Origin of the sequence: Pseudomonas syringae, assembly GCF_023278085.1 — a bacterium.
In the GTDB taxonomy this organism is placed as follows: Bacteria; Pseudomonadota; Gammaproteobacteria; order Pseudomonadales; family Pseudomonadaceae; genus Aquipseudomonas; species Aquipseudomonas syringae_Q.
The window spans coordinates 4,039,042-4,095,410 of sequence record NZ_CP066265.1 but is presented as its reverse complement, the minus strand read 5'-3'; the positions used below and the strand labels follow the sequence as shown (position 1 = coordinate 4,095,410).

Genomic DNA, 56,369 nt, shown 5'->3' with positions numbered 1-56,369 from the left:
GCACTCGTCGATCTCGACAAAGACGCGCTGACCGGCGCAGGCATGGTCAAGTCGCTGACCGAGCTGAAGAAAGTCGCCACTTACATGGATGCCGACGGCAAGGGCCAGGACTGGAACCTGGAAGCTGCCAAGGTCATCAACGGCAAGGCCGGCATGCAGATCATGGGTGACTGGGCCAAGAGCGAGTGGACCGCCGCCAAGAAAGTCGCCGGCAAGGATTACCAGTGCGTAGCTTTCCCGGGCACTGACAAGGCGTTTACCTACAACATCGACTCGCTGGCCGTGTTCAAGCAGAAAGACAAGGGCACGACTGCCGCACAGCAGGACCTGGCCAAGGTCGCGATGGGTGAAGACTTCCAGAAGGTTTTCAGCATCAACAAGGGTTCTATCCCGGTGCGGGAAGACATGCTGGCTGACATGAACAAGTACGGCTTCGACTCCTGCGCGCAAACGGCTGCCAAGGACTTCCTGGCGGACTCGAAAACCGGTGGTCTGCAGCCGAGCATGGCGCACAACATGGCAACCACGCTGGCCGTTCAGGGTGCCTTCTTTGATGTGATCACCAACTACATCAACGACCCGGCCGCTGATCCGGCAGCCACCGCCAAGAAGCTCGCCACTGCAGTCAAGTCGGCGCAGTAACGTTTACCGTACAGCCTGTATCCGCAGTGCGTGGTGTTGAAATCGCTTGTTGATTTCACCCATGGCTGCGGCCTGAATTTGTCATACCTGATGGGATACTCCCGATGAGCTCTGTCGCTGCGCACAGCAAAGCCTCGCCAATGGATGCGCTGCAACGCTGGCTACCAAAACTGGTGCTGGCCCCTAGCATGTTCATCGTGTTGGTCGGTTTCTATGGCTACATCCTCTGGACCTTCGCGCTGTCGTTCACCAACTCGACGTTCCTGCCGTCCTACAAATGGGTCGGTCTGGCGCAATATGCGCGCCTGATGGACAACGACCGCTGGTGGGTGGCAAGCAAGAACCTTGCTGTGTTCGGCGGCATGTTCATTGCCATCAGCCTGGTGATCGGTGTTTTGCTGGCAGTTCTGCTGGATCAGCGCATCCGTCGTGAAGGCGTGATTCGCACTATTTATCTGTACCCGATGGCGCTGTCGATGATCGTCACCGGTACGGCCTGGAAGTGGCTGCTCAACCCCGGCCTGGGCCTGGACAAAATGCTGCGTGACTGGGGCTGGGAAGGTTTCCGTCTGGACTGGCTGGTTGATCCGGATCGCGTGGTGTATTGCCTGGTCATTGCTGCTGTGTGGCAATCGTCCGGCTTTGTCATGGCCCTGTTTCTGGCAGGCCTGCGTGGCGTTGATCAGTCGATCATTCGTGCAGCGCAGATGGATGGTGCGAGTTTGCCGATGATTTACTGGCGTGTGGTGTTGCCAAGTCTGCGTCCGGTGTTTTTCAGCGCCGTCATGATCCTCGCGCACATTGCCATCAAGAGCTTCGATCTCGTGGCAGCCATGACCGCCGGCGGCCCCGGTTATTCCTCGGACCTGCCTGCAATGTTCATGTACTCCTTTACCTTCAGCCGCGGCCAGATGGGCATGGGCTCGGCCAGTGCGATTCTGATGCTCGGCGCGATCCTGGCGATTCTGGTGCCGTACCTGTATTCCGAGCTGAGGACCAAACGCCATGACTAGTCATGTTGGAAAACCGGGCATCAGCTTCAGTCGTGTGGTCATTTATGCGGTGCTGTTGCTGGCTTGTCTGATCTATCTGGTGCCGCTGGTGGTGATGTTGTTCACCAGCTTCAAGACCCCTGAAGACATCGGCACCGGCAACCTGCTGAGTTTGCCGAGCGTGGTCACCGCAATCGGCTGGATCAAGGCCTGGGATATCGTTGACGGCTATTTCTGGAACTCGATCAAGATCACCGTTCCGGCGGTACTGATCTCCACCGCGATCGGCGCGCTCAACGGCTATGTGCTGTCGATGTGGCGTTTCAAGGGCTCGCAACTGTTCTTCGGCCTTCTGCTGTTCGGTTGCTTCCTGCCGTTCCAGACTGTTCTGCTGCCTGCTTCCTTCACGCTCGGCAAGATGGGCCTGGCCAATACCACTACGGGGCTGGTGTTCGTCCATGTGGTCTACGGACTGGCATTCACCACACTGTTCTTCCGCAACTACTACGTGAGTATCCCGGAAGCGCTGGTACGGGCTGCGCGTCTTGATGGCGCAGGGTTCTTCACGATCTTCGGGCGCATCATTCTGCCCATGTCGACGCCCATCGTGATGGTGTGCCTGATCTGGCAGTTCACCCAGATCTGGAATGATTTCCTGTTCGGCGTTGTGTTCTCCAGCGGCGAGTCTCAGCCGATCACTGTGGCGCTGAACAACCTGGTCAACACCAGCACAGGCGCCAAGGAATACAACGTTGATATGGCGGCGGCGATGATTGCCGGCCTGCCGACACTGCTGGTCTACGTACTGGCTGGCAAGTATTTCCTGCGTGGGCTCACAGCCGGCGCGGTCAAGGGGTAATCATGGCGACTCTCGAATTACGCAACGTCAACAAGACCTACGGCAGCAACCTGCCGGACACGCTCAAGAACATTGAACTGTCGATCAAGGATGGCGAGTTTCTGATTCTGGTCGGCCCGTCGGGCTGCGGTAAATCCACCCTGATGAACTGCATCGCCGGGCTGGAAAGCATCAGCGGCGGGGCGATTCTGATCGATGGCGAAGACGTCAGCGGCACCAGCCCCAAGGATCGTGACATCGCGATGGTGTTCCAGTCTTACGCGCTGTACCCGACCATGACGGTTCGTGAAAACATCGCGTTCGGTCTGAAGATCCGCAAGATGCCGCAGGCCGCTATCGACGAAGAAGTCGCACGTGTCGCCAAGCTGCTGCAGATCGAACACCTGCTCAATCGCAAGCCGGGCCAGATGTCCGGTGGTCAGCAGCAACGTGTGGCCATGGGCCGTGCGCTGGCACGTCGACCGAAGATTTATCTGTTCGATGAGCCGCTGTCCAACCTCGACGCCAAGCTGCGGGTCGAGATGCGTACTGAAATGAAGCTGATGCATCAGCGTCTGAAGACCACCACGGTCTACGTGACTCACGATCAGATCGAGGCCATGACGCTGGGCGATAAAGTGGCAGTCATGAAGGACGGTATCGTTCAGCAGTTCGGTACGCCCAAGCAGATCTACAACGACCCGGCCAACCTGTTCGTGGCCAGTTTCATCGGTTCGCCGCCGATGAACTTCATCCCGTTGCGCCTGCAGCGCAAAGATGGCCAGTTGCTCGCTCTGCTCGACAGTGGTCAGGCGCGTTGCGAGTTGCCGGTTGGCGTTTCCGACGCAGGGCTGGAAGATCGAGAAATCATTCTTGGCATTCGCCCGGAACAGATTATGCTGGCGTCCGACGAACAGAGTGGTCTGCCAACCATTCGCGCCGAGGTTCAGGTGACCGAGCCTACCGGCCCGGATACGCTGGTGTTCGTGACGCTCAACCAGAGCAAGGTCTGCTGCCGTCTGGCCCCGGATGTTGCACCGCAGGTGGGCGAGAGCCTGACGCTGCAGTTCGACCCCTCCAAGGTGCTGATTTTCGATGCGCAGAGCGGCGAACGCCTTGGCGTGCTGGCAAAGCAGGCGTCGGCTGAGCGGGTAAACAATGTGTCTCAGTTGAACCGCAAGTGATAGATTCAACACCGGCTTCTGCTGGCTGGCCGTCGACTGCCACAACGAAGCGGCCTGTCGTGAACACAAGCAGTGAACACAAGCAGTAAATCGAGCAAGACGTGTACCGAAGCTAATAACAATAAAACGAGGATTGATGGGATGAAGAAGATCACCAAAGGTAAAACGCTTTCCCGGCTTCAACTGGTCTGCAAACTGTCGGCGCTGGGTGCCATGGGGCTGGCTTCCAGCGTTCATGCTGCCGAGCCGTTTGCTGCCGATTCACCGTGGATGACAGGCGACTGGGGCGGCAAGCGCACCGAGTTGCTCGACAAGGGTTATGACTTCTCGCTGGAATACGTTTCCGAGATGGCCAGCAACCTCAAAGGCGGCTCCAACGACGACACTACCGGTCGTTACAGCGACCAGTTTGCACTGGGCGTGAAAATCGATTTGCAGAAGGTGCTCGGCTGGCAGGACGCGGAGTTCAAGCTGGCGATTACCGAACGTAGCGGGCGCAACATTTCCAACGACCGGATCGGCGATCCTCGTGCCGGTACGCTCAGTTCCTCCCAGGAAGTCTGGGGCCGTGGCCAGACCTGGCGCCTGACCCAGATGTGGGTCAAGCAGAAATACTTCGACGGCGCACTGGACGTCAAGGCCGGTCGTTTTGGTCCGGGCGAAGACTTCAACAGCTTCCCGTGCGACTTCCAGAACCTGTCGTTCTGCGGCTCGCAGGTCGGTAACTACGTAAGCACCTGGTACAACTGGCCAATCAGCCAGTGGGCCTTGCGCGTGAAGTACAACATCACCCCGGAAGTGTACGCACAGGTCGGTGTCTACGAGCAGAACCCGTCCAACCTGGAAACAGGCAACGGCTTTAAACTCAGCGGCAGCGGCACCGAAGGCATGATTCTGCCGGTCGAACTGGTCTGGACACCGTCCTTCAATTCGTTGCCCGGTGAGTACCGTGTCGGTTACTACAAGAGCACGCCCAACGCCGACGACGTCTATGAAGACGTGAATGGTCAGGCGCAGGCGATTACCGGCGCCGCGTTCAAGTCGCACAGCAGCAAGCATGGCTGGTGGGTTGTGGCTCAGCAACAACTGACCGCTCGTGACGGTGATCCGTCGCGCGGCCTGAGTATCTTTGCCAACGCCACCGTGCATGACAAGGCAACCAACTTCGTCGACAACTACCAGCAGATCGGTCTGACCTACAAAGGTCCGTTCAACTCGCGTCCGAAAGATGACATCGGTATCGGTATTGCCCGTATCCACGTCAACGACGATGTGCAGGACCGCGTGCGTCTGGCCAACCAGATCAACGGTATCAACGACTTCGACAACCCTGGCTACCTGCCGGTCCAGAGCACTGAATACAACTCTGAAATCTACTACGGCTTCCACGTTACCAACTGGCTGACCGTGCGTCCTAACCTGCAGTACATCAAGCACCCAGGCGGCGTGGATCAGGTTGATGATGCGATCGTAGCGGGCATCAAGATCCAATCGAAGTTCTGAGTATTGATTGACGCGTAACGCGATCAAGGGTCGTGTGTGCTTTGCGGGCAGCCTGGCTGCCCGTTTTTTTATGGTTTGAATTCTTTTATTTTCAGGGACGCGATTGGCGATGACCATTCACGACGCGCAACTGCCTGAACATCCATTGCAACGCTTCTTCCGATCCCTGCGTGCCAGACCGACTTTCGAGTGGGAACGCCATCAGCTGCGCGACGTACTGGTGATCAATCATCCGCAGTGCCAGGCGGTGTTCAGTCGTCAGGGTGCGCAATTGCTGCACTTTCAGCCCAGTGGCCAGAAACCCTGGCTGTGGTGCGCCGCGCAGTGGCCGCAGGTGGGGGCGATTCGCGGCGGTGTGCCGGTCTGCTGGCCCTGGTATGGCCGACATCCCGGCGAAAGTGGCTGGCCCGCGCATGGCTGGGGGCGATTGCTGGACTGGAAACTGATCGCCAGCAGTGAAAGCGAACAGGGCGTCAGCCTGCACTGGCGCTTGCAGCTATGGGACTGGCAGGTCAACCTGAACGCCGAGCTGGGGCAGGGCATGGAGCTGCGCCTGAGCACCTCGCATGAAGACAGCGAGCCTTGTCATTTCAGTCATGCGCTGCTTGCTTACTGGTTGATCAGTGATGTGGAGCAAGTCGCGCTGGACGGTCTGGACGGCGCTCAAGGCTACGACGAACTCAGTCGTCAGGCCTGCCAGCAACAAGGCGAACTGCGCGTGGCAGGCGGCTGTCAGCGAGTCTTCGAACACGCTGGCGCCTTGCAACTTCAAGACCCCACCTGGCAGCGCAGACTGAACATCGACACCGGCGACAGCGCCAACACCGTCGTCTGGCACCCCGGCAGCCGGCCCCTGCTCGGAGTGGGTGGCAGTGAAGCCGCCGGTTTTGTCAGAGTGGAAGCCGCCTCAGGCTCCGGCGACGCCTTCAGCCTGCAACCGGGCGAGCACGTGCAGCTGAAATTGCAGGCGAGTCTGGCGGGGTGGGTTGCAGGTGACGCAGAGCGTCACGAACTGCATGCCCACGCGGAGCGTGGGCACGATAGTCAATAATCTCGACCATCGTGCGACGCTCCGCGTGGGCATGCCGTTCCGGACGCTCTGTGTCCGATCTCGAATGCGCGGCGCAGAGCTATGACGCAGAGCGTCACCCAAGGCATTCCCACGCTGGAGCGTGAGGAACGATAACCTCAACTATCGTGCCTCCGCTCTGCGTCCGCTCTTGAACCTGTTTCAGCCCTGATCCTCGATCGGATACCGGCTGTCGTTCAGGCTTTCCTTGATCTTGCGCAGGTGCGGCTGGAAGTCGACGCCGCGGCGCAGGGTCATGCCGGTGGCCAGTACGTCCAGAACCGTAAGCTGAATGATCCGCGAGGTCATCGGCATATAGATATCGGTGTCTTCCGGCAGCGGAATGTTCAGGCTCACGGTGCTGGCCTGAGCCAGCGGTGAACCTGCGGCCGTCAGGCCCAGCACTGAAGCGCCGTTGGCCCGTGCTATCCGTGCCACTTCCACCAGCTCCCGGGTGCGGCCGGTGTAGGAAATGATCACGAACAACTCACCTGTGTGCGCCACAGAGGCAATCATCCGCTGCATCAAGACGTCAGCATGCGCCGTGACCGCCAGGTTGAAGCGAAAGAATTTGTGCTGCGCATCGAGTGCCACCGGTGCCGAAGCGCCCAGTCCGAAAAAGTGGATCTGTCGTGCCTGGATCAGCATGTCCACCGACTTGCTGACCAGTGCCGGGTCCAGTTGCTGGCAGGCGCTGTCCAGCGACGCAATGGCGCTGCCGAAAATCTTCTGGGTGTAGGCTTCAGGGTTGTCGTCGGCTTCCACCGCACGGCTGACATACGCAGCACCACTGGCCAGGCTCTGCGCCAGTTGCAGCTTGAGCTCCGGATAACCACTGACGTTGAACGAGCGGCAGAAACGGTTGACCGTCGGCTCGCTGACCTTGGCAGCCTGGGCGAGCGCTGCAATGCTCAGGCGCGTCGCCATCTGCGGATTGAGCAGAATCACTTCGGCCACCTTTCGCTCGGCCTTGTTCAACTCATCGAGTCGGCCCTGGATTTGCTCGAGGAGGTTTCTTACGCGGTCCATTCAAAGTCCTTGTCGCGGCTGATTTACCAACGGTTTTTGACGCAGGCTTTTATTAGCCCTTTAGCCTGTAGCAAAGGTGGCCTATCGTACTGAGGGCCTGTGTTGATCACCACTGGAATATGCTTTCAGGCAGAATGTTGTGGTTATTACTACATATGGCCTTGAGTAACGCCTTTAAAAAAGGTATTTGTAGCCCAACTTGATAAAAGAACCAACATTATGCCCTTGATTACGGTTGAACCGTGCACATTTGCCCTGTTTGGTGCCCTGGGGGACCTGGCGGTACGCAAGCTGTTCCCGGCTCTTTATCAGCTTGATCGCGCTGGACTGCTGCATGAAGACACTCGAATTCTTGCCCTGGCGCGTGAACCAGGCGACGAACAGTCGCATCTGGCGTACATCGAAAAATCCATGCGTCGCTTCATTCCCGAAGCGGAGCTCGAAGCAGAGAATGCCCAGCGGTTTCTGGCGCGCCTCAGCTATCTGCACGTCGACTTCCTCAAGGCCGAGGACTATGTGGCGCTGGCCGAGCGCGTGGGCGATGCCGAAACCCTGATCGCCTACTTCGCGACCCCGGCCTCGGTCTATGGCGCGATCTGCGAGAACCTCGCTTCGGTGAACCTGGCCGATCGCACGCGCGCGGTGCTGGAAAAGCCCATCGGCCACGACCTGGCCTCTTCGCGTCGGGTCAACGACGCCGTGGCGCAGTTCTTCCCGGAAAACCGCGTCTATCGCATCGACCATTATCTGGGCAAGGACACGGTACAGAACCTCATCGCGCTGCGTTTTGCCAACAGCCTGTTCGAGACCCAGTGGAACCAGAACCATATTTCCCACGTGGAAATCACTGTGGCTGAAAAAGTCGGCATCGAGGGGCGCTGGGGCTATTTCGATCAGGCCGGCCAACTGCGCGACATGATTCAGAACCACCTGCTGCAATTGCTTTGCCTGATCGCCATGGACCCGCCCAGCGACCTGTCTGCCGACAGTATTCGTGACGAGAAGGTCAAGGTGCTCAAAGCGCTGGCACCGTTCACGCCGGAGCGTCTGGCAACACAAGTGGTGCGGGGTCAGTACACCTCCGGTTACAGCGAAGGCAAGGCCGTGCCGGGTTATCTGGAGGAAGAGAACTCCAACACCCAGAGCGATACTGAAACCTTCGTTGCGTTGCGTGCCGACATCCGCAACTGGCGCTGGTCGGGTACACCGTTCTATCTGCGTACCGGCAAGCGTATGCCGCAGAAGCTGTCGCAGATCGTGATCCACTTCAAAGAGCCACCGCACTACATCTTTGCCCCTGAGCAGCGTTTGCAGATCAGCAACCGCCTGATCATTCGCTTGCAGCCTGACGAAGGCATTTCCTTGCAGGTGATGACCAAGGACCAGGGCCTGGACAAAGGCATGCAATTGCGCAGCGGCCCCTTGCAACTGAATTTTTCCGACACCTACCGCAGCGCTCGGGTCCCCGACGCTTATGAGCGGTTGTTGCTGGAAGTCATGCGTGGCAATCAGAACCTGTTTGTCCGCAAAGATGAAATCGAGTACGCCTGGCAGTGGTGCGATCAGTTGATCGCTGGCTGGAAGAAGGCAGGCGATGCGCCCAAGCCTTATCCGGCGGGCACCTGGGGGCCGATGAGCTCCATTGCTCTGATTACTCGCGACGGGAGATCCTGGTATGGCGATATGTGATCTTGAGCTGCCAGCAGGGCTGGTGGCACGTGACTTCGACACACCGCAGCAACTGGCCGATGCGCTGGCTGCCAATGTGGCCGAGCGTCTCAAACAGGCAATCGGCGAAAAAGGCCTGGCAACGCTGGTGGTGTCCGGTGGACGCAGCCCGGTTGCGTTTTTCCAGAGCCTGGCCGGACAGCCGCTGGACTGGTCGAAGGTAGTGGTCAGCCTCGTCGATGAGCGCTTTGTGCCCACCGAACATGCCGACAGCAATGCCGGCCTGCTGCAACGTCACCTGCTTCAGGGGCCTGCGGCGAAAGCGAAGTTTCTCGGCCTCTACAACGTGGCGGCCAGCGTCGAGGAGGCAGCGCTGGTTGCTGATCAGGCACTGGCTGAGCTGCCGCCCATTGACGTACTGATTCTGGGCATGGGCGACGACGGGCATACCGCGTCGCTGTTTCCGAACAGCCCGAACCTGAGCGAGGCGCTGGACCTCAATGGCGAGCGTCGCTGCCTGCCCATGCTCGCACCGAGCGTGCCGCATCAGCGGCTGACCCTGACGCGTTGCCTGTTGGCCTCGGCCCGCTTGCCGATTCTGTCGGTGTCCGGTCAGGCCAAGCTCGACACCCTGCGCGCTGCGCTGGCGGGCGATGACCTCGCCGAAATGCCGGTGCGTGCCTTCCTCAACCCGTCTCTCGAGATTTACTGGTGCCCATAAGCAAAGGAACCGTCGCCATGACACAGAACGAAAATAATCAGCCGCTCAACAGCATGGCGAACAAGATTGCCCAGATCGACGAACTCTGCGCCAAGGCAAAGATTCTGCCGGTCATCACCATTGCCCGCGAACAGGACGTACTGCCGCTGGCAGACGCACTGGCCGCCGGGGGCATGACGGCACTGGAAATCACCCTGCGCTCGGAGTTTGGTCTGGGCGCTATCCGCATTCTGCGCGAGCAGCGTCCGGAGTTGTGCACGGGTGCCGGGACCATTCTGGACCGCAAGATGCTGGCCGATGCCGAAGCGGCAGGCTCGCAGTTCATCGTTACCCCTGGCAGCACGCAGGAACTGTTGCAGGCGGCACTCGACAGCCCGCTGCCCTTGTTGCCTGGCATCAGCAGTGCGTCGGAAATCATGATCGGTTATGCGATGGGCTACCGACGTTTCAAACTGTTCCCCGCCGAAATCAGCGGCGGCGTGGCAGCGATCAAGGCCTTGGGCGCGCCGTTCAACGAGGTGCGCTTCTGCCCGACTGGCGGTGTCAACGAGCAGAACCTCAAGAGCTATATGGCCTTGCCCAACGTCATGTGCGTTGGCGGGACGTGGATGATCGATAACGCGTGGGTCAAGAATGGCGACTGGGGCCGTATTCAGGAAGCCACCGCTCAGGCATTGGCCCTGTTTGACTGATTTTTCTGATTAAAAACATCTCAGTATCAGCCGGTCGCGGCTGGCTGATGCTGACCAGGAAGTTGTTGTGGGTTGTATGGCTTTTCGGTGCTCCCTGGTCCGGAGCACCCTTTTTTTTCCGGACTGTTTTTCCTTTCGCTTATCCCCTGTCTTTGAACGACTGACGCGGACGCGTGCGCAGCGGGTCCAGTAGCGCGCTCAGGCCGTTGTGATCAATTTCCTGCATCAGCGCCAGCAGGCCACCCAATTCTCCCTTGGGAAAGCCTTCCCGAGCGAACCAGTTCAGATAATGCCCCGGTAGATCGGCGATCAGCCGACCCTTGTATTTGCCGAACGGCATTTCCTGAGTCACCAGCAGCTTGAGTTTTTCCGGATTCATGGGGCAGGGGTCCTGTCATTACCTTTCGCCCAGCACAATACGTGCATTCTGCATGCAGGCCAAACGACAGTTCATGCAGAAGTCACGATCGAGTAAATGTGAAAATTTCGTAACTAATTGATTATTAAAAGAATATCTCACTTTTAAAACTGGCACGCCACCTGCAATTACCTAGTCATTGAACACTTTCGTATCAACCTGCCATTAGGAAATTATCAAATGACTGATATCAATAAAGAAACGATCTCTATCCTGAATGACCTGGTAGAAACCAGCATCGATGGTAAAGAAGGCTTCGAAACCAGCGCAAAGAATGCGAAAACTCCGAAGGTAAAAGAATTTTTCGCACGCCGCGCCGTTGAAGTAGATGGTGCAGTGCGTGAGCTGCAGCAGCACGTACAACAACTGGGCGGCAAGCCAGAAGATTCGTCCAGTGTATCGGCTGATCTGCATCAGGCATGGGTCAAGCTGAAAACTGCGTTCACCAGCAATGACGATCTGGCTGTACTGGAAGAAGCAGAACGTGGCGAAGACGTCGCCAAAAAAGCCTACAGCAAGGCTCTCGAGAAGTCGCGTGAGAAGGGTGTTTCCCCAGCCGTGATCGCCGTGATCGAAAAGCAGTATCAGGGCGTTCTGAAAAATCACGACGAAGTCAAAGCACTGCGTGACGCCGCCCGCGCTGCATCGTAAGTCTCTGCCTTAGCCGTAATAAAAAACGCCAGCCCGTCTGGCGTTTTTTTATGTCGATCAACAGGCTATCACGCCTGATTTACCAGCTCTGAATCCGAAGCAGCAGCCCGCTGTTCAACGCGATTACGGCCATTGTTCTTGGCCTGATAAAGCGCCTTGTCGGCAATGCCGAAGAACGTTTCCAGCTTGTCTCCGTGACGAACAACCCCTGAAGCCACGCCAATGCTGACCGTCAAAGGATGTTCCGCACCCTTGAACAGCGGCAGTGACTCGACCGAGCGCCGTATATTTTCGGCAATCATCATGGCCCCCTTCAGATCGGTTTCCGGCAGCACCACCACGAACTCCTCACCGCCATAGCGCGCCAGCCGGTCACCTGGCCGACGGATATTGTGGGAAATGGTTTGTGCAACCAGCCTTAATGCTTCGTCGCCGCCTTGATGTCCATGACGCTCGTTGAACGCCTTGAAATGGTCAACGTCGATCATCAGCAAGGAAAGGCGTTTGCCAGAGCGCTGTGCGCGTGCCCATTCGGTGTCCATGGCTTCGTCGAGCTGGCGGCGGTTATCGAGCCCGGTCAGTCCGTCGGTTGCCGCCAGGCTGGCCAGTGCGTCTTCTGCCCGGCGGCGACGGCGCAGTTCGCGGCTCAGCAACCAGGTCAACCAGAGAATACCGAGGCACAGAACGCTGGTTGCAGTCGTGACCAGCCATGCATTGCGCTTCCAGACCGCATACACCTCTTCCTCGGACTGGCCTATCACCACAATCAGCGGCAGATTGCCGACGCGCGAAAACGTATACAGGCGTTGCGCATTCAACTGAGTGGAAAGGGCGCTGAAGCTGCCATCGCCTTCCTTGAGAATGCGCTGAAAGTTGGCCGTGTGACTGTAGTCCTTGCCGATCAAGTCCTGCCCGTCCAGGTCCGGAAAGCGGACGATCAGGATACCGTTGGCATTGATCAGATTAATGCTGGCCCCGGCGCCCAGGTTCTGACTCATGAACAGATTCCTGAAGTACACCAGACGCATGGCTGCACTCGCAATGCCCAGAAACTCACCATGAGGGCCTGATATGCGTCGGCTGAAACTGATGCACCAGTCCTTGTATCCCCAACGGGTTTTATAAGGCGTGCTGACATGCAGGCCAAGGGAAGGATCAGCCGCATGTATCTGGAAATAGGAACGGTCTGAAAAGTTATCGTCCCGAGGTTTTACTGACAGCGAGTCAGCCAGCAGTTCGCCCTTGTTGTCGAGTAATACCAGGTCACCTTTGTAAGAGGCCGCCGTCGAGCGATCAAACAGGACAAGTTGTCGCAGTTCAGGGGAAAGATCTTTAAGGTCAGTGCGTTGCCAGCCACTGATCATGCCTTGCAACGAAGAGTCATAGAGTTCTGCATTGTGCATGACGTCAGCGTCGATCAGACGAACAATGTTGGCCGCTGCACGCGCTGCCGTCTGAGCGGCATCGTCGCGCTCCCGCAGCAGCAGTGACGCCACGATGGCCAGAATGGCGGACACCGACAGCAAGCTGCCAAGGATCAGCATGAGCTCGGGACGGGGCCATTTAAGCTGCGCTGGCCGAGCGGACGCAAACAACGTCATGGGGTGTGCTACCTGCAAAAATTATTTTGAAAGTGATTAGGTCGGTTAACTTTATTGTATGAATTTATAGCAGCGTATATATCACGCCTCTTATAGCCTGATATGACGGGAATGTGAATAAACCGGGTTTATCAAGTGGATGGTGAACTACCGCTGCTTTCAACAGCAAAAAGACAGCCTGATAAAGGTGAGGGGCAGGTATCAGCGAGGAAGTTGGATACCAAACGTATTGGTCCCCTGATCACTTTTCACAAACACCGTACCGCCATGCATCAGGGCAATGGCTTTGACGATCGCCAGGCCCAGCCCATGATTGGCACCGCTGTTGCTTCGCGAAGCGTCGACCCGATAGAAGCGTTCGAACAGTCTGGGCAGATGTTCCTCCGCTATCGGTACACCCGGGTTGATCACCGCGACGCTGACATGCTCGGCCTGTGACTCGATGCGCACACATATCTCGTGTCCGGCGTCGGTGTGCTGCACGGCGTTATGCAGCAGATTGATCAGGGCGCGGCGCAGATGGGCTTTTTCAATCGGTACGCGGGCATCGCCATCGACGCGTACCTGCACCTGCGCATCCTCAAGAATGAAATCCAGGTAATCGAGTGTCGTCGCGACTTCTTCCGCCAGGGATGCGCAGGTCAGTGCCTGAACCTTGGTGCCCTGATCGGCGCTGGCGAGGAACAGCATGTCGTTGATGATCGAACGTAACCGCTCCAGTTCTTCGAGGTTCGATTGCAGCACTTCGAAATAATGCTCGGCAGAGCGTCCGCGTGTCAGCGCCACTTGCGTCTGGCCAATCAGGTTGGTCAGTGGCGAGCGCAATTCGTGAGCCACGTCGGCGTTGAACGATTCCAGTCGCGAATAGGCCAGTTCGACGCGTTCCAGGGTCGAGTTGAAGGACGCGACAAACTGTTCCAGTTCGGGCGGCAGCGGCGACAGTTGCAAGCGTCCGGACAGCCTTGGCGGGGCCAGTTTCCGGACTTCCTGCGACAGGCTGGTCAGCGGACGCAGGCCAATGCGCGCGACCCAGTAACCCAGTGCCGACGCCAGCAATACGCCGACGGCGGAAAGGCTGATCAGCGCGATCAGTAATGAGTGCTGGGTGTGCCAGAACGTTTCGGTGTCGATGGCCGTCAGAAAGCGCAGGACCGGACGCTGTTCCTTGGCCGGGAACTCGCTGACCAGCACTTTGAAGGCGAAGGGATGATCAGCCAGTGTCAGGTCATGCATGCCCAGCGGGCCCTGCGCCAAGCGACGAATCTCCGTGCCGGGATGGCCGAACTCGTAGAGCGGGTTGTCACTTACCACCCAGAAGCGCAGGCGCTTGTCCTCTTCACTGAGCAACGTAAGCTTCGCCTTGATCTTGCCCCAATGCTCCGGATTGCCGAAGCGCCCGACCGCCGACTCCAGCACGCTGTAGCGCGCATCGACTTCGGCGCGCGGCAGCAGGTCCAGGCGCTTGTCGACCTGCAGATACAAGGCCCAGCCGATCAACAGGAAAACCGTCAGTGCAACCAGCGCGAACATCCCGCTCAGGCGCAACGCAATCGAATCAATCCGCATTGCGGTTTTCCAGTACATAACCCATGCCGCGAATGGTGTGCAGCAGTTTATGTTCATGGGGCCCGTCGAGCTTGGCACGCAGGCGCTTGATGGCCACTTCGACGACATTGGCATCGCTGTCGAAATTGATGTCCCAGACCATTTCGGCAATCGACGTCTTGGACAGGATGTCGCCCTGACGCCGGGCCAGTACGCTGAGCAGTGAAAACTCCTTGGCGGTCAGGTCCAGGCGTGCGCCGCCCCGGGTAGCCTTGCGGCTGATCAGGTCGATCCACAGGTCTGCAATAGTGATCTGCACGGGCTCGTGACCACCGCTGCGCCGGGTCAGCGCTTGCAGGCGGGCCACCAGTTCCAGAAAGGAAAACGGTTTGCCGAGGTAGTCGTCTGCGCCTTCACGCAGCCCGCGAATACGGTCGTCGACCTGCTCACGAGCCGTCAGCATGATCACCGGCGTCTGTTTGCGCGCCCGCAACGCCCGCAGCACGCCGAAACCATCCAGGCCCGGCAACATCACGTCGAGGATGATCACCGCGTAGTCGTTTTCCAGCGCAAGATGCAGCCCTTCGATGCCGTCGCGGGCCACGTCCACCGCGTAGCCCTGTTCGGTCAGGCCACGGCGCAGGTAGTCGGCGGTTTTCTCTTCGTCTTCGATAATTAGCACACGCATCAGGCTATCTCACTCATGAACGACCGTTTTTGCCTTGTCTTGCCTTCGCTCGTGACGTTTTTACACACTCTGGGTCAGCGCTGGCTTGGCGGAGGTTGGCTGGCGGCGCTGAAACAGTCGGTCCAGTTGCAGGTAGATGATCGGCGTGGTGAACAGGGTCAGCATCTGGCTCACCAGAAGCCCGCCGACCACGGCGATACCCAGCGGTTGGCGCAGCTCGGACCCGACCCCGAAGCCCAGCATCAGCGGCAGCGCACCGAGCAGGGCGGCGATGGTGGTCATCATGATCGGCCGGAAGCGCGTCATGCAGGCCTCGTAAATCGCTTCCTGTGGCGTCAGGCCCCGTTCGCGCTGCGCCTGCAAGGCAAAGTCCACCAGCAGAATGCCGTTCTTCTTGACGATACCGATCAGCAGTACCACGCCGATCAGGGCCATGATCGAGAAGTCCTGGCCCATCATCCACAGCAGCAACAACGCCCCGATGCCCGCCGAGGGCAGGGTGGAAATGATGGTCAGCGGGTGCACGAAGCTTTCGTAAAGCACACCCAGAATGATGTACACCGCCACCAGCGCGGCCAGAATCAACCACGGCTGGTTGGCCAGCGAACTCTGGAACGCCTGCGCCGCACCCTGAAAACTGCCGATGATCGCGGCCGGCATGCCGATTTCGTTCTTGGCCTGATCGAGCATGCGTACGGCGTCGCCCAGCGCCACCCCGGAAGCCAGGTTGAACGACAGATTGGCGGCCGGAAACATACCGTCGTGGCTGATCGACAGCGGGCCCATGCGTGGCGCGCCGACCTTGGCCAGCGCCGACAACGGCACCATTTCGTTGGTCAGCGGCGAGCGCAGGTAGAAGTAGGCCAGGCTTTCGGCTTTGCCGCGTTGCTGGGCATCCAGTTCAAGGATCACCTTGTACTGGTTGACCTCGGTCTGGTACTCGCTGATCTGCCGCTGGCCGAATGCGTCGTACAGCGCCTGATCGACATCGGCGGTGGTCAGGCCGAAGCGCGCGGCTGCGCTGCGATCGATGTCGATGTGCGTGACGCTGCCGCCCAGTTGCAGGTCGTTGGACAGATCGCGGAATGCCGGGTTGCCGCGCAGTTTTTCGGTCAGCCGTTGCGTCCAGGTGTTGAGCAGCGCCCCGTCATTGCTTTTCAGCACGTACTGATACTGGGCACGGCTGGGGCCGGAGCTGAGGTTGATGTCCTGGCCAGCACGCAAGTACAGAACGATACCGGGGACTTTCGCCAGTTTGGGGCGCAGGCGGTCAATGAATTCGCTGACCGACACATCGCGCTCGGCGCGTGGCTTGAGCGAGATCCAGAAGCGGCCGTTGGCGATGGTCTGGTTGCTGCCGGACACGCCTACCGAATGCGAGAACGCCAGCACCGCCGGGTCCGCGCCGACGATCTTCGCCAGTTGCAGGTGCTTTTCGACCATGTCCGGGTAGGAAATGTCGGCAGCTGCCTCGGTCGTGCCTTGTGCGAACGAGGTGTCCTGAACCGGGAAGAAGCCCTTGGGAATGAGGATGTAGCCCACCACCGCAAGCGCGAGGGTCAGGCCGAAGATGCCGAGCATCAGCCGCTGGTGTGCCAGAGCCCGGCGCAAACCACGTTCGTAGGAGGCCAGCAAACGCTCGCCGAACCCCGGTGTCTGATGCTGATTGTGCTTGGGCGCACGCATGAACAGGGCTGCCAGCGTCGGGGCAAGGGTCAGCGAGACCACCACCGAAATCAGAATGGTCGCTGTTGCGGTGAGCGCGAACTCTTTGAACAGGCGTCCGACCACGCCACCCATGAACAACAGTGGAATGAATGCGGCCACCAGCGAGAAGCTGATCGACACCACGGTGAAGCCTATTTCTCTGGAGCCCTTGATCGCCGCCTCGCGCATGCCGTCACCGGCTTCGAGATGACGGTGGATGTTTTCCACCACGACGATGGCGTCGTCCACCACAAAACCGACCGCCACCACGATGGCCACGAGCGTCAGGTTGTTCAGGCTGAAACCGAACAGGTACATCATTGCGAAGCTGGCGATCAGCGACACGCCGAGCACCGCACTGACAATCAATGTGGCCGACAGCTGGCGAAGAAACAGCGCCATCACCGCGACCACCAGCAACACTGCAATCAGCAGGGTCAGCTCCACTTCATGCAGCGACGCCCGAATGGTTCGCGTGCGGTCGTTGAGCACGGAGACGTCCACAGCGGCCGGGAGCATTTCCTGCAAGCGCGGCAATTCACTCTGAATGCGGTCCACCGTCTCGACAATGTTGGCACCAGGCTGGCGGAAGATCGCGATATTGACGCCCTGCTGGTCGCCGGACCACGCCTTGACGTAGGCGTTTTCCGAACCGGCAACGACCCGCGCCACGTCCTTGAGCTGAACGGGGGCGCCATCCTTGTAGGAAACGATCAGTTGCGCGTAGTCCTGCGGCTTGAACAGCTGGTCGTTGGCCGACAGGGTGGAAATGCTGTCCTTGCCATACAAAGCGCCCTTGGCCAGATTCAGGCTGGTCTGCTGCACCGCCAGGCGGATGTCCGCCAGGGTCAGGCCCAGCGCGGCCAGTTTTTCCGGAGCGGCCTGCACGCGGATCGCCGGACGTTGCTGGCCGGTGATATACACCTGACCCACCCCTTCGATCTGACTCAATTGGCGCGCCAGAATGGTTTCTGTCACGTCGCTCAGTTCAGTGCCAGGCATCAGGCTGGAGCTGACACTCAGAATCAGCACCGGGCTGTCCGCCGGGTTGACCTTGCGCCAGGTCGGCAGGCTGGGCATGTCGGCGGGCAGCCGTGCGGACGCGGTGTTGATGGCGGCCTGGACTTCCTGAGCCGCGGTGTCGATGCTTTTGTTGAGGGTGAACTGCAGCGTCAGGTTGGTCGAGCCCAGCGCACTGCTGGAGGTCATCTGAGTCATGCCGGGTATCGCGCTGAACTGCACTTCCAGCGGCGTCGCCACCGATGACGCCATGGTTTCCGGGCTGGCGCCGGGGAGCTGCGCGGTGACCTGAATGGTCGGGAATTCTGCTTCCGGCAAGGGCGCAATCGGCAGGCGCGGAAAGGCAATGACGCCCAGCAGCAGTATCGCGAAGGTCAGTAGCAGCGTGGCGACCGGATGGTCGATGCACCATGCAGATACCGAGCCCCGGCTGTTACTCATCGTGCGCGCTCCACATCGGCCGTCGCGACATCCGGGGTCGGCGCAGTGACCACCTCGATCGTTGCTCCGGGCCTGAGCCGCGACTGTCCGTCACTGACCAGCACATCGCCGGCCTGAGGTCCGCTGATCAACGCCTGTTCGCGGTCCTGATAAAGCACCTTGACCGGCACCGCTTCTACTTTGTTGTCGGCCTGCACCCGGTAGACGAAGTGCTGATCAACGCCGCGTTGTACCACCTGAGGTGGCACTTTCAGCGAGTTGCGCTCGATGCCGGTCTGGATCTTCACCGTGACCAGTTGCCCAGGCCAGAGCTGTTCGCCGGGGTTGTTGAATTGCGCCTTGGCGCGGATCGTACCGGTGGTTGCCGACACCTGATTGTCGATCAGCGACAACGTGCCTTCGCCCAGCAGCAAGCCGTTGGCGGAACCGTCGCCCTGATAAGCCTTGACCGCCGCCGGGGTGTGCTCGGCGACCAGCCCTTGCAGGGTCGGCAGCATTTGCTGCGGCAGGGAAAACTCCACGGCAATCGGGTCGATCTGAGTCACCGAAAACAACCCTTGCGCATCGCTGACACGCAGGAAGTTGCCTTCGTCGACGTTGCGGATACCGACTCGCCCGGTCACCGGTGAGCGAATCTGCGTGTAGGAAAGCTGCACCTGGGCCGAGTTGATACTGGCCTCGTTGCCTTGCGCGGTGGCGCCCAGCTGTTTGACCAGTGCCTGTTGCTGATCGAACGTCTGCCGCGAAATGCCATTGTCTTCGGTGAGCTGTCGGTAGCGCTTGAGGTCCAGTTGCGCGACGTCGAGTTGTGCCTTGCTCTGTGCAAGCTGGGCCCTGGCTTGTTCGAGCGACGCGCGGATCGAGCGATCATCAAGTGTCGCCAGCAACTCGCCGGCCTTGACCTGTTGACCCTCCCTGACCAGCACACGCATCAGCACGCCATCCACCTGCGGGCGAATCACGACGCTTTGCAGCGACAGTACAGAACCGATTCCGGTGACGAAACGTGGCACATCCTCGACGCTGACGGTGATGACTTTGACCGGCACTGCGGTAACGACATGTTTCGGGATTGAGGCGGGACGCATCAGTGTCCAGCCAGCAAACACAGCGCAGGCTACCAGAACAACGGCGGCGGTCACGGTCAGGGTCTTTTTGCGCATAGGTAGGAAACGCCGAATCGTTCTGGAATTAATGTTTTACCGCTTCTTTATAGCCTGCAAACCCGGTCAGCAGAATGACTTTCAGCTGTCAGTTTTGTCAGAAAGCCTCCACTGCACGTGGCGCTCAGTCAAGAAAAGTCAGTGTCGGGCGATATTTAGGTTGAAGGGCAATTTGTACAGATGTTTGTCGAGTCTCAGGGTAATTCCTACAACTCCCTTCGTCGGCTTCTGACAAACCGTTATGTCGGCAAGTCAAGTCAATAACTGAATCCATGAGTGGAGAGTGCAATGAGAAACGGAATATCACGCTGCAAAGGAGTTCTGAATGCCCTGTCCATTCATCGAGGAGTGAAGGTCGCTGCACTGATGGTTTCGTTACTGATTGCCCCGCAAATTGTCCTGGCAAAAGACGGTGGGTTCAGCCTGCACGGCAGCATTGTCAATAGCAGTTGCGCGGTCACCGGGTTCACCGGCCATTCAGCAAGTGGCCAATCCCGTCGTCTGGAAGTTGCCCCCGGTATCAACCTGCAGGTGAGTACCGAGCATAACGTATGTGGTAGTCAAGTCGTGCCCTTCGCCACGACCTATCAGGTGTTGCCCGTCACGGCGCGAATTGATGGCGACTCACACCAGGCCAGTGCTGCGCTGGTCACCCTGAGCTATCAGTAATAACTCTTCTGTCAGTTTTTCTTCCGGAAACTGTCACGTATTAAAACGTGGCAGTTGATTGTCCGACACGCCGGCTATCAAAACCGTTGCCAATGCATTATTGAAAGATTCAGACATTTGGCTGATCTTTGTACTGGGTTATCACCCACCACGCGCTGCCTTTGTTGCCTGCCCTGTGTTCATGGTTATTCCTACAGATCCCTCCTGCGCGTTATGTCGTGTTATCGGCGGCGCCAAAGTTACTGGCCTGACAGCGCTTGAAGGGCGGCGGCTCTATAGTGCTCGTCGTCCGATAGCGGGCACACACGAAATAACAGGGAAGGTAACAGGCATGAAAAAGATTTCTCTTACATTGGCAGTGCTGGGCGTAATGGGCATGGCAACTACGGCCACTGCGGCAAACAACGGTAAGCTGGTCTTTAACGGGACGCTGACCAATATCTCTTGCGATGTAGGGCCGGGTTCGGGCGTCAGTGCCGGAACCAACCCGGGCGAAATCAACGTTGATCTGGGGAACGTGTCGTTTTCCGATATCGGTATTTCCAGCGAAAGCCGTTTTGAAACAGCAACGCCTATCCAGTTGCTGGTCAACTGCAGCGCAGGCGCTGAGCAATACAATACGGTCAAGATGCGCCTGACTGCCCGTAATGGCAGCGGCCTGGACAATAACGACGCCAAACTCCTGCGCACGACCGGTGCCGCCGACGGCGTGGGTATCGGCCTGCTGGACCCGTCGAACGCGCTGATGGATCTCAGTGGAACAGAGACCATCGACACCGCACTCGTCAAGGAAGGCGCTGGTGGTGCCACTGCGGAAATCAACTTTGCTGCGGTGTACGTTCTTAACGGAACGCCTGCCAACCCCGGTAACGCCGACGGCTTCCTGCCATTTGTGATGGATTACGAGTAACAGTGCCGGACAGGGCGGGCCTGTGGCTTGCCCTGTCACCTATTGAATTCAAGGCGTCCGCCAGTATGTTTCCTGACTTTTTTCGCTGCGCAGCGTTAATCGCTGTGCTGTGCTGCACGGCCAGTGCTCAAGCGGGCATCGTGTTGAATACAACACGGGTCATCTACCAGGGCAACGAAAAGGAAGCCAGCCTGGGCGTCCACAACAGTGGCGCACGGGAAATACTCCTGCAGTCCTGGCTGGAGCCTCCGGCGTCCTCTGCCAGTCCCGAAGAGGCAGCAAAGAATCTGCCGTTTATCGTGACGCCTTCGCTGGCGCGGATGGCCGGGGGCGGCAAGCAATTGTTGCGCATCATTCATTCCGGCACAGGCATGCCTGAAGACCGTGAATCGGTACTGTGGCTTAACGTTCAGGAAATACCTCAAACCGCCGCAGAAAATACACTGCAGATCGCGATACGTCAGCGCATCAAAGTGTTCTTCCGGCCAAATGAATTATCGGGCGACCCACTTGAGGCACCCGAAAAGTTGCGCTGGCAACTACAGGATCACGATATTTTACAGGTCGATAATTCAGGGCCTTATCACGTGTCCATGCTCAGGATTTCGATACGTCAGCACGACCTTGAACTGGCCAGTGTCGAGAGTCAGATGCTGGCACCGACGCAAACCCTGCGTATTCCGTTAGTTAACAAGGCCAGTGCCGCGCCACTGACGCTGAGTTTTATCAGTATCAATGATTACGGTGGGCAAGTGCTGTATCAAACAACACTTACTGACAAACAACCAGGTTATGCCAGCAAGGCCGTTCCCCGATGAATTGAAACATCGGTAGCCGCTTTCAATATTAAAACGTTCGGGCCCGACAACCTGTCGTCCCGCTGGATCTGCGTATGCGTAAAGGACTGCGCTGCGCGAGAGATAGCCGAAGTAGAGTGAAGTCAGCTAATGGAATGGCATAAAAAATACAGCAGGGGTGTCGTCGCACACCTGGCGCTCGCTTGTCCCCGACGCTATTCGCCGTGCATCGGTTTTGCGCTGACGCTGTCCGTTTCGTTCAGCGCCTGGGCTGCCCAGTCAGGTGTTGCCGATGGCAGCGTACCGGTCAGGTTCAATACGGCGTTTATCCAGGGCAGTGACCAGCCACCTGATCTTCAGGAGTTTCTGCGCAGTAACAGTGTGTTGCCTGGCACTTACCGGGTGGATATCTACGTCAATCGCACGCTGAGCGGCAGGCGCGATGTCACGTTCTCGAAAAACCCGCTGTCGGGTCTGATCGAACCTTGTCTGTCACTGGACATGTTGAAAGGCTTCGGCCTGGACCTCAACCGCTTGCCTGCGGATACCGAACCCGGTGAGGCATGCTTCGATCTGCCTGCACGTGTCGAGTTTGCCCGGGTCGATTATCAGCCTGCCGCACTGCGACTCAGCATCAGCATTCCGCAGGCCGTCATGGTGCGCGGTAACCGGGGTTATGTAGCCCCGGAATTGTGGGATCAGGGCGAAACAGCGGGTTTTATCAATTACACCTTCAACGGCAGCAGGCGTCGCAACAACGGCGTCGAAACCGACCAGTATTATGTCGGGCTGCGTAACGGGCTGAATATCGGGGCCTGGCGTTTGCGCAACGAATCGTCATTGGTTCAGGGCAATGATCAGCCCTGGCGCTATCGCAGCAATCGCACGTTCGCGCAGCGCGACATCACGCTGCTCAAAAGCCAGCTCACGGTCGGCGAGACGTTCACCGACGCGCAGGTGTTCGACAGTGTACGTTTTCAGGGCGCTGCGCTGGTGTCTGACGAGGGCATGCTGTCTGACAGTGAGCGCACCTATGCGCCAGTGATTCGCGGGATTGCCGAGACCAATGCCACAGTGGAAGTCCGGCAGAACGGTTTCCTGCTGTACAGCGGCAGCGTGTCGCCCGGACCTTTTGAAATCACTGATATCTACCCCAGCGGCTCCAATGGTGACCTGTCCGTCACCGTCATCGAAGCGGACGGACGTGTGCGGTCCTTCACTCAGGCCTATGCGTCGCTGCCGATCATGGTGCCTGCCGGGTCATTGCGTTACAGCCTGGCGGCAGGGCAGGTCGACACCAACGACGGGCCTCAGGCGTCGCCGGGTTTCGGCAGTGTGGCGCTGATCTACGGACTCTCCGAACGGCTCACCGGTTTCGGTGGCCTGCAACTCGCCGAGGGTTATCAGGCGGCGAACGCGGGCGCCGGACTCAATACGGGAGTGGGGGCGGTGTCTCTGGACATCACCCGATCCGTGAGCCGAGCGGATAATCAGTCATCACGCGGCGGGCAGAGTCTGCGGCTGCGTTATGCCAATACGCTGGACGTGACCAATACCACCCTCGCAGTGGCGGGCTATCGATATTCGACCGAGGACTATCGCACCCTTGACCAGCACGTCAGCGAGACACATCCGCAGAGCGGTATGCGCAGCATCGGCCGGGCGCGGGATCGACTGGAGCTCAGTGTCACCCAGACAGTGCCGGTCTATGCGGCCTCGCTTAGCCTGACGACTTCCGAACAGCGCTACTGGAACCTGCCAGGCAAAACCCGCCAGCTTTACCTATCATGGAACGCGGCCTGGCGTACGTTGAATTACAGCCTGTCCATCGAGCGCAACGAGGATTTCGGAAGAAGCGGCGAAGCGAGTACCGACAACCGGATTGCCTTGAGCGTGACCGTGCCACTGGGCGCCAGCTCTGCCTCTTCGCGCCTGTCGTTCAATGCGGTACGCGACAGCTCGGGCCAGTACAACGCTCAGGCCGGGCTCAACGGCCAGGTGCTGGGCGAGCGCAACACGTTTTACTCCCTGCAGGCAGGTCACGACAGCAGCTCGGGGAGCTTTGGTGCAGGCAAGATCAACACCACCACCGGGTTCGGCCGTTTCGAAGCAGGCTTCAGTCAGGGCCAGGATTACGACGCGTTCACCCTGGCAGCGTCGGGATCGTTGGTGGCCCATGCCGGCGGTGTGAATTTTGGGCAGACGCTGGGTGAAACGTTCGCGCTGGTTCAGGTTCCGGAGGTCAGCGGTGCCCGATTGAGGTCTTTCAGCAATGTCGAGACCGCAAACAACGGCTACGCGGTTCTGCCCTACGTGCAAGCCTATCGCACCAACTGGGTGAGCCTGGACACCCGACAACTGGGTGCCGATGTCGATCTCGGCAACGCCATCACTCAGGTCGTGCCGCGCCGTGGCGCTGTGCCGGTGGTACGTTTCAAGGCCTCGGTAGGCAGGCGTGTGCAGTTCGAACTGGTACGGGGTGATGGCAGCCGAGTGCCGCTGGGTGCCAGTGTCGAAGACGAGCAGGGCAGGGCGCTGGCGGTGGTTGACCCGACCAGTCAGGCACTGGTGCTCAGTGAGCGGGACACCGGCCATTTGCATGTGCGCTGGGCCGACCAGCATTGCCAGGCCGCCTACTCGCTGCCACCCAGAGACCCGGCCCGGGCTTATGAGCGTATGCGGGTGGTCTGCCAATGAGGCGCTTCACTGGCTGGCGCGTGACGATGCTGTCGCTGCTTTTTACTGGCAGTGCGACCGTGAATGGGGCCATTGCGCTGACCGGGACGCGGTTGATCTTCGACGGCCAGTACCGCGAAGTCAGCATTGAGGTGCGTAACCTGGGCAAGACTGAGACGCTGTTCCAGGCCTGGCTCAGCGATCCGCACGATAGCGGCGGTACGAGCCCTGATCAACGCAGATCGCTACCGTTTGTAACGACGCCGCCGTTGTCACGTCTTGCAGTCAATGGCAGGCAGACGCTACGCATTCTTTATCAAGGCGCCGGCATGCCGCAGGCACGCGAGTCATTGCTGCATCTTTACGTGCTGGAAGTGCCTCGCCGCCAGGACGGCCATCGGCAGCTGAATATCGCCGTGCGCCAGCGCATCAATGTGTTTTATCGGCCCTCAGGGCTCGACGGCGATCCGGCTGAAGCTGCCGGGCAGTTGCTGTGGCAGCTGGTCCATGGCGACTCGAAGCGCGTGGTACTGAAAATCAGCAACCCCACACCTTATTACACCTCGCTGGACGCCGTGCGTCTGGATGGCATTCAGCTTGAAAATGACCGGTTGTTGGCACCGGGTGATGAATTCGAGTGGGTGCTAGCCGGGCAGATTTCACGGTTCACGCAGCATCGGCTTTCGTACAACGCACTGACCGACTATGGCGCACGGCGGGGCTATTGCGTGCGATTGAACGGGCAGGCGGTCGTTAAGGGCCATCTGCTGGAGAACAACTCTTTTCAGGACAACTGTTGATATGAACCCTGTATTTGCCAGTCGCTGGCTGCACGCTTTTTTATTGCCACTGATGCTTGTTCCGACGTCCGGCTTTGCGTTGGTGTGCACCAGTCAGAGCTCAGGCGCAACCGAGGTCCACGACAGCCTGAGCAGCACGGTAGCGATCCCGGCCTCGCTTCCGGACGGCGAGGTGGTGTGGCGTTCCGAGCCGCTGAACATTCAGGTGGAATGTGCCGGGGATAGCCTGCAGTCGGGCGAGGAGGAGGTGTTCCTTTACCTGAATCCCGACAATCAAGTGATCGGTCAGGGCATCCGCGCCGGGCTGACGCTCGACGCAAGCGATCACCTGCAAAGCAGCGGGCGAATCAGCACCGGTCACTTTTTACCGGCATGTCGAGAAAGCGAAGCCAGCCTTGGCGCGTGTCCGAAGGTACGCTTCAATCTGGGGTTTTCCGTGTTCATCCAGAAGTCCGGTGCTACGCCACCCTCTGGTGTGGCGAGTCATCTGACCGATTACCGGTTCTTTCAACTGGGCGGCTCGACAGGGTCGGACCGGTTGCCGGGTCGTAGCCTGAGTTATGTCATTAACAACCTGAGCGGACTGCGTTTCGTCGCTTGCGATGCGCAGCTGCAAGTGATCCCTGAAACCGTTGATTTTGGCGACGTGGGCATTCAGCAGATTGGGGTCGGCAAGACGCTCGCCACACAGCTGTTTTCGCTGTCGACCAGCCGCAGCTGTGACTCGCCATTCAGCATCGATGCCCGTTTCCGGCCGGTGACAGGCAGCGTATCCGGCGAGCTGCTGGTTCCTTCGAACAACGACTCGGTGGGCATCCGCATTATCAGCGCAGTCAGCGGCAATCCGTTGCAGTACAACCAACCGTTCCATCTGGCCGACCTGCTGGGGGAAGCGCATGCAGCGCAGGCTGACTTCAGCGCCGAACTGGTCTGGAACACCCCCCGGCCGAAGTCGGGGCCCTTCGAAGCCGAGATCATGGTCGATCTGTTCTACAAATGACGGCGACAGGAGGCTTGGGCAGTTGCCCGGTGATTGAGGTATGCTGCGCGACCGCGGGCGTCTGCCCGGCCATTTCGACTTTCTGGTGACACCATGACCACTCCTGAACAACCTCCTGTTCAAGACGCCGCAACCGAGGCTGCAGCCGATTCCGACAAGAAGGGCGCCGTCGCGCCGTTCAGCTTCCCGTTCAAGCCTGCAGAGTTCGCCCAGGCGAAGAAGGATCAGGCCTGGTATCAGAAAGCCAACAAGCACGGCCATCACAAGACGCCTGGCGTCGCACCGGCCGGCACCCGCAGATCGATGGGCAAGCGCTGACAGCGTGCGTCCTGTTGTTCAGGCAGCCTGTAGCGGAATGAAAAGATAGGATTCCGGCTGGCGGTCGGTCACCTGTGCACCTTCGTTTCGCAAGGTGCTTAACGCCGACTGCCCGGCGACATGTAATTCCCAGCCTGAGCTTTCGAAGCACACGTCATCTTCTTCGGTCACCTGCTCGATGGCCGCCGCAAAAGCGTTCATGTCCGGCAGATAAGCCACAAAGCCGTTGCCCTTGAGGGCTGTGGTGCGAATGCCCAGCTTCTGGCAGATCAATTGTTTGGTCACGATTTCGTCCCGGTCGGCCTGTCGCGACTGCTCTATCAGGCTTAGCAACTCGGTATCGACCAGTCGGTCGCTGACGATAAGGTCGGGACCCTGCTCCCAGGATTCCGGCGGGCAGCCTTTGTTTTCCGGACGCAGTGGAATGTGCGGATTGATCTCCATCGGGTAGATGCGGCACACCAGCGGCCGTCGCTCGTAGATACGGCAAAGGTTCTGCTCGCCAAGATTCCGGCAGCGTCCGACGTTGTAAGCCGCGAAAGTTATCGCCACGTAGGCCGTGGTACTGCCACTGCTCACTTCCGTCGAGCGCCGTGTGGCATGGGTCAGTTGTTCAACCGGAACACCATAGCCATTACCCAGAAAAGCCTCGGTCAGGACAATCACATTGCCGCCGTCCGCCGCCCACTGCCGGGCTTCAACCAGGGTCAGAGGAACATGGTGGTCGGTACAGCAACCGCCGCAACCTACGCAGGAAAACTGGATATTCATTGTTTCGATAGCCCGATCAGAAATGCACGACGGGCGACAATATTTGGTCATTCACCCGGCTTGTCAGGGACCTGAAGCAAGGAGTGCGCCAGTGGGCGGTCGGAAGTGGTTGCCATGCTGATCACAATGACCGCTTCAGGACGTGGGAATAGCGATGCGCTTTATGTAAGACATGCCTGCTTTTTCATAGAGACGTCGCGCCGCGAGGTTGTTTTCCATCACGTACAGATCAACTGCTGATTCGTTGCGCTGGGCCAGATGAGCGAACAGGTGATGGAGCAGGGCGAAGCCTGTCCCGCGGTTACGGGCATCGGGATGCACCACCAGGTCTTTGATGAATGCGCTGGTCCAGCAGATGATGACCCCGATGACAGCCCCGTCGAGCAGAGCAACGAAGCACCGCGACAGGTCATATTCGGCATCGCATTCAAACGCCGCCAGCCAGACGCGATAATCCGGAACGCTGCCTTCGCCGCCCAGATAGCCTGCCGTCAGCAAACGGTGAACGTCAGGTGCCCGGTCAAGGCTGAATGGCATAACGATTACATCACTCGGCCGTTGGATCTGTGGCAGCGAGCCGGCCAGATTCCGGCGCATCAGCCAGTAATGTCCGGCTGATACGTCGGTGGGGTGCGGCTTGCACGCGGGTGCGGACGCTTGGGGCAGAGTCCGTGTTGTCAAAGCCTCTGTCGTTAGAGGCCCTTGGCGATGACGGTGCGTGCGGCCTCGATCAGGCATTTGGTCAACTCGGGTGACGAGAACTTGGTCAGCACAGCGTCGGCCCCGGCAATCTGGGATTTCTCGCTGTTCATCGCGCTGTCGAGCGAAGTATGCAGCAGGATGTAAAGGTCCTGGAAGTCCGGCGTGTCGCGAAGGGTCCGGGTCAGCGCGTAACCGTCCATTTCGGACATCTCGATGTCGGAAACCACCACGTTTATCTGCCTCGCCGTACCTTGCAGATCCAGCAGTACGTCGATGGCTTCCTTGGCGCTGCGAGCGGTATGGCATTCGATACCAAGATTGCGCAGCGTGATGATCGACTGCTGCAGCGCAACCTGACTGTCATCGACGACCAGAATGCGAGCCTTGCTCAGCACTTCTGCATCCTCTTTGGCCAGTTCTGTCGATTGCACGGAGATCTTCGCCGGGGCAATACCGTGAATCACTTTTTCGATGTCCAGCACCTGTACCAGCACGCCGTCGACCTGGGTTACCCCGGTGATGAACGACTTGCTGCTGGAACCGTAGGGCGGCGGACGAATGTCGGTGGTCAGGCAGTGCACAATCTTGCTCACCGCCTGCACATGCAGGCCCTGTTTGGAGCGGCTGACATCGGTGACGATCAGGCAACCGCCATCGGGATCGGCCAGCGGGCGTTCACCAATGGCGCGGCTGAGGTCAATGACCGACAGCGAAGAGCCGCGAAGTGTGGCAATCCCTTTGACGTGCGGATGCGATTCCGGCAAGTGGGTGAGAGGAGGGCAAGGAATGATCTCGCTGACCTTCAACAGATTGATCGCCATCAGCTTGCCGCTGCGCAACGTGAAGAGGAGCAGCGAAAGTGAGTCTGCTCGGACGTTCTTGGACATAGTAACCTTCTGGCTTTAGGTGTTTCGTCGCCTGTGGGCGGCAAACAACTTTCGATGACAGGGTATCGACCTGCGGTGGACAGGCTTGAGGATTTTTAACCAACAGCCGCGAGTGCTGCACAAAATGCTCGCTCGGATGTTCACAGTGGGCGTGGTTTGGTACGTCACCGGTCGCTCATGTGAAGGGCCTGGACAGGTATGGATGGTGGCACTTTGAATTCTTCGACGTCAAACCCTGCAAAGCGTGATAAAGCGGTGCGGCTAATTGTCGCAGGCTGGCGCTTTGATAGCGCGCTTACGCAACCCTGTGCCATCGAATATTGACCAAAGCATCGGCTGCGGCAAAATACCGCAGCTATATATAGAAGAGATGCTGCGGCAAACTGACGCACCCTTCTATATATAAGGAAGGATTGTGCCCTGGCATTTTTGCGAGACTGGCCCCTTCGAGCCGGCGTGATGCCGATCGCAGGACCACCGGGCCGCCAAATGTGCCCGTACGGCCGCCAGGCGCTTGAGTTGCCAGGGCGGGCAGATGATCATGCCGCACGCTTGAGCGACGCCGGGTCTATGCTGCGGCACACGCCTCGCATGCCCGCCCTGTAACGCCGGCGATTCACCCGACCATTTCGATAAGGCCCGTAAATGAGTGACAACATGTTGTATCTAAGACGCGAAAAGCGCTTTCTGGTTCTGCTGGGGATCATCTGTCTGTCCCTGATCGGCGGTGCCCTGTACATGCAGATCGTGTTGGGCGAGGCGCCTTGCCCGCTGTGCATCCTGCAACGCTACGCCTTGCTGTTCATCGCCATCTTCGCCTTCCTCGGCGCCGCAATGCCGGGGCGCCGCAGCATCACTGCGTTCGAGGCGCTGGTTACCCTGAGCGCGGTGGCCGGTATCGCAGCGGCAGGGCGTCATGTCTGGATTCTTGCCCACCCTTCCGACAGCTGCGGCATCGATATTCTGCAACCTATTGTCGATGGCCTGCCATTGGCTACACTGTTCCCTATGGGCTTCCAGGTCAGCGGATTCTGCACCACGCCATATCCGCCACTTCTTGGATTGTCACTTGCTCAATGGGCTCTGGTGGCGTTTGTCCTGACGGCAATACTGGTTCCGGTGTGCGTTATTCGCAACCGTCGCAAACCTTACTAAATACAGGGGCTTTCGGAAGACAGGCCCCGTTATTGCGGGGCTTTTTTTCGACAGAATCATCTGTTTTAAGGGTGATTGTTGCGGTATCGGAGATTAACTGTTACAAAATTAGGCATAGTCATTAAAAATTTACATATCTACAATCCCCATCACTTGTCGTCCAGCTTGTCTGAACGATCAGCATTTTGAGGCTAGGAGCGTCCCCTGTGCACTCTGAACAGGCAGCGCAACGCTTGCCTCCGAGGGCGTATAATGGCCGCGCTGAAAGTGTCTGTCCTGAACTCCGGGCAGTTCCAGCAACTCAAAAAACAAGAATCCATAGCTAAACCCGGATTTGTCGTTATGCCGCTGTGCGTACTGGCAGGCCCTTGTTCAATTCCAAAAAATTAGCCGGCACTGGCAGGGCGAAGTGTTGGCGGTCGAAACCCAACTGCACCGCGCAAGCTGCTTTTAGAGGTCGTGAAATGAGTAAAAAAAGGTACCCCAGGTTTTTTGGCTTCTTGGCCCTTTTCTGTATGCTTTTGCTCACTGGATGCGAAGGCGTGCCTCTGCTCGATCCTAAAGGGCAAGTGGGTTTAGAGCAGCGTAACCTGATCATCATTGCGACATTGCTGATGCTGATTGTGGTGATCCCGGTCATTCTGATGACCCTGATCTTCGCCTGGAAATATCGCGCTTCGAACAAGGCTGCCAAGTACACGCCGGACTGGTCGCACTCCACCAAGATCGAGATCGCAGTCTGGGGCGTACCCATGTTGCTGCTGGTCTTCCTTGGCTACATCACCTACGTCTCGACGCACTCGCTGGACCCTTACCGTCCGCTGGATTCCGACGTCAAGCCGGTCACCATTCAAGCGATCTCGGTCGACTGGAAGTGGGTCTTCGTCTATCCGGATTACGGCATCGCCACGGTTAACAAGATCGTCTTCCCGGCCAAGACCCCGATCAATTTTCAGGTCACGTCCGACAGTGTGATGAACTCCTTCTTCATCCCTGGTCTGGGTGGTCAGATCTACGCGATGGCGGGCATGCACACCAAGCTGCACCTGATTGCCAACGAGAATCACGAATTCAACGGTATTTCGGCAAACTACAGCGGTGCGGGCTTTACCGGCATGAAGTTCAAGGCTATCGCTACCAGCCAGGCTGATTTCGACGCCTGGGTCAGCGAAGTGAAGAGCTCGCCCAAAAAGCTTGGCACCGCCGAGTACGCCGAGCTGATCAAGCCGAGCGAACGTAACCCTGTCGAACTCTTTTCCTCGGTCACTCCGAACCTGTTCCAGATCGTCATCGACAAGTATGAAGGTATGAATCCAGGCAAGAAGCACGTCGCTGGTGAGAAAGAAGTGGCCGGTAACGCTGGTGCGGAAAAAGGCAAAAATTCAGCTGCTGGGGCAGAGGAGTAAACGATGTTTGGCAAATTAAGTCTGGAAGCGGTGCCGTTCCACGAGCCGATAGTCATGGTGACACTTGCCATGATCGCGCTCGGCGGCATTGCGGTTGTCGGGTTAATCACCTATTTCCGCAAGTGGACGTACTTGTGGTCTGAGTGGCTGACCTCTGTCGACCACAAAAAAATCGGCGTGATGTACATCATCGTTGCCATGGTCATGCTGCTGCGCGGTTTTGCCGACGCAATCATGATGCGTACCCAACTGGCAATGGCCCAGAACGGTTCCGAAGGGTTTCTTCCGCCGGAACACTATGACCAGATCTTCACCGCTCACGGTGTGATCATGATCATCTTCATGGCGATGCCGTTCTTCACGGGTCTGATGAACATCGTTCTGCCTCTGCAGATCGGCGCTCGCGACGTGGCGTTCCCGTTCCTGAACTCCCTGAGCTTCTGGCTGCTGGTCGCAGGCATGCTGCTGATCAACCTGTCTCTGGGTGTCGGTGAGTTCGCCAAGACCGGCTGGGTCGCGTACCCACCTCTTTCCGGGTTGCAATACAGTCCTGGCGTGGGGGTCGACTACTATATCTGGGCGCTACAGCTATCCGGGTTAGGTACGACGCTGACGGGGGTCAACTTCCTCGTGACCGTGCTGAAAATGCGTACCCCAGGCATGAAACTGATGGACATGCCGATCTTCACCTGGACCTGCACCTGGGCAAACATCCTGATCGTGGCTTCGTTCCCGATCCTGACCGCCACCCTCGCGCTGCTGACCCTTGACCGCTACATGGACTTCCACATTTTCACGAACGAAATGGGCGGTAACCCCATGATGTACGTGAACCTGTTCTGGGCGTGGGGTCACCCTGAGGTGTACATCCTGATCCTGCCGGCCTTCGGTGTGTTCTCGGAAGTCATCTCGACGTTCTCGGGCAAGCGTCTGTTCGGCCACAAGTCGATGATCTTCGCCTCTGGTGCGATCTGTATCCTGGGCTTCATGGTCTGGCTGCACCACTTCTTCACCATGGGTGCGGGTGCCAACGTCAATGCCTTCTTCGGCCTGGCGACGATGCTCATTGCGATCCCGACGGGTGTGAAACTGTTCAACTGGCTGTTCACCATGTACCAGGGCCGTCTGCGCTTCACCGCGCCGGTACTCTGGACCCTGGGCTTCATGGTCACCTTCTCGATCGGCGGCATGACCGGCGTTCTGTTGGCGATTCCAGGTGCTGACTTCGTACTGCACAACAGCCTGTTTGTAATCGCTCACTTCCACAACGTCATCATCGGCGGTGCGGTATTCGGTTACATCGCCGGCTTCGCGTTCTGGTTCCCTAAAGCGTTCGGTTTCACGCTGAACGAGAAATGGGGCAAGGCAGCGTTCTGGTTCTGGATCGTCGGCTTCTTCGTCGCATTCATGCCGCTCTACGCGCTGGGCTTCCTGGGCATGACCCGTCGCCTGAACGCAACCGACATGCCGGAGTGGAACATCTACCTGGACGTCGCGCTGTTCGGTGCCGTGCTGATTGCCATGGGTATCGCGTCGCAGCTGATCCAGCTGTTCGTGAGTATCCGTGACCGCGACAGCAACCGCGATCTGACCGGTGACCCATGGAATGGCCATACTCTGGAATGGTCCACTTCTTCGCCACCACCGTTCTACAACTTTGCCGAGCTGCCAAAGGCTGACGACGTAGACCCGTTCACCGACGCGAAACGTGCTGGTACCGCCTATCAGGTTCCTGCTCGCTACACGTCGATCCACATGCCCAACAACACGGCCACTGGCCTGTACATGGGGATGCTGTTGACGGTGTTCGGCTTTGCATTCATCTGGCACATCTGGTGGCTGGTGGGCGCGAGCCTGGTTGCAACCATCGCGGTCTTCGTTGCTCACGCGGTGCGTGACGACCAGGGCTACATGGTGCCGGCTGAAGAAGTAGCGCGTATTGAAGGTGAGCATCACAAGGTCCTGGCGGCCAACGGTGCATACACTCCTGTCAAGTCCTCGCTGGAACAGGTTTAAACATGTCGAATATTGCTATCAACTCCGGAGCCCACGATCACGGTCACGACCATGATCATGGGCATGACGATCACCACGACAGCGGTGGCATGACGGTTTACGGCTTCTGGCTGTACCTGATGACCGACTGCGTGCTGTTCGCCTCGTTCTTCGCGGTGTACGCCGTGATGGTCAACAGTGTCGCGGGCGGCCCGTCGGGCCAGGACATTTTCCTGCTGCCATTCGTGGCCGTGGAAACCGCGTTCCTGTTGGTCAGTAGTATTACTTATGGCTTCGCCATGCTGGCGCTGTACAAGGGCAAGAAAAGCCAGGTTCTGGGCTGGCTGGCTCTGACTTTCCTGTGCGGTGCTGCCTTTATCGGCATGGAAATCTATGAGTTCCATCACCTGATCGAAGAGGGCTTCGGCCCTAGCCGTAGCGGTTTCCTGTCGGCGTTCTTTGCACTGGTCGGCCTGCACGGCGTCCACGTGACAAGCGGCCTGATCTGGATGGCTATCATGATGTTCCAGGTCCAGAAAAAGGGCCTGACCAACACCAACAAGACCCGTCTGAGCTGCCTGAGTCTGTTCTGGCACTTCCTGGACGTTGTCTGGATCGGCGTGTTCACCGTTGTCTATCTGATGGGAGCTTTGTAATGTCAAATTCGCATCACTCCGCTGAAGACAATAGTCACGGCTCCGTCAAGTCGTACATCATCGGCTTCGTACTGTCGGTCATCCTGACCGCCATTCCGTTTGCCCTGGTGATGTCGCCCATGCTGCCGAAAGACATGACGATTGCAATCGTTCTGGTCTTCGCGATCATCCAGATCCTGGTGCACCTGCATTACTTCCTGCACCTGGATTTCACGAGTGTGCAGCGCAACAACGTGATGGCCTTCGCCTTTACCACGATGGTTATCGTTCTGCTGGTCGGCTTGTCGTTGTGGATTATTTTCAGCGTCCACCGCGAAATGATGGCGCATTGAGGAATACCAGATGTCACTGAAGCACTTTATCCAAATCACCAAGCCGGGGATCATTTTCGGTAACGTGCTTTCGGTGGCAGGTGGCTTTTTTCTGGCTTCCAAGGGGAATATCGACTTCGGCGTGTTTCTGGCCGCAATCATCGGTACTTCCCTGGTCGTTGCGTCAGGTTGTGTGTTCAATAACTGCATCGATCGCGATATCGATCAGCGAATGGAAAGGACCCGTAACCGGGTTCTGGTGCAGGGCCTGGTCTCACTGAGGCTGGCCTTGCTCTACGCGACCATACTGGGTGTTGCAGGAGTTGCCCTGCTGTACACCGAGGCCAATCCACTGGCTGCATTGTTCGCAGTGATCGGGTTTGTGATCTACGTCGGCTTTTACAGCCTGTACCTGAAACGCAGATCCGTTCACGGCACGCTGGTCGGTAGTCTGTCGGGGGCCATGCCTCCGGTCATTGGCTACTGCGCAGTGAGCAACAGCTTCGATTTCGCGGCCCTGACGCTATTGGTGATGTTCAGCCTGTGGCAAATGCCGCACTCGTATGCGATCGCGATTTTCCGTTTCAATGACTACAGTGCTGCGAAGATTCCGGTTTTGCCGGTCAAGCGTGGCATTCTGGTCACCAAGCGTCACATCCTGCTCTACATCCTGGCGTTCCTTGTAGCGACCCTGATGTTGACGGTAGGCGGTTATGCGGGCCTGAACTACCTCGCTGTCGCGGCGGGCATGGGCATGTACTGGTTGTACATGGCCTGGAAGGGCTACAAGGCTGTAGACGATACGGTCTGGGCTCGCAAGCTGTTCGTGTTCTCCATCTTCACCATCACCGCGCTGAGCGTGATGATGTCGGTGGACTTTCAGGTGACAAAAGAGTTGTTGGTGACTTACGCCTTCTGACTTCACCTGAATTGAAATACCAGAACCCCGTTCCGCAAGGAACGGGGTTTTTTGTTATTACCCGTCGCAAAGGGGCGGCTGCGGTATTCGCGAGGCGCATGCCGTTGGGGCTGCTTCAGAAACGCCATGTCAGTTTGCAATTATTTCAAGCCTCAGGCGCTGAATGATCTGGCAGAATAAGGCATTGGCCTGACTCGTCCAGGCAGTCGCTAAAATGATAGAGGGCGTTATGAGTCAAGAAAGCATCAACTGGGACACTCTGGGTTTCGACTACATCAAGACCGACAAGCGCTACCTCTCTCACTGGCGCGACGGTGCCTGGGATCAGGGTTCGCTGACCGAAGACAACACGCTGCACATCAGCGAGGGGTCTACCGCGTTGCATTACGGTCAGCAGTGTTTCGAGGGCCTGAAAGCCTATCGCTGCAAAGATGGCTCGATCAACCTGTTCCGTCCCGATCAGAACGCTCAGCGCATGCAGCGCAGCTGTTCTCGACTGTTGATGCCGCACGTGCCGACTGAGGTGTTCATCGAGGCCTGCAAGCAGGTCGTCAAAGCCAACGAACGCTTCATCCCGCCTTATGGCTCCGGCGGTGCCTTGTACCTGCGTCCGTTTGTGATCGGTGTCGGTGACAACATCGGCGTGCGGACTGCCCCCGAGTTTATCTTCTCGATCTTCTGCATTCCGGTCGGTGCCTATTTCAAGGGCGGCCTGAAGCCGAACAATTTCGTGATTTCCGGTTATGACCGTGCTGCGCCAAACGGTACCGGCGCTGCCAAGGTCGGCGGCAACTACGCTGCCAGCCTGATGCCGGGCTCCGAGGCCAAGAAACACAGCTTCGCGGATTGCATCTACCTTGATCCGCAAACCCATTCGAAGATTGAGGAAGTGGGTTCGGCCAACTTCTTTGCCATCACTCAGGACGATGTGTTCCTGACGCCCAAGTCGCCATCCGTGCTGCCGGGCATCACACGTCTTTCGTTGATCGAACTGGCTAAATCCCGTCTGGGCCTGACGGTTGAAGAGGGTGATGTGTTCATTGACCAGCTCGACACGTTCAAGGAAGCGGGCGCTTGCGGCACGGCGGCCGTAATCACCCCGATTGGCGGGATTTCCTACCAGGACAAGCTGCATGTGTTCTACAGCCAGACCGAAGTCGGCCCCGTGACTCAGCGTCTGTACAAGGAGTTGACCGGCGTTCAAGCCGGTGACATCGAGCCGCCAGCAGGCTGGATCGTCAAGGTCTGATCTGACGGGCTAAACGCAGAGCGTGCGGAGCGAGATATCACTTCGTTCTGATGCTCTGCGTTTTCACCTCTTCAGGACGCAGGCGCTGCCTCTTGCTCAACCGGCTCTTTCGCAGGCCCCAGCACAATCGCCAGATGCCGCAAGTCATCGACTTCCAGGCTGTAGCTCTTGCCCGACGGGCTTTGAGTCAGCGTGCCCAGCGCGTACACGGTAAAGAACTTCACCGCTTGCGCATGGCTCAACAGTTCGCTGATGTAACGGCTGGAACGATAAGCCTGCATTTGCGCGGATGATACGTACAGCGTCACCAGCTTGCCTTCCAGGCGGTCGAAGAACTTGAACTTGAACCCCTGCCCATAACGCTGCTCGACCAGACCGCCGCCATACAGGACGCGGCCGTTGTCACCCGGTTGCGCGTATTTGATATGGCGAAAATACGAGCGCAGCGACACTTCGCCCTGGCCGGGAATCCTCAGTTTCAGCAGCTTGAAGTCTTCCAGCGACAGTTCTGCTTTGGCCTGGCGATAGCTGTCCACCAACCGTTCCAGGTTGTTGGTGCGGGTCTCGCTGAAACGGGGCACCTTCGGCGTGGCAGGTTCTATTGGCGGATTGGCCGCGGGTGGAAGTTGCTCCGGGGTGACAGCCTTTTCCAGACCGGACTTCTCCTTGGTCGGCTCCTTGAGCGTCGGGTCGAAAACGTCGATGTAATCATCCAGTTTGCGCTTGGCCTTGCGCAGGCGTGTCTGGGCATCGGTTTCTTCGACCGGGTCTGCGCTCTTTTCGTCTGCATCCTCGTCCACCCATTCACAGCCCGGATGGTGATCGTAATGCGGATTGGCACGGAAGTGCGCGGCGACAAAGGTCGGGTTGTCCTGAGGCTTCACGTCGTAGCGCACGCCGGTCACCTTGGCACCCAGCGCCCGGCAGGCTTCGTTCGAGCAAAGAAACTCGAAGCGCGTACGCGGTGGCTCCTGGGAAAAGTATTCGCGTCGGGCAGCAGCAATCGACAGCTCTTGCTGCAATTCAACGCAGAATGCGCGGGTGATGGGCTTGCTGGGCTTCATGCTCGTTGTCTGCCTTCCAGGAATGATCCTGCAACACGCTATTTCACCCGGACACGCCTTGCAACCATTGCTCAACGCGAACCGGTCTGCCGATCCCGTTGGACATATGAACAGCTTATTCCGCGGGTACTGCCAGCCACTCGCTCAGCGCCTGCTGATATTCGCCGGTGGCCTTGCTCAGGTGCAGCCACTGATCGACATAGCCTTTCCAGGCGACATCGTCGCGTGGCAATAAATAGGCTTTTTCGCCGTATTGCATATAGCGGGTCGGGTTGACGGCACACAGGCCCGGCATGCGTTTCTGTTGATAGAGCGCTTCGGAAGCATCGGTGATCATGACGTCAGCTTTCTTGTCCAGCAACTCCTGAAAGATGGTCTTGTTGTCGTGAAAGGCCAGGGACGCTTTCGGCAGATGGGCGCGGGCGAACGCTTCGTTAGTGCCACCGGCAGGCTCGATCAGGCGCACGGAAGGCTGATTGAGCTGTTCGACGGTTTCATACAGCGCCTGATCCTCGCAACGTACCAGCGGGATCTTGCCGTCGATGTCCAGCGTGCTGCTGAAGAAGGCTTTCTTCTGCCGCTCCAGGCTGACCGAGATACCGCCCATGCCGATGTCGCACTTTCCGGCCACCATGTCCGGCATCAGGTTCTTCCAGGTCGTAGGCACCCATTGCACGGTCACACCCAGGCTCTTCGCCAGCGAGCGGGCGAGGGTGATGTCGATACCCTCGTATTCGCCATCTTCACGTAACAGCGTGTAGGGCTTGTAATCGCCTGTGGTGCAGACCGACAACTGGCCTGTCTGCAAAACCTTGTCCAGATGCGAGGTTGATTCCTGAGCCTGAGCCATGCCTGTCATGCCCAGAAGCAGGGCGGTCATTACGCTGTATTTCAGATTGATCATGAGGCGGGGTGCTCGCGACTGTGCATTTGATTTTATAAGTGCCGACAGAGTGCGTTATTTGGCATGCCGGTGTGAAGCGGCAATCAAGTTCTGTGCCAGCTGTAGTTTCCAAATAAGGGGTTGAACATTTCGTAAAAAAGCGTAATGTTGCCCCATGATTCTTGAGCAAATCAAAGCGGTCGGGAATGACACTCGCATGTTGATCATGGAGTGGCTGAAAGATCCGCAAGCCCATTTCCCTCCCCAGGACCACGGTGATCCGGCGATAGGCGTGTGCGTGTCGCACATTCAGGCCAAGGCCAACCTGTCGGCGTCCACCGCGTCTGCGCACCTGGCTATCCTGCAACGTGCCGGACTGGTTCAGGCGACCAGAATAGGCAAATGGACTTACTTCCGTCGTGACGAACTGGCTATCGACCGGTTTGCCGATCGGCTCAAGAAAGAACTCTGAAGTTTTACTTATACATTTCGTCATTTTGCGTAATGTTGAATTGATAGGAGATTGACCATGAGCAATACCACCATCTACGTGCAGGCCGGCGGCGGCTACGATCGGGTCAGCGTTGGCGAAAGCGACGTGCTGGCACCGAAAACCGGTGAAATCACCGTGCGTCTGCATGCCAACTCGCTCAACTATCATGACTTCGCCGTTGTCACCGGCATGTGGGCACCGACTGAACAGCGCATTCCCATGGCCGATGGCGCAGGTGTTGTCACCGCCGTAGGCGAGGGCGTCAGCGAGTTCAAAGTGGGCGACTCCGTGGTCAGCACGTTCTTCCCGGAGTGGATCAGCGGCGAGCCGCTGGTTGAAGGTTTTGTCACGGTGCCGGGGGATGGCGTCGATGGTTATGCGCGTGAGCAGGTCACTGCCCGGGCAACTTCGTTTACCCGTGCGCCACTGGGCTACAGCCATGCCGAGGCCTCTACCCTGACCACTGCCGGCCTTACCGCCTGGCGCGCGCTGATGGTCGATGATTCGCTGAAAGCCGGTGATACCGTGCTGGTCCAAGGCACCGGCGGCGTATCGATCTTCGCCTTGCAGTTCGCCAAAATGGTGGGTGCTACGGTGATCGCTACTTCATCCAGTGATGAAAAACTGGAGCGTCTGCAGGCCATGGGTGCTGACCATTTGATCAACTACCGCAAGGACAGTAACTGGGGCGAGACTGCCCGCAAGCTGACCGGCGGGCGCGGTGTTGACCACATCATCGACGTCGGCGGCCCATCGACCCTGCAGCACTCCATGAACGCTGCGCGAGTGGGCGGCCATATTTCGGTCATCGGTATTCTGAGCGGTGTCGCCGGTCAACTGGAATTCGTGCCGGCGCTGGTCAAGCAACTGCGCATGCAGGGCGTGCTGGTCGGCAGCCGCACCCAGCAACAGGACATGATCCGCGCGATCGACGCCAACGGCCTGCGTCCGGTCATGGACCGTTCGTTCCCGATGACCGACATCGTGGCCGCGTTCAAGTATCAGGAAACCAATCAGCACTTCGGCAAGATCTGCCTGGATATCTGATTCCTGCTTCTTGAGTCGCTGTTTCGCCGGGGTGTCGACACGCGTGTCGGCACTCCGGTTGTGACGTTTTGCATCAATTCCCAGCGATCCAATCGCATTTTTTTTGCACCCAAACCCGCTTGGCCGTGGTCACATCTCCTGTGACATCGCGGACGTTGTGCAGCGCGCTCAGGCACGCTGCCCAAGGCGACGTCCAATCTGATTAACAGACCAGGGACGCATTGATACTTATGAAAACTCATCTATGGCTAGGCCTGCTCGGCGCTTTTTCCATCAGTGCTCAGGCAGCATCACTGGATGTACCGATCAATATGGTCAGCGCTGACGGCGCGCCCAAATCCATCGGCAGCGTGACCGTCAGCGAGACCGACTACGGCTTGCTGTTCACCCCGAAACTGACGGGCCTGCCTGCGGGCATCCATGGTTTTCATGTGCACGAAAACGGCAGTTGCGAAGCGGGCACCAAGGACGGCGTCAAGGTTGCAGCGCTGGCAGCAGGCGGGCACTTCGACCCGGCCAAGACCGGCAAGCACCTCGGCCCTTACGCAGATGGCCACTTGGGCGACCTGCCTGCGTTGTACGTCACGGCCGACGGCAAAGCGGACTATCCGGTACTGGCGCCGCGCCTGAAGAAGCTGTCCGAGATCAAAGGCCACGCGCTAATGGTCCACGCGGGCGGCGACAACCATGCTGATATGCCCAAGCCATTGGGCGGTGGTGGTGATCGCGCGGCTTGCGGTGTGATCTGATACCTGTTCTGCAGAAACACCAGCGCAGTCCATGCGCTGGATGTTTTTCGGCTTAAACGTCGAAGAAATCGACCTTGCCGTTTTCCAGGCTGTAATAAGCGCCGACGATCTTGACCTTGCCCTCCTTGATCGGGTTCATCAGGGTCGGCTCGGAAGCCGTGCGCAAGCGCGCGACGGTGCGCTGAACGTTGGCCTTGACCGAATCCTCCAGCAGGCTTGCGCCTTTTCTGGATTTGGCCGTCAACACCGCAGGCAAAATAGGTTCGATCATCTGGCCTATCGCGCCCGGGTAAACCGTGTTGTCTTCGACCACCGACACTGCAGCCGCTACCGCACCGCATTTCTCGTGCCCCATCACCACCACCAGCGGCACACCCAACTGGCTGACGCCATATTCAATCGAGCCCAGTGCTGCGGTATCCACAGTGTTGCCCGCGTTACGTACGATGAACAGTTCACCCAGACCACGGCCAAACAACAGCTCAGGAGGTACGCGTGAGTCCGAGCAGGAGATCAGAATGCAGAACGGCGTCTGGCCTTTGGCAATTTCCAGACGCCGGTCACGGTCGCTCTCCACTTTGATGACCTTGTCTGTCATGAACGCATCATTACCGTCACGCAGTGCTTTGAGCGCCTGATCGGCAGTCAATGTGGTGCGAGGGGAGGTCGGCGCAGCGGCATTGGCAATGGAAGGAAATTCCATCAGCGCTGCAGCCACCGGAAGGCAGCAGGCACACTGGAGAATTTTGCGGCGGGACAGGGACGAATTCATAAGAAGCCTCGGGCTTGTTAACTGTCGGAGAGAGGTCTATTCCGCCCAGACTGCGCTGATGCGGGACCTGTGCACTTCATACAGCCACCGGAATTTCATTTCCAATTGTATTTATTTCGATACTGTCCTTGATAACGCCACGAGCAGAGCGCTTGACGTGAGCAGTAGCGCACGGTCAAGCCGGTTTAAGAGCGTCTTCATGATGCAAAGCTGAACGGCCGGTCTTGTTGCTCTTCACCTCATACTGCGGCGCGTCTTTCGAGGCCGGCCTGTGCTTGCCCATGAACTCGACGTCCTTGGTGTGTACGTTAGTGATCCTGCCGTGTATCTCGCCTGCCTCGGAGTTCCAGCGCACAGCGTCGCCAACGTTGAATGAAGTGGTCATGGGCGTTCCTCTGTCGACATTAGTTCTGGCTATTTGCCGGTCACTGTTGGGAGTCGCCAGGGATGATGGAATTCCATTGATTTGATCAGGCAGTTGGCGCCTGTATGGCTTGCGCATCTCCAATCGCACGGTGCGGATATGAGTTGATAGGGCACATTCCCGGCTATTGCGGTCCCTGGAGTCGTCACACTTTATTGAAGTCATTGGCCGAATAGCGGCGCGCAGGTTTTCAACACGGGGTTTCCGCATCATTGTTTCGTGGTGTAAGTTTGAAGGCTTGCTGATCAAACGATCAGATTTCTTCAAGACTTTTGCCAGGGAATGCCCACCACCATGAACTTTGCACTTAAAAAACTGGCCGCGACGACGCTGATGCTGGCCAGCCTTTCAGCCTTTACCAGCGCAGCCCAGGCCAACATCACCGAGCAACAGAGCGCGGCAATCCTCAAGACATTCAGTGATACATCGCTGACCGATTTCAGGCAGTTCCTGTCTGGCCTGGGTAAAAGCTATGTTGCCAAAGGCGCAAACCTGGAGCCTGCGATCGAGGCGTTTCTCGATAACAAAAAGCTTTCCGCAGAGCAGCAAAACGAGGTCTATCGTTTGCTCGGTCTTTATACCCGTCTGAAATACGGCAGTGCGGCCACGGAAACCTTGCGCGAATTGGTGGCGATTCCAACCGTTCGGGTGGAGGGCGTTGCGCAGCATGACAACCCGGAATTCATCAAGATTGCCGACACGATCAAGCGCCTTGCCGAAAGCTTCAACTTGAAGTTCCGCAACGTCGATAACCGCGTCTACGAAATATCCCTGGATGGCGCCGGTGATGAAGTTGTGGGCATTCATGTTCATGCCGATGTAGTGCCTGTCACGCCGGAAAACTGGGTTCTGCCGGATGGCACCAAACTGGACCCGTTCAAGGTCACATTGATCGGTGACCGTATGTACGGCCGTGGCACCGAAGATGACAAAAACGGCATCGTGGTATCGCTGTATGCCATGAAGGTGATCAAGGAAGAGAAGCTGCCGCTGGCCAGAAACTTCAAGTTGCTGATAGACACGACTGAAGAAACCGCTGGCGACGCCATACCTTACTACTTCGAACGCAACCCGACGCCCAACTACAATCTGGCGCTGGACGGCAGCTACCCGGTGGTGATTGCCGAGAAAGGCTATGGCACCGTCATGGCCAGCTTTGCCCGAAGGGCGGCTGAAGGCGAGGGCGCGGAAGTCACCTCGATGACCGGCGGCATGGCCACTAACCAGATCCCGTCGAAGTCGGTTGCCACGCTGGTGACGGACAAGCCCGCAGAGTTGGCAGCGAGCCTGCAACAGGCCGGTGCTGATTACGTTAAGCGCAATGGCGGCAATTTCGAGGTGGCTGCCAAGGTCGAGGGCAAAGACGTCAAACTGACAATTACCGGCGTTTCCGCACACTCATCCGACCCTGAGTCCGGCGTCAACCCGGTTGCGCGCATGCTGGACTTCATCAACGGCCTGGATGGCAAAGTCCCGCTCAAGCACAACCACATCACTGACGCTGCGCGATATGCCGCGGACAATTGGGGGCTGGATTACCTGGGCAGCAAACTGGGCATTGGTTTCTCCGACTCGTTCATGGGCCCGCTGACCGCATCGCTGACCTACGTTGCGCTGGATAACAACGTCTTCAAGCTGGCCGTCAATCTGCGCGTGCCCAAGGGCAAGTCTCCCGAAGTGCTGAAGTCTGAGATTGCCGACAAACTGGCGACCTGGAGCAAGAAAACCGCTATCAAGCCAGCGTTCGATTACTCCATTGCCGAGCCGATGTACCGCAACCCCGAGGGTGAGTGGGTCAAGGCGCTGTTGGCTGTCGCCAGCGAGAATCTGGGCATGGAGCACAAGTTCGGTACATCGGCCGGTGCTACGTCGGTTCATGAATTGCCTAACGGTGTGCAGTTCGGTCTGGCCAGACCGGACGTCAAATACACCGGGCACACCGATAGCGAGTTCAAGACCACCGGGCAATTCCTGCTGGACCTGCAAGTCGTGACCGAAATGATGAGTCGTATCGGTCAGTTGCCGAAATTGTAATGCGTCATCAGGGCCTGCCGTCATGGCGGGTCCTTTAATGACGGATGATCTGAGCCGACATGGCAGGGCCGAAGGGTCTTTAGCGTCCGGCTTTTTGTGAATAAGGATTACCAATGAAAGCGCTTTTCGCCCTCGCACTTACCGGCGTTGTTACATGCATGGCAAACAGCGCCATTGCCGCCGTCACCTCGGTGCCAGGCACTTCTTCGCAAAGCACCACCAGCAATGGCAAGCTTCAGCCACCCGTCAAATACGCCACCGTATGGGCAGACGAACAGGGCGCGACGCATGTCGACCATTGCCGGATCGAAGGGCTTGAATTCAAAAGCTATGCACCGCCAGCCGAGCCGCAGTGGATCGGCGTGTCGCCCGACGAGATCGAGAGCATTGCCTACGCCGTTCTGCCGCCAGGTTATGTAGGCAGCTGGCATCATGCCCCCGGCCCGCAGTGGGTCATCACGCTTCAGGGGCAATGGTCGGTGGAAACGACCGATGGCACGGTCCTGGTTCAGGGGCCGGGAGAGATGCAGTTCAACGCCGACAGCAATGCCAGAGCGCGTCCTGACGATGATCGGGTAGGGCATCTCAGTCGCACCGTGGGTGATCAGCCTAACGTGCAACTGATCGTGAAACTCAAGCCTGAAGCTGCTGCCAAACGTACTCGTGGCGCGTGTGCGTATTGATATCAGGACACCTGTATGAATAGAGTCTTTGGTCGACCCGGCAAAAAAACCTCCGCACTGCTATTGGGTAGTGCGTTTCTGTTTGCCAGTGCGGCGCAGGCATCGGAACCGGCGTCGCCGATTTCGATCGTGGACAACAGCGCCCGTTTTGCGAAGCTGATCGCGCCCGGTGCCAAGGCGCAGGTGCTGACTGCCGATGCGCAATGGGCAGAAGGCCCGCTGTGCCTGCCTGATGGGCGATTGATCTGGAGCGATGTAAAGGCGAACAAGGTCATGAGCTGGAAGGAAAGTGACGGCGTCACCACCTGGCTTGATCCTGCTCATTACCAGAATGGGCATGCACGGGATGCCGAAGGGCGCGTCATCGCGGCTTCCCACGGCGAGCGCGCCATCGTGCGCCAGGAGGCCGACGGTCAATGGCGCACGCTGGTCGCCAAATATCAGGGCAAGCGCCTGAACAGTCCGAACGATGTTGTCGTCGATGACAGCGGCAACATCTGGTTCAGTGATCCGACCTTTGGCGTGCTGAACAAGGCGGAGAGTTATGGCGGAAAACCAGAGCAGGACGGTGAGTATCTCTATCGCTATGACCCGCAGCGAGACGAACTGATCAGGATTGATACCCCAGGGCTTCATTCGCCCAACGGTCTGGCGTTTTCACCCGATCAGCGTTTGTTGTACGTGGCCGATTCGCAATTGGCACATGATTTCAAGAGCCCGAAGCTGGCCCATCGAATCATGGTGTATCAGGTGGACAATGGCACGTTGAGCAAAGGCCGAGTGTTTGTCGAGGTCTCGCCAGGCATTCCGGATGGCGTCAAGGTCGATGCACAGGGCAATGTCTGGAGCGGCAGCAAAGAGGGCGTCCAGGTGTTTTCCGCCAAGGGCGAGCTGCTGGGCAAATTGCTGATTGCTGCTAAAGACACCGGCAACCTGACATTTTGTTCGACCGGTTCGCAGCATTGGGTGTACATCACTGCGGCGAACAAGGTGTTGAGAATACCGACGCTGGTCAAAGGCAGTCGGCCCTGACAACCGCGCCCGATGGCCTCGCATGAGCTGACGGGTCAGCGTGCGCGTTCTACCCGGTTACGCCCGAGGCGCTTGGCTTGATAAAGCGCCTTGTCTGCGCGTTGAATAAGGCTCGCTGCGGTTTCCCCTGACCCGAGTTCCGCGACGCCCAGCGACATCGTGATGGAGCCGGTTTCCGTCAGATCCAGACTGGCAACACCCTTGCGCAAACGGTCGGCCAGCTCGGCAGCCTGGTTCAGCGAACTGTCGGCCACAAGCACCAGAAACTCTTCACCTCCCCAACGCGCAGCGACGTCGAACAGCCGAACCTGATGTTTGAGGATGGCCGCGACACTTTTCAATACGCTGTCGCCGGCGGGATGGCCGTAGCGGTCGTTGACGCGTTTGAAGTGGTCGATATCGCAAATAATGAGGCTGAATGGGCGATTGGATATGCGAGCCGCATTGATCAGACGCTCCAGCGTATGTTCGGCAGCCCTGCGATTGTCCAGTCCGGTCAGTGGATCGCTGTGGGCGAACTCCAGCAATTGCTGTTCGCGCCCCATCCGTGTAGTGACGTCCGGGCTGATGCTCACGTAATGGGTGATTTTCCCCTGCAGGTCGCGGAGCGGGGAAATACTGTGCTCTGCGTAGAAAAGAGAACCGTCCTTGCGCTTGTTGATGAATGTAGTACGAAACGGCTCGCCGCTCGCCAGCGTCTCTTTAAACTGCGCGTAAAAGGTGTCGTCGTGTTTGCCCGAACGCAGCATCCCCGGGTTTTGACCGACGATCTCGCTTGCGCTGTAACCGGTCATGTTCTGGAAGGCTTCGTTGACAAACACAGTGTCCGAATTGCGGTCGGTGATGATGATCGGATCAAGCGCCGCGTTCAGCGCCTGGGCCAGCAGGTGCTGCTCGCGTTCGGCACGAATGCGCGGGCTGATGTTCTGCTGGACCGACACGAAGTTGCAAACGGCGCCCGCTTCGTCGCGTACGGGTGAGATTTTCCACTCGACTGCATACGGGCTTCCGTCTGCGCGGTAGTTGATCGTCGACCCTTCGAAGAACAGGTTTTCGCTCAAACATTGGCGCATTCGCGCAATGAGCTGAGGGTCGGTATCCGGTCCCTGCAGAATCTTCGGTGACGCGCCGATCAGATCCTCTGCGGCATAACCTGTCATCGCGCAAAACGCCGGATTGACGTAGACGATGAACGGGCCGCCATCTGTCAAGTCGGCATCGGTGATCAATACGGCGTTGAATGACTGCTCGACAACGGCTTCGAGCAAGGCCAGACGCTGACTGGATGAGGTCATCTGATTTCCCGTCGAGTGATCCTGTGATTGAGCGCGGCTCTGACCAAACACTGCATGACGCAGTGCCATTTGGACAGCAGATGCTGTCGTTCGGACTTCATGCTCTGAACACTCGTTGCAGTGGCACTATACCCATATAGGCCGGGTGGCGCATCCAATCGAGGGGGTACTGATGAGGGCCTGATCCGGCGTTCCGTTTGTTCCAGCCAGAAAGTCCCGACAGCAAATTTATCTGCGACGACATGGCGCGTTCCGGTATCGTCTGAAGGATTGAAACAAATTGTTTCTACTTTCCTGGCTGATGCTCAGCAAGAGCGTCTGCGCCAAAAACGAACGACAGGGGATCTGTGTTGGATTTATCGTCTGCTGCCTGGGTGTTTCACGACACCCGGCTCATCATCTGCTGCCTGGTTGCCATTGCCACGATCATTGTATTGATCAGCGCGACCAGGCTTCCTCCTTTTCTGTCGATTCTGGTGGGTACGTTTATCGCCGGAATAGGGGCGGGGTTACCGGCCGAGTCAGTTGCAAAAGCGTTCAGCAAGGGCGCGGGGAGCATTCTCGGCGAAGCGGGAATCATCATTGCGCTCGGGGCGATGCTGGGGGCGTTGATGGCAGAGTCCGGCGCGGCGGATCGCATTGCGTCTACCTTGCTCAAGCTGGGCAAGGGCAAGAGCTTGCCCTGGATAATGGCGCTGGTGGCAATGGTCATCGGCCTGCCGCTGTTCTTCGAAGTCGGCCTGGTGCTGATGGTGCCGATTATCTTCGTCATGGCGCGTCAGTCCGGGCAGCCGCTGCTGAAAATCGCCATTCCGGCACTGGCGGGCATGACCACACTGCACGCGTTGATGCCGCCGCATCCCGGACCGCTGATTGCAGTCAGTGCGCTGCACGCGGATCTGGGGCTGACCATGCTGCTGGGGCTGTGCATCGCTGTGCCAGCGGTGATTCTCGCCGGTCCCTTGTACGGCAACTGGCTGTCCGGGCGTATGCACATCGAACAGCCGGCCGAGCTGGGCGAGGTGTTCAGCGCCAAGCCTCAAACCAGTCGTCAGCCAGGGTTCGGCATATCGCTGCTGATCATTCTCCTGCCGGTGATTCTCATGCTCGGCAGTACCTTGGCCAAGGTGGCCCTGGAACCTGAAAGCAGCCTCGCGCTGACCTTGAAGTTTCTCGGCGAACCGCTGGTGGCGTTGGGCATCGCGGTGTTGGCGGCAACCGTTTGCCTGGGCTGGGCCAATGGCCTGTCTCGCGATCATGTCGGCGGGACCCTGCGTAAAAGCCTGGCACCGATTGCCGTGCTGCTGCTGACCATCGGCGCGGGTGGCGGTCTGAAGCAGACACTGCTGGACGCCGGTGTCAGCCAGACTATCAGCAAGGTGGCGGAAGGCGCGCACATGCCTTATTTGCTGCTTGCCTGGCTGATTGCCGTGGCGTTGCGTCAGGCCACCGGGTCCGCCACCGTAGCGACTACCACTACGGCCGGTATCCTCGCGCCGATGATGGCCGGTCTTGAGCCGGTTCAGGCTTCGTTGATTGCGCTGGTGATCGGTGCGGGGTCGGTGTTCTTCTGCCACGTCAACGACGCTGGCTTCTGGATGGTCCGCGAATACTTCGGTCTTCAACTGAAACAGACGCTCTGGGTCTGGTCCGTGTTGCAGACCATCGTGTCGGTGGTCGGGCTGGTCGGAACGTCGCTGTTGTGGCACTGGCTGGCGTGAAATGCAGCGGTTTGCCATGCGTCACGCGCAAATAGTGGTGCAGTGAACCGCTCCAATAACCTGGCGGCCAGAGCGGATGACCGCTGGTTATCACGGCACATCAAGTCTGGTGTTAATCAGACACTGCATTCGGCAGTAGACTTGATGATGTGCAACAGCGCCTCTGATCTCATCGGCCTGTTCAAGAGATAGCCCTGAAAATACGGGCAGCCCATTTTCCGCAGCAGATTGTATTGTTCTGCTGTTTCCACACCTTCTGCCGTTATATCCAGATTCAGTGCTCGCCCCAGCGACAGAATGCTGCTGACAATGGCTTCGCTGCGTTCGTAGGTCATCATTCTGGAGACAAACGACCGGTCAATCTTCACTGCATCAATCGGGTAACGGTCTATATAACCGAGCGAACTGTAACCCGTACCGAAGTCATCCAGCGCTACCCGCACGCCCAACTGCCGGATCTGCCGGAGAACCTCTGCTATGGCGTCTGGCTGGTAGAGGAAGACTGACTCGGTCACTTCGATCTGAAGTTGCGTCGCGGGTAAACCGGTGGAGGCGATTATCCGGGTCACCTGTTCGACGAATCCGGGATGACTCAGCTCTTTTCCGGACACGTTCACACTGAGCCTCAGGTCCAGGTGAGAGAACTTTTTTCGCCAGGCCTGCACTTCGCTGCAGGACGTGTGCATGACCCAGGCACCCAACTCATGAATAATCCCGAGGTCTTCGGCTATCGGGATGAACGCATCGGGGGAAATAATCCCCATGGTGGCGTGATCCCATCTGACCAACGCCTCGACGCCGACTAGATGTTCACTGTTGCTGCTGTAGATCGGCTGATAGAACACCAGAAAGTCTTTATGTTTTATTGCCTGACGTAACGCGTTCTGAATGATCAGCGTATCAATCGCCGCTTCACGCATGGACGCATTGAAGATGCTCCAGCGCCCTCTGCCCTGTTTCTTGGCGGAGTACATGGCGACGTCGGCATCACGCAGCAACTCTTCGGGTTTTGTGTGGCTTTCACCCGCAGTGACAATGCCGATGCTGCACGATATGAAAATGTCCTGGCCTTCGATCTGTATGGCCGTGTGCAATTGACTGACGATGCGGTCAGCCATTTTTACCGCAGTCTCCGGTTGATCCTTGCCGATCAGCAGGATCGCAAACTCGTCGCCACCGATTCGCGCCAGCACGTCATTCGAGCGAACGCACGTCTGCAATCTGTTTGCGACCCGCTTCAGCAACTGGTCGCCGGCCAGATGGCCCATGCTGTCGTTGACAACCTTGAACCCGTCCAGATCCAGAAAGAGCACCGTCGCGCGTTCGTACTGAGGGTCAACGTTTTCGAACACCTTGGTCAACTCGTCCATGAGATAGGCACGGTTGAACAGTGACGTCAGTTCGTCGTGAAAGGCTATGTAGGTCAGCTCTTCGGAAATGCGCTCGCGCTCCTCCAGCCGGCTTTGCAGCGCAAGTTTTTCTTCGCGCTCCTGGCGCGCTCGCTGGGTCAGCTGTTGGGACTCTTTGCGCTCGGTAATATCGCGCTGCACGGAAACCCAATGGGTGAACCAGCCTTTCTCGTTGGCCACCGGCACGATGCTCAACTCGACCCAGAACTGGCTGCCGTCCTTGCGGGTATTGAGCAACTCGACTTCAACCGGCTTCCAGTGGCTGAGGGCTTCGCGAATAACGTCCAGCGTTGCGCGACTGGTGTCCTCGCATTGAAGTATCCGCGGCGTGCGGCCGATGACTTCCTCTTCAGTGAAGCCGGTCATCGCCAGAAACGCAGGGTTGCAATAGACGATACGCGGGCCCGGCAAATCAATGGGTTCGGCGTCAGTGATAAGAATCGCGTCATTGGCATTGATGACCACTGATTCGAGCAAGCGCAGGCGTTCGAAAGAGCCTACCCGCGGGTCGCTCGCTTCATGCTCGTGTTCAGGTTGCAAGCACGTTCGCAGGTTAGCGGCATGTGCCTGCAGAGCATAGCGTTGTGCAACGCTCAACCCGCTGTAGGGATCGCTGTGGCTGAGTAACATGGCCCCAAGCAACTCTTGCCTGACGCCGCGAATGGCGACGTAGATGAGGCTGCTCCCGCTGGTAGGCATGTGCATCGCACTCGCCGGGCTGTCCTGACCGACAAGCACGACGTCACCGTAGGATGAAACCATCCTCAACCATGCCTCATCCGCTTCAGGGCAATTCGCGCCGAAGCTGGCGATCTGTTCCCAGCCGGTGGCGCTGGAGACCATCAGCAAGCCGTCGGTACACAGGACTGAATGAGCAGCGGCCTGCAATACCTTTGCGACCTCTTCGTTATTCGTCGGTATGACGTGGTCGTGCTCATAGCCCTGAGGGTTCATCGGTCGCTATTCCTGGATGGCGTGCATGGAGTGTCTGGGTCATGTCTGGCAGAGCGTAAGTCGTGAATCCGTTCCCTGGACCTCTTCCAACTGCGCGGAGGGATGGTCTGATTGATTCGGCTGTTTTCTACAGACTCAACGTCCCTGTCTGACGCTTCGTCCAGGCAATGAGCGGCCAGCGGCACTGCGCCCGACTACTAATCGTTCGCGGCATCTGCCGGGATGGCTTATGTTTTTGATGAAGTAAATGCGAGATGATACCTAAGTGCCATTATGCGCCAATTGTTACGACAGGGCGGGTTTCGAAAGGTTGCATGAGATTAGCGTTGTCCGGTCGTGTCGACACCTCTACACCAAAAATGGAGCATCCTGGTTTACGATTCTGTATTTTTGTATCTGTAACGCATGTCGCGATGGGTGAAGTGCCCTAAGACTCGCCAAGTCGTTTTTATGCAGGTCTTATAACAGTGCCAGAATTTTCGCTTTTTCATGATTGGTAACAGTGCCCGGATTTGTTCGGTGTCGAAATAAAGTCTTTCGGGCTATTATCAGATCATTGAGGTACGCGCTGACCATGCCAATGAGGAGGATTCATGTCTCAATCTGCAGACAACGTGCTGTCCGAAGAGGCCATTCAAGAGCTTGAAGCTCAAATCCCGGCTAAAGCGTCTCTTGCGACCAGGCTGGCGTATGAGAAGGCAAAGTCGGCTGGCCAGACTGTGCTGCTCTCCAAGGGCGGGTTTATCGTCGCCGAATGTGCGGACGGTACGGAGAGGGTGGTTTGTGCCTCGAAGCCAAGACGTAAAGTGACGACCGGCTCGTTCAATATCCGTCCCGGGACGGCCACCAGTGCCCGTACCTAGGCTACGCGTATTTGCTGGACCTAACGGTTCAGGAAAAAGTACCATCAAGCGCATCCTTGGCCCGGACCTGATTTACATATATGTCAATGCCGACGACCTTGAACGTGACGTTGGAGATAACGGATTTGTAGATTTTTCTCCTTTTTCGATCATCCCCTGTCAGCAAGCTTTTCGGGAATTTTTTTCGTCCCACCCTCTGATTTCAAGAGAGAATCTTGCGATTCAGGCTGAGCATTTCACCGTTGCTGGCCAGTCGATGTTTGTTAAAGGGATAGCATTCAGGTCTTACCACGCCTCTGTCGTTGCTGACTTCATAAGGCATCAATTGCTTGAGCAGTCTGCGAGCTTCACTTTTGAGACGGTAATGTCGGACCGCTCCAAAGTCGAGTTCATTAAAAAAGCCAAGGCGATGGGATACCGAACCTACCTGTACTTCGTTGCTACTGAAAGTCCGGATATCAATATCAACCGGGTTGCAATTCGTGTTGAAGAAGGGGGGCACAACGTAACACCAGACAAGGTGCGTGCTCGTTATCACAGATGTTTAGCATTACTTCCTGAGGCCATTCAAGCAACGAGTCGAGCCTACCTGTTTGACAATTCAGGGGCTAAAGCAGAACTCGAAGCCGAAATCACTGATGCGTCAGTTGTGGAATACAAATTCGACGAGGTGCCGGAATGGTGCAACGTTGCAATTGAAGAGCTTGAAATGCTTATCCGTTCTGCGCCCTAAAGAAGCGGCGTCTACGACAGCTTCTGCTCAATAACTTCAATATCCTCAAGCATTTGTAACAGACTTTCTGGCCATACGATTTCCGCTGTCGACTTCAGTTCCTCAGCGGACCACCAATGGTGCTCTGTCATGATTTGAGTTTCCTGCTGAGTCCATTCTGATCGAGAGAGCGCGTGACTCTCGGCGTGCACAATGTAATACCGTTCAACAGCGAGTACGGTTTCACCGCAAGGAAGGAGCATCGGGAAACTTCTGTCGGCAATGTGCTCCGCTATCGAGTTGACCCGGATACCGGTTTCTTCGCGCAATTCACGTATGGCTGCGGCTTCAAATGTTTCGCCGTCTTCAACGCCACCGCCAGGCGTTGCCCAATAGTTGCGACCGGCCAGCGCACCTTCTTTATGCTGGAATCTGAACAGCAACACGGTTCGTGTCGGGCTTATTACCAGTAATCGTGCGGACTTGCGCTCACGCATTGTTCTGTCTTCCGTGAAGTTGAGCGGTGTAGCACTAAAGCCTCACGCTTCATACCGCCGCCGCGCATCGGTGAGCATGGATATCGTCAGTTTGCGTACTTCCAGTTTGCTGATTTCCACATGAGAGCGTAGCAATAACAGGGCTTCGTCGCGTTTGCGTGCCTGAAGTGCGTTGAGGATGGCGGCGTGTTCAAGGTAGGTGTGTTCGATGCGCGCGCTTTTGAAGAAGTCGAGTCGCCTGACGATGCGGATGCGCTCGGTGACTTCCTGATGAACCCGGGCCATTTCCAGATTGCCCGAGGCCGCCACCAGTTGGGTGTGGAACTGTTCGTCGAGGTCGGCGACGACTTGCATGTCGATCTGCCTGCGAGCGGGCTCGACCAACCAGTGTTCTCGCAATACGTTGAGTTCCGGGTGTACGTCGGCCGATGCGCAGATGCGTTCGACCGCCGCGCATTCAAGCACAATGCGCAGGTCATAGAGTTGGTCGATCTGGTTGAAATCCAGCGGTCTGACTGACCAGCCGCGCCGGAATTCGACGTCCAGATAGCCTTCGCGTTGCAGGCGGTAGAGCGCGTCGCGCACCGGGGTCCGCGAGACTTGATAACGGTCTGCCAACTGGGTTTCGGTGAACCGGTCGTAGGGCAGCAGATAGAAGTCGAAAATCTCCTGCTTGAGCCGACGATAGACATCCTCTGCCAGCGCGTTGGTGGTGTTCGGGGAATTCAAGGGTGTGGCTCCAGGCTGCTCAGGTCAATGCTGACATGTGCAGCAACGACTTTCCAGCCGCCGTCCAGGCGCGCCCAGGTTTGCATCTGTCGGCCCAGACGCTGGGTGACGCCATCGTGAAACTCGGTACTGACCGTGGCGAAGTCCTCACCGAAGGTGCTGATCACGGTGCGCAACAGCGTGCGGCCCGGTCCGACCGGCTGACACTGGCGTCGATAGCGCGCAATGGTGTCGGCACCGTGCAGGTTCTCTGCGACGCCGTAGCGAACGGTCTGTCCGGAATTCCAGAAATACGCGTCCAGCGTGGTCAGTTCATTGGCCAGCAGTGCGCGTTCATAGTCGGTGAAGGCGTGGGTCACTTCGGCGACCACGTGGGGAAGGTTGATGTCCATCAGGGTGTGCTCCTTGTGTGCAGCGCTTGCGCCAGATCCGCCAGTGACGCAACCCGCCCGACAATCGCACCTTGCGCGGTGATCATGTCCAGCGTGGCCTGCTTGAATGCGGGAAAGTAGCTGTCGGTGGCGTCTTCGAGCAGCAGGCAGCGGTAGCCCCGGTCATTGGCCTCGCGCATGCTGCTCTGCACGCAGACTTCGGTGGTGACGCCTGCGAATATCAGGTGAGTGATGCCGGCTTCGGCGAGCCGTGAGTGCAGGTCTGTGGCGTAAAACATGCCTTTGCCGGGCTTGTCGATAATCCATTCACCGGCACTGGGTGTCAGGGCGTCGATGATCTGATTGCCGGGTTCGCCGCGAATCAGGATGCGTCCCATCGGCCCCGAATCGCCGATGCGCAGCCCCGGTAAACCGTGGTCGAGTTTGGCTTGCGGGCAATCGGACAGGTCCGGGTGATGCGATTCCCGGGTGTGGATCACCGCCAGGCCCTGATCGCGCGCCAGCCCCAGCAGTTGCTGCACGGCGGGCACGATGGCTTGCAGCGGCGCGACATCGTTGCCCAGCGCTGCGCCAAACCCGCCGGGTTCAAGAAAGTCGCGCTGCATGTCGATGATCACCACCGCAGTGCACGAAGGCTCGAAGGTGAAAGGGTCGGGGCGCGCACAGAGGCTGATCATGCCAACGCCTCCGACCGGTGTTCGGCCCCGGCCATGTGCCGACCCAGTTCGGTGCGGTCGGCGGCCGCTGCGTCGGTCTCAAAGACCAGCTCACCGTCGTGAATGACCACGATGCGGTCCGCCAGGCTCAGCAGCTCGTCGAGGTCTTCACTGAGCAGCAGTACCGCCGTGCCGTTGTTACGCGCGTCGATCAGGCGCTGGTGGATGAGCGCGACACTGGCGAAGTCCAGGCCGAAAACCGGGTTGGCGACGATCAGCACTGCGACGTCATGGGTCAGTTCACGGGCCAGTACCGCGCGCTGCACGTTGCCGCCGGACAAGGTGCCGATCGGCCGGTTCGGGTCGTTGGGCGAGACCTGAAACTGTTTGATCAGCGTTTCTGCCTGAGTGCCTATTGCACGTCGATCAAGGCGCCAGCCCTGACGACACAAGGGCGGCTGGTCGAAGTTGCGCAGGGCCAGGTTGTCGGCAACGCTGAAGGCGCCGATGCACGCGTTGCGCAGCGGTTCTTCCGGCAGGCTGAACACCCTCAAGCGCTGCATCTGTTCGCGCCGTGCGTGATAGGGCTGACCGTCGACCTCGATCTTCCCGGCGCTGAACGGTCGCTGGCCGAGCAGGGCTTCGGTGAGCTCGCGTTGCCCGTTGCCGGAGATACCCGCGATCCCGACAATTTCCCCCGGATGTACCGCCAGAGACAGGTTCTTTACTGCCAGCGTGCCCTTGTCGCCTGGCACGTCCAGGCTGTCTACCTGCAACTGCGGCGCACGCGTTGACAGCGCCGGTCGGTTGCTGCTGACGCTGCGTTCCTGTGCTTCGCCCATCATCCAGGCGGCCATCTGCTGAGTCGTGGTGTTGGCCACTGCCGCCGTGCCCACCCAACGGCCTTTGCGCAACACGGTAACGTCGTCGGCGTAGGTACTGACTTCACGAAACTTGTGGGTGATCATCAGCACAGTCAATTCACCACGGTGCGCCATCGTCTGCATCAGCCCCAGCACTTCATCGGCTTCCTGCGGCGTGAGCACCGAGGTGGGTTCGTCGAGAATCACCAGCCGGCGCTCCAGGTACAGCTGCTTGAGGATTTCCAGCTTCTGCTTTTCACCGGCAGCCAGGCTGCTGACCTGCCGATGGATGTCGAGCCGGAAG

General features: G+C 58.1%; 53 protein-coding genes and 2 pseudogenes (2 of these 55 only partly in view). 34 read left to right on the top strand and 21 right to left on the bottom strand.

Annotated features, from left to right (window positions below; genetic code table 11):
- From I9H07_RS18300 to I9H07_RS18275, 6 genes and pseudogenes are all read left to right on the top strand, one after another.
- Window positions 1-642, top strand: the end of a protein-coding gene (locus tag I9H07_RS18300) for an ABC transporter substrate-binding protein (RefSeq protein WP_236424468.1). The gene continues 645 nt to the left of window position 1, outside the view; the window shows 642 of its 1,287 coding nt (coding positions 646-1,287); its start codon lies beyond the left edge, outside the window; the stop codon is at window positions 640-642.
- Between the two features lie 104 nt (window positions 643-746).
- Window positions 747-1,655 (top strand): carbohydrate ABC transporter permease, encoded by a 909-nt coding sequence (locus I9H07_RS18295; RefSeq protein ID WP_005891414.1) that lies wholly within the window; start codon window positions 747-749, stop codon window positions 1,653-1,655.
- Window positions 1,648-2,493 (top strand): carbohydrate ABC transporter permease, encoded by an 846-nt coding sequence (locus tag I9H07_RS18290; RefSeq protein ID WP_024672469.1) that lies wholly within the window; start codon window positions 1,648-1,650, stop codon window positions 2,491-2,493. Before I9H07_RS18295 ends, I9H07_RS18290 begins: the two co-directional genes overlap by 8 nt.
- 2 nt (window positions 2,494-2,495) lie before the next feature.
- Entirely contained in the window at window positions 2,496-3,656 is a 1,161-nt protein-coding gene (locus I9H07_RS18285) for an ABC transporter ATP-binding protein (RefSeq protein ID WP_024672468.1), read from the top strand.
- A 141-nt stretch (window positions 3,657-3,797) separates the two neighbouring features.
- Window positions 3,798-5,159, top strand: coding sequence for a carbohydrate porin (locus tag I9H07_RS18280; RefSeq protein ID WP_024672467.1), 1,362 nt, complete (start codon window positions 3,798-3,800; stop codon window positions 5,157-5,159).
- Window positions 5,160-5,268: 109 nt separating this feature from the next.
- Window positions 5,269-6,141, top strand: a pseudogene (locus I9H07_RS18275) (D-hexose-6-phosphate mutarotase); the annotation flags it as partial.
- Window positions 6,142-6,390: 249 nt separating this feature from the next.
- Here the strand turns inward: I9H07_RS18275 and I9H07_RS18270 are convergent.
- Window positions 6,391-7,257: a MurR/RpiR family transcriptional regulator gene (locus I9H07_RS18270; protein ID WP_024643925.1), complete on the bottom strand. Its 867-nt coding sequence runs from the start codon at window positions 7,255-7,257 to the stop codon at window positions 6,391-6,393.
- 219 nt (window positions 7,258-7,476) lie between these two features.
- On the opposite strand from I9H07_RS18270, the gene zwf reads away from it, so the two are divergent.
- Genes zwf through I9H07_RS18255 form a run of 3 tightly spaced genes read left to right on the top strand, consistent with a single transcriptional unit; the run spans window position 7,477 to window position 10,338 of the window.
- Window positions 7,477-8,946 (top strand): glucose-6-phosphate dehydrogenase, encoded by a 1,470-nt coding sequence (zwf, locus tag I9H07_RS18265; RefSeq protein ID WP_058824197.1) that lies wholly within the window; start codon window positions 7,477-7,479, stop codon window positions 8,944-8,946.
- A complete protein-coding gene (pgl, locus tag I9H07_RS18260; protein ID WP_236424470.1) occupies window positions 8,933-9,646 on the top strand; it encodes a 6-phosphogluconolactonase in 714 nt (237 codons plus the stop codon). Before zwf ends, pgl begins: the two co-directional genes overlap by 14 nt.
- A gap of 17 nt (window positions 9,647-9,663) precedes the next feature.
- Window positions 9,664-10,338, top strand: a complete 675-nt coding sequence (locus I9H07_RS18255) for a bifunctional 4-hydroxy-2-oxoglutarate aldolase/2-dehydro-3-deoxy-phosphogluconate aldolase (RefSeq protein ID WP_024675353.1) — start codon at window positions 9,664-9,666, stop codon at window positions 10,336-10,338.
- 139 nt (window positions 10,339-10,477) lie between these two features.
- On the opposite strand, the gene I9H07_RS18250 is transcribed toward I9H07_RS18255, so the two are convergent.
- Window positions 10,478-10,717, bottom strand: coding sequence for a DUF3820 family protein (locus tag I9H07_RS18250; protein ID WP_007248394.1), 240 nt, complete (start codon window positions 10,715-10,717; stop codon window positions 10,478-10,480).
- 219 nt (window positions 10,718-10,936) lie between these two features.
- Between I9H07_RS18250 and I9H07_RS18245 the strand changes: the two genes are divergently transcribed.
- The gene (locus tag I9H07_RS18245; protein ID WP_024675354.1) at window positions 10,937-11,407 is read left to right on the top strand and encodes a PA2169 family four-helix-bundle protein; all 471 of its coding nucleotides are present in this window, start codon (window positions 10,937-10,939) and stop codon (window positions 11,405-11,407) included.
- A gap of 68 nt (window positions 11,408-11,475) precedes the next feature.
- Here I9H07_RS18245 and I9H07_RS18240 read toward each other — a convergent pair whose 3' ends face one another.
- The 5 genes from I9H07_RS18240 to I9H07_RS18220 form a co-directional block, all read right to left on the bottom strand.
- A complete protein-coding gene (locus I9H07_RS18240; protein WP_236424472.1) occupies window positions 11,476-13,008 on the bottom strand; it encodes a sensor domain-containing diguanylate cyclase in 1,533 nt (510 codons plus the stop codon).
- A gap of 201 nt (window positions 13,009-13,209) precedes the next feature.
- Window positions 13,210-14,574 carry a heavy metal sensor histidine kinase gene (locus I9H07_RS18235; protein WP_236424473.1) on the bottom strand — a complete coding sequence of 455 codons (1,365 nt, stop codon included), beginning with the start codon at window positions 14,572-14,574 and terminating at the stop codon, window positions 13,210-13,212.
- A complete protein-coding gene (locus tag I9H07_RS18230) occupies window positions 14,564-15,241 on the bottom strand; it encodes a heavy metal response regulator transcription factor (RefSeq protein ID WP_058391226.1) in 678 nt (225 codons plus the stop codon). Before I9H07_RS18230 ends, I9H07_RS18235 begins: the two co-directional genes overlap by 11 nt.
- Window positions 15,242-15,301: 60 nt before the next feature.
- The gene (locus tag I9H07_RS18225) at window positions 15,302-18,409 is read right to left on the bottom strand and encodes a multidrug efflux RND transporter permease subunit (protein WP_236424475.1); all 3,108 of its coding nucleotides are present in this window, start codon (window positions 18,407-18,409) and stop codon (window positions 15,302-15,304) included.
- On the bottom strand, window positions 18,406-19,572 hold the full coding sequence (locus I9H07_RS18220) for an efflux RND transporter periplasmic adaptor subunit (RefSeq protein WP_236424477.1): 1,167 nt from the start codon (window positions 19,570-19,572) through the stop codon (window positions 18,406-18,408). The genes I9H07_RS18225 and I9H07_RS18220 overlap by 4 nt, the downstream gene beginning before the upstream one ends.
- Window positions 19,573-19,938: 366 nt before the next feature.
- Between I9H07_RS18220 and I9H07_RS18215 the strand changes: the two genes are divergently transcribed.
- From I9H07_RS18215 to I9H07_RS18185, 7 genes are all read left to right on the top strand, one after another.
- Entirely contained in the window at window positions 19,939-20,241 is a 303-nt protein-coding gene (locus I9H07_RS18215) for a hypothetical protein (protein WP_080266699.1), read from the top strand.
- Between the two features lie 331 nt (window positions 20,242-20,572).
- Window positions 20,573-21,151 carry a fimbrial protein gene (locus I9H07_RS18210; protein ID WP_024675361.1) on the top strand — a complete coding sequence of 193 codons (579 nt, stop codon included), beginning with the start codon at window positions 20,573-20,575 and terminating at the stop codon, window positions 21,149-21,151.
- A gap of 65 nt (window positions 21,152-21,216) precedes the next feature.
- Entirely contained in the window at window positions 21,217-21,969 is a 753-nt protein-coding gene (locus tag I9H07_RS18205) for a fimbrial biogenesis chaperone (protein WP_236424479.1), read from the top strand.
- Window positions 21,970-22,098: 129 nt separating this feature from the next.
- Window positions 22,099-24,645, top strand: a complete 2,547-nt coding sequence (locus I9H07_RS18200) for a fimbria/pilus outer membrane usher protein (protein ID WP_236424481.1) — start codon at window positions 22,099-22,101, stop codon at window positions 24,643-24,645.
- Window positions 24,642-25,424, top strand: coding sequence for a fimbrial biogenesis chaperone (locus I9H07_RS18195; protein WP_419204213.1), 783 nt, complete (start codon window positions 24,642-24,644; stop codon window positions 25,422-25,424). The genes I9H07_RS18200 and I9H07_RS18195 overlap by 4 nt, the downstream gene beginning before the upstream one ends.
- A 1-nt stretch (window position 25,425) precedes the next feature.
- Entirely contained in the window at window positions 25,426-26,424 is a 999-nt protein-coding gene (locus tag I9H07_RS18190) for a fimbrial protein (protein ID WP_058392293.1), read from the top strand.
- Window positions 26,425-26,517: 93 nt separating this feature from the next.
- Complete coding sequence (locus tag I9H07_RS18185; RefSeq protein ID WP_024675366.1) at window positions 26,518-26,742, top strand: hypothetical protein; 225 nt, start codon at window positions 26,518-26,520, stop codon at window positions 26,740-26,742.
- 18 nt (window positions 26,743-26,760) lie between these two features.
- Here the strand turns inward: I9H07_RS18185 and I9H07_RS18180 are convergent, their stop codons facing one another.
- The 3 genes from I9H07_RS18180 to I9H07_RS18170 form a co-directional block, all read right to left on the bottom strand.
- Window positions 26,761-27,513, bottom strand: a complete 753-nt coding sequence (locus tag I9H07_RS18180) for a YkgJ family cysteine cluster protein (protein WP_236533833.1) — start codon at window positions 27,511-27,513, stop codon at window positions 26,761-26,763.
- Window positions 27,514-27,648: 135 nt separating this feature from the next.
- Window positions 27,649-28,110, bottom strand: a complete 462-nt coding sequence (locus tag I9H07_RS18175; RefSeq protein WP_236424485.1) for a GNAT family N-acetyltransferase — start codon at window positions 28,108-28,110, stop codon at window positions 27,649-27,651.
- A gap of 95 nt (window positions 28,111-28,205) precedes the next feature.
- Window positions 28,206-29,102 (bottom strand): chemotaxis protein, encoded by an 897-nt coding sequence (locus I9H07_RS18170; RefSeq protein WP_024675369.1) that lies wholly within the window; start codon window positions 29,100-29,102, stop codon window positions 28,206-28,208.
- Window positions 29,103-29,747: 645 nt separating this feature from the next.
- On the opposite strand from I9H07_RS18170, the gene I9H07_RS18165 reads away from it, so the two are divergent.
- The 7 genes from I9H07_RS18165 to I9H07_RS18135 all read left to right on the top strand — a co-directional run bounded on the left by I9H07_RS18165 (window position 29,748) and on the right by I9H07_RS18135 (window position 36,793).
- On the top strand, window positions 29,748-30,257 hold the full coding sequence (locus tag I9H07_RS18165; protein WP_058392295.1) for a disulfide bond formation protein B: 510 nt from the start codon (window positions 29,748-29,750) through the stop codon (window positions 30,255-30,257).
- A 464-nt stretch (window positions 30,258-30,721) separates the two neighbouring features.
- The gene (gene cyoA / locus I9H07_RS18160) at window positions 30,722-31,663 is read left to right on the top strand and encodes a ubiquinol oxidase subunit II (protein ID WP_024643946.1); all 942 of its coding nucleotides are present in this window, start codon (window positions 30,722-30,724) and stop codon (window positions 31,661-31,663) included.
- A 3-nt stretch (window positions 31,664-31,666) separates the two neighbouring features.
- Window positions 31,667-33,679: a cytochrome o ubiquinol oxidase subunit I gene (gene cyoB, locus I9H07_RS18155; protein ID WP_024675372.1), complete on the top strand. Its 2,013-nt coding sequence runs from the start codon at window positions 31,667-31,669 to the stop codon at window positions 33,677-33,679.
- 2 nt (window positions 33,680-33,681) lie between these two features.
- Complete coding sequence (locus tag I9H07_RS18150; protein ID WP_024675373.1) at window positions 33,682-34,314, top strand: cytochrome o ubiquinol oxidase subunit III; 633 nt, start codon at window positions 33,682-33,684, stop codon at window positions 34,312-34,314.
- Window positions 34,314-34,646, top strand: a complete 333-nt coding sequence (gene cyoD / locus I9H07_RS18145) for a cytochrome o ubiquinol oxidase subunit IV (RefSeq protein ID WP_003375849.1) — start codon at window positions 34,314-34,316, stop codon at window positions 34,644-34,646. The genes I9H07_RS18150 and cyoD overlap by 1 nt, the downstream gene beginning before the upstream one ends.
- Window positions 34,647-34,656: 10 nt before the next feature.
- A complete protein-coding gene (cyoE, locus tag I9H07_RS18140) occupies window positions 34,657-35,544 on the top strand; it encodes a heme o synthase (RefSeq protein ID WP_024643950.1) in 888 nt (295 codons plus the stop codon).
- Window positions 35,545-35,773: 229 nt separating this feature from the next.
- Complete coding sequence (locus I9H07_RS18135) at window positions 35,774-36,793, top strand: branched-chain amino acid aminotransferase (RefSeq protein WP_024675374.1); 1,020 nt, start codon at window positions 35,774-35,776, stop codon at window positions 36,791-36,793.
- Between the two features lie 71 nt (window positions 36,794-36,864).
- Here I9H07_RS18135 and I9H07_RS18130 read toward each other — a convergent pair whose 3' ends face one another.
- Both I9H07_RS18130 and I9H07_RS18125 read right to left on the bottom strand, forming a co-directional pair.
- Window positions 36,865-37,857 (bottom strand): ATPase, encoded by a 993-nt coding sequence (locus I9H07_RS18130; RefSeq protein ID WP_236424487.1) that lies wholly within the window; start codon window positions 37,855-37,857, stop codon window positions 36,865-36,867.
- 115 nt (window positions 37,858-37,972) lie between these two features.
- A complete protein-coding gene (locus I9H07_RS18125; protein ID WP_058824186.1) occupies window positions 37,973-38,761 on the bottom strand; it encodes a transporter substrate-binding domain-containing protein in 789 nt (262 codons plus the stop codon).
- Window positions 38,762-38,915: 154 nt separating this feature from the next.
- Between I9H07_RS18125 and I9H07_RS18120 the strand changes: the two genes are divergently transcribed.
- The 3 genes from I9H07_RS18120 (at window position 38,916) to sodC (ending at window position 41,029) form a co-directional block, all read left to right on the top strand.
- Complete coding sequence (locus tag I9H07_RS18120; RefSeq protein WP_024643956.1) at window positions 38,916-39,212, top strand: ArsR/SmtB family transcription factor; 297 nt, start codon at window positions 38,916-38,918, stop codon at window positions 39,210-39,212.
- A gap of 57 nt (window positions 39,213-39,269) precedes the next feature.
- Window positions 39,270-40,280 carry a zinc-dependent alcohol dehydrogenase family protein gene (locus I9H07_RS18115; RefSeq protein WP_058392296.1) on the top strand — a complete coding sequence of 337 codons (1,011 nt, stop codon included), beginning with the start codon at window positions 39,270-39,272 and terminating at the stop codon, window positions 40,278-40,280.
- A 230-nt stretch (window positions 40,281-40,510) separates the two neighbouring features.
- Window positions 40,511-41,029: a superoxide dismutase family protein gene (gene sodC / locus I9H07_RS18110; protein WP_024675378.1), complete on the top strand. Its 519-nt coding sequence runs from the start codon at window positions 40,511-40,513 to the stop codon at window positions 41,027-41,029.
- Between the two features lie 52 nt (window positions 41,030-41,081).
- Here the strand turns inward: sodC and I9H07_RS18105 are convergent, their stop codons facing one another.
- Both I9H07_RS18105 and I9H07_RS18100 read right to left on the bottom strand, forming a co-directional pair.
- Window positions 41,082-41,801 carry a carbonic anhydrase gene (locus tag I9H07_RS18105; RefSeq protein WP_024675379.1) on the bottom strand — a complete coding sequence of 240 codons (720 nt, stop codon included), beginning with the start codon at window positions 41,799-41,801 and terminating at the stop codon, window positions 41,082-41,084.
- Window positions 41,802-41,976: 175 nt separating this feature from the next.
- Window positions 41,977-42,186, bottom strand: a complete 210-nt coding sequence (locus I9H07_RS18100) for a DUF2945 domain-containing protein (protein ID WP_236424488.1) — start codon at window positions 42,184-42,186, stop codon at window positions 41,977-41,979.
- A 125-nt stretch (window positions 42,187-42,311) separates the two neighbouring features.
- On the opposite strand from I9H07_RS18100, the pseudogene I9H07_RS24940 reads away from it, so the two are divergent.
- From I9H07_RS24940 to I9H07_RS18085, 4 genes and pseudogenes are all read left to right on the top strand, one after another.
- A pseudogene (locus tag I9H07_RS24940) lies at window positions 42,312-42,401 on the top strand (GNAT family N-acetyltransferase); the annotation flags it as partial.
- Between the two features lie 118 nt (window positions 42,402-42,519).
- Complete coding sequence (locus tag I9H07_RS18095; protein ID WP_236424491.1) at window positions 42,520-44,259, top strand: dipeptidase; 1,740 nt, start codon at window positions 42,520-42,522, stop codon at window positions 44,257-44,259.
- A 113-nt stretch (window positions 44,260-44,372) separates the two neighbouring features.
- A complete protein-coding gene (locus I9H07_RS18090; RefSeq protein ID WP_058824183.1) occupies window positions 44,373-44,942 on the top strand; it encodes a hypothetical protein in 570 nt (189 codons plus the stop codon).
- 15 nt (window positions 44,943-44,957) lie between these two features.
- Window positions 44,958-45,974: an SMP-30/gluconolactonase/LRE family protein gene (locus I9H07_RS18085; protein ID WP_058824182.1), complete on the top strand. Its 1,017-nt coding sequence runs from the start codon at window positions 44,958-44,960 to the stop codon at window positions 45,972-45,974.
- A 35-nt stretch (window positions 45,975-46,009) separates the two neighbouring features.
- On the opposite strand, the gene I9H07_RS18080 is transcribed toward I9H07_RS18085, so the two are convergent.
- Window positions 46,010-47,269, bottom strand: a complete 1,260-nt coding sequence (locus tag I9H07_RS18080; RefSeq protein ID WP_236424493.1) for a sensor domain-containing diguanylate cyclase — start codon at window positions 47,267-47,269, stop codon at window positions 46,010-46,012.
- A gap of 350 nt (window positions 47,270-47,619) precedes the next feature.
- On the opposite strand from I9H07_RS18080, the gene I9H07_RS18075 reads away from it, so the two are divergent.
- A complete protein-coding gene (locus I9H07_RS18075) occupies window positions 47,620-48,990 on the top strand; it encodes a gluconate:H+ symporter (protein ID WP_024675385.1) in 1,371 nt (456 codons plus the stop codon).
- Window positions 48,991-49,106: 116 nt separating this feature from the next.
- Here I9H07_RS18075 and I9H07_RS18070 read toward each other — a convergent pair whose 3' ends face one another.
- Window positions 49,107-51,353 carry a putative bifunctional diguanylate cyclase/phosphodiesterase gene (locus I9H07_RS18070; protein WP_236424495.1) on the bottom strand — a complete coding sequence of 749 codons (2,247 nt, stop codon included), beginning with the start codon at window positions 51,351-51,353 and terminating at the stop codon, window positions 49,107-49,109.
- 593 nt (window positions 51,354-51,946) lie between these two features.
- On the opposite strand from I9H07_RS18070, the gene I9H07_RS18065 reads away from it, so the two are divergent.
- The gene (locus I9H07_RS18065) at window positions 51,947-52,216 is read left to right on the top strand and encodes a hypothetical protein (protein ID WP_024675387.1); all 270 of its coding nucleotides are present in this window, start codon (window positions 51,947-51,949) and stop codon (window positions 52,214-52,216) included.
- On the top strand, window positions 52,203-52,949 hold the full coding sequence (locus tag I9H07_RS18060) for a zeta toxin family protein (protein ID WP_236424497.1): 747 nt from the start codon (window positions 52,203-52,205) through the stop codon (window positions 52,947-52,949). The genes I9H07_RS18065 and I9H07_RS18060 overlap by 14 nt, the downstream gene beginning before the upstream one ends.
- A gap of 11 nt (window positions 52,950-52,960) precedes the next feature.
- Here I9H07_RS18060 and I9H07_RS18055 read toward each other — a convergent pair whose 3' ends face one another.
- The 5 genes in view from I9H07_RS18055 to I9H07_RS18035 are tightly spaced (at most 42 nt apart) and all read right to left on the bottom strand, a layout consistent with a single transcriptional unit that may run on beyond the window.
- Window positions 52,961-53,425 (bottom strand): NUDIX hydrolase, encoded by a 465-nt coding sequence (locus I9H07_RS18055; RefSeq protein ID WP_236424499.1) that lies wholly within the window; start codon window positions 53,423-53,425, stop codon window positions 52,961-52,963.
- 42 nt (window positions 53,426-53,467) lie between these two features.
- A complete protein-coding gene (locus I9H07_RS18050; protein ID WP_024675390.1) occupies window positions 53,468-54,154 on the bottom strand; it encodes a GntR family transcriptional regulator in 687 nt (228 codons plus the stop codon).
- Complete coding sequence (hpxZ, locus tag I9H07_RS18045) at window positions 54,151-54,546, bottom strand: oxalurate catabolism protein HpxZ (protein WP_058392301.1); 396 nt, start codon at window positions 54,544-54,546, stop codon at window positions 54,151-54,153. Before hpxZ ends, I9H07_RS18050 begins: the two co-directional genes overlap by 4 nt.
- A complete protein-coding gene (locus I9H07_RS18040; RefSeq protein ID WP_236425948.1) occupies window positions 54,546-55,223 on the bottom strand; it encodes a cysteine hydrolase family protein in 678 nt (225 codons plus the stop codon). Before I9H07_RS18040 ends, hpxZ begins: the two co-directional genes overlap by 1 nt.
- Window positions 55,220-56,369, bottom strand: the 3' portion of a protein-coding gene (locus I9H07_RS18035; RefSeq protein ID WP_236425316.1) for an ABC transporter ATP-binding protein. It continues 386 nt past the right edge of the window; the window shows 1,150 of its 1,536 coding nt (coding positions 387-1,536); the start codon falls outside the window, past its right edge; its stop codon occupies window positions 55,220-55,222. The genes I9H07_RS18040 and I9H07_RS18035 overlap by 4 nt, the downstream gene beginning before the upstream one ends.

Coding starts and splice junctions, on each gene's coding strand:
- I9H07_RS18295 (WP_005891414.1), top strand. CDS start 747: ATGAGCTCTGTCGCTGCGCACAGCAAAGCCTCGCCAATGGATGCGCTG.
- I9H07_RS18290 (WP_024672469.1), top strand. CDS start 1,648: ATGACTAGTCATGTTGGAAAACCGGGCATCAGCTTCAGTCGTGTGGTC.
- I9H07_RS18285 (WP_024672468.1), top strand. CDS start 2,496: ATGGCGACTCTCGAATTACGCAACGTCAACAAGACCTACGGCAGCAAC.
- I9H07_RS18280 (WP_024672467.1), top strand. CDS start 3,798: ATGAAGAAGATCACCAAAGGTAAAACGCTTTCCCGGCTTCAACTGGTC.
- I9H07_RS18270 (WP_024643925.1), bottom strand. CDS start 7,257: ATGGACCGCGTAAGAAACCTCCTCGAGCAAATCCAGGGCCGACTCGAT.
- zwf (WP_058824197.1), top strand. CDS start 7,477: ATGCCCTTGATTACGGTTGAACCGTGCACATTTGCCCTGTTTGGTGCC.
- pgl (WP_236424470.1), top strand. CDS start 8,933: ATGGCGATATGTGATCTTGAGCTGCCAGCAGGGCTGGTGGCACGTGAC.
- I9H07_RS18255 (WP_024675353.1), top strand. CDS start 9,664: ATGACACAGAACGAAAATAATCAGCCGCTCAACAGCATGGCGAACAAG.
- I9H07_RS18250 (WP_007248394.1), bottom strand. CDS start 10,717: ATGAATCCGGAAAAACTCAAGCTGCTGGTGACTCAGGAAATGCCGTTC.
- I9H07_RS18245 (WP_024675354.1), top strand. CDS start 10,937: ATGACTGATATCAATAAAGAAACGATCTCTATCCTGAATGACCTGGTA.
- I9H07_RS18240 (WP_236424472.1), bottom strand. CDS start 13,008: ATGACGTTGTTTGCGTCCGCTCGGCCAGCGCAGCTTAAATGGCCCCGT.
- I9H07_RS18235 (WP_236424473.1), bottom strand. CDS start 14,574: ATGCGGATTGATTCGATTGCGTTGCGCCTGAGCGGGATGTTCGCGCTG.
- I9H07_RS18230 (WP_058391226.1), bottom strand. CDS start 15,241: ATGCGTGTGCTAATTATCGAAGACGAAGAGAAAACCGCCGACTACCTG.
- I9H07_RS18225 (WP_236424475.1), bottom strand. CDS start 18,409: ATGAGTAACAGCCGGGGCTCGGTATCTGCATGGTGCATCGACCATCCG.
- I9H07_RS18220 (WP_236424477.1), bottom strand. CDS start 19,572: ATGCGCAAAAAGACCCTGACCGTGACCGCCGCCGTTGTTCTGGTAGCC.
- I9H07_RS18215 (WP_080266699.1), top strand. CDS start 19,939: ATGGTTTCGTTACTGATTGCCCCGCAAATTGTCCTGGCAAAAGACGGT.
- I9H07_RS18210 (WP_024675361.1), top strand. CDS start 20,573: ATGAAAAAGATTTCTCTTACATTGGCAGTGCTGGGCGTAATGGGCATG.
- I9H07_RS18205 (WP_236424479.1), top strand. CDS start 21,217: ATGTTTCCTGACTTTTTTCGCTGCGCAGCGTTAATCGCTGTGCTGTGC.
- I9H07_RS18200 (WP_236424481.1), top strand. CDS start 22,099: ATGGAATGGCATAAAAAATACAGCAGGGGTGTCGTCGCACACCTGGCG.
- I9H07_RS18195 (WP_419204213.1), top strand. CDS start 24,642: ATGAGGCGCTTCACTGGCTGGCGCGTGACGATGCTGTCGCTGCTTTTT.
- I9H07_RS18190 (WP_058392293.1), top strand. CDS start 25,426: ATGAACCCTGTATTTGCCAGTCGCTGGCTGCACGCTTTTTTATTGCCA.
- I9H07_RS18185 (WP_024675366.1), top strand. CDS start 26,518: ATGACCACTCCTGAACAACCTCCTGTTCAAGACGCCGCAACCGAGGCT.
- I9H07_RS18180 (WP_236533833.1), bottom strand. CDS start 27,513: ATGAATATCCAGTTTTCCTGCGTAGGTTGCGGCGGTTGCTGTACCGAC.
- I9H07_RS18175 (WP_236424485.1), bottom strand. CDS start 28,110: ATGCGCCGGAATCTGGCCGGCTCGCTGCCACAGATCCAACGGCCGAGT.
- I9H07_RS18170 (WP_024675369.1), bottom strand. CDS start 29,102: ATGTCCAAGAACGTCCGAGCAGACTCACTTTCGCTGCTCCTCTTCACG.
- I9H07_RS18165 (WP_058392295.1), top strand. CDS start 29,748: ATGAGTGACAACATGTTGTATCTAAGACGCGAAAAGCGCTTTCTGGTT.
- cyoA (WP_024643946.1), top strand. CDS start 30,722: ATGAGTAAAAAAAGGTACCCCAGGTTTTTTGGCTTCTTGGCCCTTTTC.
- cyoB (WP_024675372.1), top strand. CDS start 31,667: ATGTTTGGCAAATTAAGTCTGGAAGCGGTGCCGTTCCACGAGCCGATA.
- I9H07_RS18150 (WP_024675373.1), top strand. CDS start 33,682: ATGTCGAATATTGCTATCAACTCCGGAGCCCACGATCACGGTCACGAC.
- cyoD (WP_003375849.1), top strand. CDS start 34,314: ATGTCAAATTCGCATCACTCCGCTGAAGACAATAGTCACGGCTCCGTC.
- cyoE (WP_024643950.1), top strand. CDS start 34,657: ATGTCACTGAAGCACTTTATCCAAATCACCAAGCCGGGGATCATTTTC.
- I9H07_RS18135 (WP_024675374.1), top strand. CDS start 35,774: ATGAGTCAAGAAAGCATCAACTGGGACACTCTGGGTTTCGACTACATC.
- I9H07_RS18130 (WP_236424487.1), bottom strand. CDS start 37,857: ATGAAGCCCAGCAAGCCCATCACCCGCGCATTCTGCGTTGAATTGCAG.
- I9H07_RS18125 (WP_058824186.1), bottom strand. CDS start 38,761: ATGATCAATCTGAAATACAGCGTAATGACCGCCCTGCTTCTGGGCATG.
- I9H07_RS18120 (WP_024643956.1), top strand. CDS start 38,916: ATGATTCTTGAGCAAATCAAAGCGGTCGGGAATGACACTCGCATGTTG.
- I9H07_RS18115 (WP_058392296.1), top strand. CDS start 39,270: ATGAGCAATACCACCATCTACGTGCAGGCCGGCGGCGGCTACGATCGG.
- sodC (WP_024675378.1), top strand. CDS start 40,511: ATGAAAACTCATCTATGGCTAGGCCTGCTCGGCGCTTTTTCCATCAGT.
- I9H07_RS18105 (WP_024675379.1), bottom strand. CDS start 41,801: ATGAATTCGTCCCTGTCCCGCCGCAAAATTCTCCAGTGTGCCTGCTGC.
- I9H07_RS18100 (WP_236424488.1), bottom strand. CDS start 42,186: ATGACCACTTCATTCAACGTTGGCGACGCTGTGCGCTGGAACTCCGAG.
- I9H07_RS18095 (WP_236424491.1), top strand. CDS start 42,520: ATGAACTTTGCACTTAAAAAACTGGCCGCGACGACGCTGATGCTGGCC.
- I9H07_RS18090 (WP_058824183.1), top strand. CDS start 44,373: ATGAAAGCGCTTTTCGCCCTCGCACTTACCGGCGTTGTTACATGCATG.
- I9H07_RS18085 (WP_058824182.1), top strand. CDS start 44,958: ATGAATAGAGTCTTTGGTCGACCCGGCAAAAAAACCTCCGCACTGCTA.
- I9H07_RS18080 (WP_236424493.1), bottom strand. CDS start 47,269: ATGACCTCATCCAGTCAGCGTCTGGCCTTGCTCGAAGCCGTTGTCGAG.
- I9H07_RS18070 (WP_236424495.1), bottom strand. CDS start 51,353: ATGAACCCTCAGGGCTATGAGCACGACCACGTCATACCGACGAATAAC.
- I9H07_RS18065 (WP_024675387.1), top strand. CDS start 51,947: ATGTCTCAATCTGCAGACAACGTGCTGTCCGAAGAGGCCATTCAAGAG.
- I9H07_RS18055 (WP_236424499.1), bottom strand. CDS start 53,425: ATGCGTGAGCGCAAGTCCGCACGATTACTGGTAATAAGCCCGACACGA.
- hpxZ (WP_058392301.1), bottom strand. CDS start 54,546: ATGGACATCAACCTTCCCCACGTGGTCGCCGAAGTGACCCACGCCTTC.
- I9H07_RS18040 (WP_236425948.1), bottom strand. CDS start 55,223: ATGATCAGCCTCTGTGCGCGCCCCGACCCTTTCACCTTCGAGCCTTCG.